The 57671-nt window shown below is 43.0% G+C and carries 12 protein-coding genes (1 of these 12 running past the window's edge); 9 read left to right on the top strand and 3 right to left on the bottom strand.

Annotation, left to right across the window (positions count from 1 at the left end; all coding sequences use genetic code 11):
* The 3 genes from G9H65_RS10015 to G9H65_RS10025 form a co-directional block, all read right to left on the bottom strand.
* Positions 1 to 42673: hypothetical protein (locus G9H65_RS10015; protein ID WP_166375208.1), on the bottom strand; the 42673-nt coding region annotated here is incomplete at its 3' end.
* Between the two features lie 179 nt (positions 42674 to 42852).
* Entirely contained in the window at positions 42853 to 44058 is a 1206-nt protein-coding gene (locus G9H65_RS10020) for a helix-turn-helix domain-containing protein (RefSeq protein ID WP_166375209.1), read from the bottom strand.
* 592 nt (positions 44059 to 44650) lie between these two features.
* Positions 44651 to 46027, bottom strand: coding sequence for a 3-oxoacid CoA-transferase subunit B (locus G9H65_RS10025; RefSeq protein WP_166375210.1), 1377 nt, complete (start codon positions 46025 to 46027; stop codon positions 44651 to 44653).
* Positions 46028 to 46348: 321 nt separating this feature from the next.
* Here G9H65_RS10025 and eat point away from each other — a divergent pair, with 321 nt between their 5' ends.
* The 9 genes from eat to G9H65_RS10070 all read left to right on the top strand — a co-directional run.
* On the top strand, positions 46349 to 47674 hold the full coding sequence (gene eat / locus G9H65_RS10030; RefSeq protein WP_166375211.1) for an ethanolamine permease: 1326 nt from the start codon (positions 46349 to 46351) through the stop codon (positions 47672 to 47674).
* Between the two features lie 15 nt (positions 47675 to 47689).
* The gene (locus G9H65_RS10035; protein ID WP_166375212.1) at positions 47690 to 49045 is read left to right on the top strand and encodes a glutamine synthetase family protein; all 1356 of its coding nucleotides are present in this window, start codon (positions 47690 to 47692) and stop codon (positions 49043 to 49045) included.
* Positions 49046 to 49066: 21 nt separating this feature from the next.
* On the top strand, positions 49067 to 50212 hold the full coding sequence (locus G9H65_RS10040) for an iron-containing alcohol dehydrogenase (RefSeq protein ID WP_166375213.1): 1146 nt from the start codon (positions 49067 to 49069) through the stop codon (positions 50210 to 50212).
* A gap of 3 nt (positions 50213 to 50215) precedes the next feature.
* A complete protein-coding gene (locus tag G9H65_RS10045; protein WP_166375214.1) occupies positions 50216 to 50929 on the top strand; it encodes a gamma-glutamyl-gamma-aminobutyrate hydrolase family protein in 714 nt (237 codons plus the stop codon).
* Positions 50930 to 50932: 3 nt separating this feature from the next.
* A complete protein-coding gene (locus G9H65_RS10050) occupies positions 50933 to 52300 on the top strand; it encodes an aldehyde dehydrogenase family protein (RefSeq protein ID WP_166375215.1) in 1368 nt (455 codons plus the stop codon).
* Between the two features lie 31 nt (positions 52301 to 52331).
* Positions 52332 to 54341 (top strand): beta-L-arabinofuranosidase domain-containing protein, encoded by a 2010-nt coding sequence (locus tag G9H65_RS10055; protein ID WP_166375216.1) that lies wholly within the window; start codon positions 52332 to 52334, stop codon positions 54339 to 54341.
* 377 nt (positions 54342 to 54718) lie between these two features.
* Positions 54719 to 55762 carry an NAD(P)-dependent alcohol dehydrogenase gene (locus G9H65_RS10060; protein WP_166375217.1) on the top strand — a complete coding sequence of 348 codons (1044 nt, stop codon included), beginning with the start codon at positions 54719 to 54721 and terminating at the stop codon, positions 55760 to 55762.
* Between the two features lie 88 nt (positions 55763 to 55850).
* Positions 55851 to 56930: an efflux RND transporter periplasmic adaptor subunit gene (locus G9H65_RS10065; RefSeq protein WP_166375218.1), complete on the top strand. Its 1080-nt coding sequence runs from the start codon at positions 55851 to 55853 to the stop codon at positions 56928 to 56930.
* Positions 56927 to 57671: the 5' portion of an ABC transporter permease gene (locus tag G9H65_RS10070; protein ID WP_166375219.1), read on the top strand. It continues 515 nt past the right edge of the window; 745 of the gene's 1260 nt are visible here — the first part of the coding sequence; it begins with the start codon at positions 56927 to 56929; its stop codon lies off the right edge, out of view. Before G9H65_RS10065 ends, G9H65_RS10070 begins: the two co-directional genes overlap by 4 nt.

The following is a 57671-nucleotide window of genomic DNA, read 5'->3' on the forward strand; positions in this document are numbered from 1 at the left end:
TTACCGTATTGCCATAAGCATCTAAAGCTGTTAAGCTATTGGTGCCACTAAAGGATGTTCCACTCACTTGTGGACTTGTTAAGCTAACGGCCAATTTACTGAATGATCCTGCGCTAACAGCTACGCTAAAGCGATCAGCTCCTGCTGCTGTGATGCTTCCATCGCTTGCTGCTACCACCGCTGATTCGACATGGTACAAGCTCAAGCTTGCTGTCGCTACTCCATTACTGAAGGTCACACTCGTTGCTGTACCAAAGTTCGTGCCTGCTACGGTTGGGTTGGTAGCTGGGCTACTTGAAGCATTCGCTCCACTGAACGTGATCGACTTAATGCCGGTATAGCCTGTTGCTGTGTTGCCACTCGCATCTTTAGCTGTAATCGTAATGCTTTGACTACCTCCTGCCGTTTGAGTGCCTGTGCCTGTGATAACCAATTTCGTGGCTGCGCCTGCTCCTATGGTCACAGAACTTGTTCCTGTTGCACCGCCAGTTGTTGCCGTGGCAGTAAATGTTCCATTTCCAACATTACCCGTAAATAATAGAGCACTGGTAACATTAGCTACACCACTCACAAAATCTCCTGCTCCACTTAATTTATTGGTACCTGATAAACCTGTAATACTTCCCGTCAAGTTGGCGCTGATAGTCACATGATTCGTAGATGCATCAAAACTAGTTACGGTATTGCCATAGGCATCTTGTGCCGTTATGGTATTTGTCCCAGTAAAGGCTACACCACTGCTTTGTGGAGAATTAAAGTTCAAGGCAAATTTACTCAAGCTGGATGATCCCACCGTAATGCTTAATCGATCAGAACCAGTCGCTGCCAATGAACCATCATTAACGGCTACCGTAGCTGATTCAGCTTGATAAAGAGCTAAAGTAGCCGTAGCTACACCATTGCTGAAGGTCACACTCGTGGCTGTACCAAATGCCGTTGTATTTACCGTTGGTGCCGTGGTTGGTGAACTTGAACTATTCGCTCCTGAGAAGGTTAAACTCTTAGCTCCTGTGTAAGCTGTTACCGTATTTCCTTGCGCATCTTTCGCGGTGATCGTAATTGTTTGTGTAGTACCTGCCGTTTGCGTACCTGTTCCAGTGATAACCAAACGGTTGGCAGAACCAGCGTTCATGGTAATGCTTCCACTCGTTACTGCTGTTCCTGTGGCAGGAGTAAACGTGAAGGTTCCTGAACCTACTGTTCCTGTGTACTTCAAGCCTAAGCTTGTCAAGTTCGCTACTCCACTGCTAAAGTCAACAGCACTATTCAATTTATCCGTTCCTGATAATCCAGAGATTGATCCTGTCAAGCCTGTCGTTGTTACCGTGATGTTATTCGCACTCGCATCAAAGCCCGTTACCGTATTGCCATAAGCATCCAAAGCCGTCAAGGTATTTGTACCTGTAAACGCGACTGCATTAATCTGTGGTCCTGCTAAGCTTAAAGCTAATTTGCTAAATGCCGCTGGGCCTACTGTTACACTCAAGCGATCAGATCCACTGGTTGTCACCGAGCCATCTGTGGCTACTACAGCAGCAGACTCTACTTTGTATAAGCTCATGCTCACCGTGGCTACTCCATTGCTGAAGGTCACACTAGTCGCTGTACCAAAGTTCGTGCTTGCTACGGTTGGGTTGGTAGATGGGCTTGATGAAGCATTCGCTCCACTGAACGTGATCGACTTAGCTCCGGTATAACCAGTTGCTGTGTTACCACTCGCATCTTTGGCTGTAATCGTAATATTTTGACTAGCTCCTGCTGTTTGGGTGCCTGTTCCTGTAATAATGAACTTGCTGGCAGAGCCTGCACCTATTGTTACATTTCCACTTGTTGCGGCTGTTCCTGTAGCTGGAGTGAACGTGAAGGTTCCTGTTCCTGTAGTTCCAGTATAGATTAATCCAAGACTAGTTAAGTTGGCTACACCACCAGAGAAGTCAAGACCCGCATTTAATATATTCGTACCTGATAATCCAGATACAGAACCCGTCAAGGTATTAACAGTAACGGTTACGTTATTTCCTGCGGCATTGAAGGTTGGCACTAAGTTACCATAAGCATCCAAGGCTTGTAAGGTATTGGTTCCTGTGAAGGCTATACCACTATTTTGTGGACTGGCTAAACTAACAGCTAATTTAGAGAAAGTAGTAGCAGAAACAGTCACTGGTAATTCATGGTGATTTCCAACACCAAGCAAGGTTCCATCCGTTACTTGAACTACTGCATTTTCCGCTTTGTACAAGGTTAATGAAACAGTGGCTATACCCGAAGTAAACTCAACTGATGTATTAGATCCAAAAGCCGTTCCATTAACCGTTGGCGCAGTAGCTGGACTTGCTGAACTATTGGCTCCCGAGAATACTAAGGTTTTAGTACCCGCATAGGAAGGAACTGTATTGTGATTCGCATCTACTACACGTATGGTAATTGATTGAGAAGTACCAGCGGTTTGCGTTTCAGTACCAATAATCATAATATGGTCAGCTGGACCAGCATTCATGGTGATACTTGTACTTACCGCAGCAGTACCTGTAGCTGGTGTAAAGGTAAATGTACCAGCACCAAATGTACCAGAGTATTTCAATCCAAGGCTCGACAAATTAGCCACTCCATTCACGAAATCACTACCACTTGTTAATTTATTGGCACCTGATAAACCAGAAATAGTTCCTGTTAATGCTGTGGTAACCGTTACATTGTTCGAGGAAGCGTCAAAAGTAGTTACCGTATTACCATAAGCATCCTGTGCTATTAAGGTATTCGTTCCAGTAAAGGCAACTCGGTTGGCTTGTGGAGAACTTAAACTAACTACTAGTTTGCTGAAAGTACTTGGACTAACTGTAACCGTCAATCGATCTGCTCCAGCTGCACTAATACTACCGTCACTCACAACAATGTTTGCCACTTCAGCGGTGTAAAGTGCCAAGGTAGTCGTTGCTACTCCATTGGTAAATGTCAATGTGGCCCCCGTATGAATATCTTGTGCTACTGAATTTTTATCAATAACGGTAGGGTGAACGATTGGGTTACTGGAATCCAAAGCACCAGAAATGGTCAATGCATGATCTCCTGTATATGATGTCACGATGTTTCCATTTGCATCTTTAGCTGTAATGGTAATGGTCTGTGTACCTCCAGCTGTTTGTGTTGCACTTCCTGTGACTACCAAACGAGTAGCGACACCAGAACCGATGGACACATTTCCAGATGTTACCGCAGTTCCACTGGCAGGTGTAAAGGTAAACGTACCCGTACCTACTGTTCCAGTAAACTTCATTCCTAAACTAGACAAATTCGCTACACCACTACTAAAGTCACCAGCACTGTTCAATATATTTGTTCCAGATAATCCCGTTATACTACCTGTTAAAGTAGTGCTTACAGTTATGTTATTTCCAGAGGCATTAAATCCTGTTACGGTATTGCCATACGCATCCAAGGCAGTCAAAGTATTGCTACCTGTAAAGGCCACACCATTAGCTTGAGAACCAACAAGACTGACCGCTAATTTTGAGAAGCTAGCCGGACTAACCGTGATTGGTAGACTACCACCTACGGTTGAGTTAATAGAACCATCTGATACTTGAATTTCAGTACTTTCCGCTTTGTATACTTTCAAATCAGTGGTGGCAACACCACTAGTAAACGTCACTACTGTCGCAGTTCCAAAATTAGTGGCCACACTCGTTTTGTTAGTAGCTGTAGGTGAAGTAGCTGGGTTTGCTGAACTATTGGCTCCTGAGAATGTCAAATTCTTATCACCTGTATAGGAAGCTGCAGTATTACCACTGGCATCTTTCGCTGTAATCGTGATTGTTTGGGAAGCACCTGCTGTTTGAGTACCCGATCCAGTAATGAATAATTTAGTAGCTGCTCCAGCATTGATCGTTACATTACCAGAAGTAATGGCTGTTCCAGATTGAGGAGTAAAGGTAAATGTACCTGTTCCTACTGTTCCTGAGAATACTAAATTAGAAGTCAAATTAGCCACACCATTCGTGAAATTACCCACCTGGTTCATAACATTGGCTGTATACCCTGTTATGCTACCCGTTAAGGTACTGGTGATGGTAATAGGATTGGCACTGGCATTAAATCCAGTTGCGGTATTTCCATAAGCATCCAATGCGGTCAACGTATTGGTACCCGTAAATGCAGTACCATTCGTTTGAGGGCTGGCAAGACCAACGCTCAATTTAGAGAAGGCTGCAGCAGAAACAGCTACTGTCAAACGGTCAGAACCGGTAGAAGAAATACTGGCATCGGTTGCGGAAACAATAGCATTCTCAGCATTAAATAAAATCATATTGGCAGTAGCCACACCATTAGTAAAGGTCACATTCATGGCTGTGCCAAAGTTAACTCCACTGATGGTCGGGTTAGTTGCCGGACTCGGAGAACTAGTAGCTCCAGAGAATGTAAGGCTCTTCACTCCTGTGTATGCCAAAGAAGTATTTCCATTGGCATCTTGTGCCGTTATGGTAATACTTTGTGATGCACCTGCTGTTTGGGTAGCACTACCTGTAATAACTAATTTAGTTGCTGTACCTCCACCAATTGAGATATTCGAGCTTGTTCCAGAAGCTCCGCCTGTAGCTGAAGCAAAGGTAAATGTTCCTGTTCCAGCAGTACCTGTAAAGATTAACTTAGTCGTTAAATTACTTACGCCATTCACAAAATCTAAGGCACTATTCAATTTATTAGTTCCAGATAATCCCGTAATAGTTCCTGTCAAGCTAGTCGTAACCGTGACATTATTAGCACTAGCATCAAAGCTGGTAACGGTATTACCATAAGCATCTTGAGCTGTAACAATATTGGTTGAAGTAAATGCTTGTCCACTATTTTGAGGGGTAGACAATGCTACAGCAAACTTGTTTAAGCTAGATGGAGAAACTACCACACTCAAGCGATCTCCACCACTGGATACCAATGCTCCTTGAGTAGCCACGATGGTCGAAGTTTCTGCTCGGTAGAGTTTCATGGTAGCGGAAGCTACACCGTTCGTAAACGTGATGATGGTAGCTGTACCAAAATTCACCTCAGCACTATTCTTATCCGTTACCGTAGGATTCACAAAAGGATTCGTCGATGAAAGTGCTCCCGAGAAAACAATGGATTTATCTCCTGTATAGGACGTTACAATATTTCCACTAGCGTCTTTAGCGCGTAAAGTGATGGTTTGAGAGCCTCCTGCTGTTAGCGTTCCTGTTCCAGTAATTTCAAGGCGGCTAACAGTACCTGGATTTATGGTTACATTACTACTTGTAATGGCAGTACCTGATGCAGGAGTAAAGGTAAATGTTCCTGTTCCCGAAGCACCTGTATAGGTTAACCCTAAACTTGTCAAGTTAGCCACCCCACTGACAAAGTCATTGGCGTTGCTTAACTTATTGGTACCGGATAGACCTGTGATGCTTCCTCCCAGACTATTCGTTACGGTCACATTATTTGCAGATGCATCTAAATTAACGGTATTACCAAACTCATCTTGTGCGGTTAATGTATTTACTCCTGTAAAGGCTGTACCAGATGTTTGCGGACTAGCTAAACTTACTGCTAATTTTGCGAATGCTCCTGGAGTAATATCCAATGGTAAATTGCCTCCACCGCTTGAACTAATCGTTCCATCTGTTACACTAACGGTAGTAAGTTCTGATTTATATCCTTTTAATGTACTAGTTCCAACCCCATTGACAAAGGTTACCACTGTGGTCAATCCAAAATCTATGTCAACGGCATTCTTATTGCTTGCTGTAGGTACTCTTGAAGGAGTAGTGGATGTGGAGAATACTAAATTTTTATCTCCTGCATAGGTCGTTACCGTATTTCCACTAGCATCTTGTGCTGTAATAGTAACCGATTTAGTCGTTCCCGCTGTAATAGCACCAGGCGTAGCTGTAATCATTAATTTAGTGGCTGTACCTGGGTTAATAACCACATTGCCACTCGTTACAGCAGTTCCTGAAGCTGGAGTAAAGGTAAATGTACCTGTTCCAATGGTACCTGTAAAGATTAATTTGGCAGTTAAATTAGCCACACCACTCACAAAGTCACTATGTGAATTTAAGATAGCTCCTCCATTCAAACCTGTGATGGTTCCTGTTAAAGTTTTGGTCACTGTAATATTATTCGTAGAAGCTGTAAAGCTTGTTACGGTATTACCATAAGCATCTAGAGCCGTTAAGGTATTTGTACCTGTAAAGGCCGTTCCATTGCTTTGTGGACTAGTCAAACTGACTGCCAATTTGGTAAATGTTGATTCAGAAACAGTAACGGCTAAACGGTCTGAGCCAGCAGCTACAATAGAGCCATCTGTTGCAGCAATCGTTGCACTTTCTGCTTTGTACAATACTAAACTAGCCGTGGCAACTCCATTGCTGAAGCTAATGTTCGTGGCTGAACCTACATTCGTACCTGCAACCGTTGGTGCAGTCACAGGAGAAGAAGAACTTGATGCCCCTGAGAAAGTTAAGCTCTTAGTGCCAGTATATCCAGTTGCCGTATTACCACTCGCATCTTTTGCTGTAATGGTAATTGTTTGTGCAGCACCAGCTGTTCCAGTACCGCTACCGGTAATGATTAATTTAGTCGCCGCGCTACTTGAAATTGTAATCGACGAGCTAGTTCCTGTAGCACCACCTGTAGTGGCTAATGCCGTAAATGTTCCTGCACCCGATGCACCTGTATAAATTAAATTCGTTGATACGTTGGCTACACCACTTACAAAATCACCAGCACTTGTCAATTTATTGGTTCCACTTAAACCACTGATGGCACCAGATAATGACGTGGATAGCGTCACATTGTTTGAACTTGCATTGAAATTCAATACCGTATTCGTATAAGCATCTTGTGCAATAATTTCATTGGTACCTGTAAAGGCTGCACCATTTACTTGTGGAGAAGTTAAATTGACAGCAAACTTACTTAAACTACCATATCCCACCGTTACACTCAATCGATCCGCTCCTGAAGATGTTAATGCACCATCAGTAGCTACGATTAGGGCAGATTCAGCTCGATATAATTTCATGGAAGCTGTTGCCTCACCATTGCTAAAGGTAATGGTGGTAGCTGTTCCAAAGTTTACATTGGAACTTGTTTTATCACTTACTGTCGGATTTACGATTGGGAATAAAGTTTGATTCGCTCCTGAGAAAGTCAAGGACTTATCTCCGGTATAAGTTGTTACCACATTACCACTAGCATCTTTGGCACGTAAAGTAATGGTTTGTGTATCTCCCGCGGTCACACTACCTGTACCCGTAATCACTAATCGACTCACCGTACCTGGGTTTACAGTTACGTTAGCACTTGTAGCCGCAGTACCAGTAGCTGGAGTGAAGGTGAAGGTCCCTGTTCCTGAAGTACCTGTAAAGGTCAAGCCTAAACTGGTCAAGTTCGCTACTCCACTGCTAAAATCACCTGCTTGATTCAATACGTTGTTTACGCCTGATCCTAAACCTGTAATTGCTCCTGTCAAACTCGTTGTTACTGTTACGTTATTCGTGTTAGCAGCAAAAGAAGTTACGGTATTACCATATGCATCTTGTGCGGTTAGGGTATTGGTACCAGTAAAGGCAGTACCATTCGTCTGAGTACCTGCCAAACTTGCCACTAATTTGGTATAGCTGGAAGCACTTACTGCTACATTGAATCGATCTGATCCAGCGGCAGAAATACTGCCGTCGGTAGCTGCCAAATCAAGGGTTTCGGCTTTAAACAAAGCAAGACTAGCCGTGGCTACCCCATTCGAGAAGCTTATACTGGTTGCTGAACCAACATTAGTTCCAGCCACCGTTGGGTTTGTTGCTGGATTTCCAGAAGCATTAGCACCAGAGAAGGTAATCGATTTAGTACCTGTATAGGTAGTAGCCGTGTTACCACTAGCATCTTTGGCTGTTAAGGTAATGGTTTGAGTTGTACCAGCTGTTTGTGTAGCTGACACCCCTGTGATGATTAATTTAGTCGCCGTACCTGAACCAATCGTAACATTGCTAGAAGTCACCGCAGTACCTGTAACTGGACTAAAGGTAAATGTACCTGTTCCTGCATTTCCTGTAAAGATTAATGCAGAAGTCAAATTAGCCACACCACTCACAAAGTCACCAGATGAGGTCAATTTGTTGGTACCTGATAATCCAGTAATAGCTCCTGTCAAACTAGTAGTTACCGTAATGTTATTTGCCGAAGCATTGAATGTGGTCACTGTATTACCATAATCATCCTGAGCCGTTAAGGTATTGGTACCTGTAAATGCGACTCCACTACTTTGAGTACTTGATAAACTCACTGCCAATTTGCTGAAAGTAGAAGAAGCAACAGTCACACTTAAACGATCTGATCCTGATGCAGAAATACTACCATCTGTTACTGCCACTAAGGCACTTTCAGCTTTATATAATACCAAATTCGCATTCGCTACCCCATTGATAAAGGTCAGACTCGTACTGGTTCCAAAATTCACTCCGGCAACCGTTGGAGTGGTCGCTGGGGATAAGGATGTATTGGCACCTGAGAAGGTTAATGATTTGGAACCTGTATAAGCGACAGCCGTATTACCATTGGCATCTAAGGCTGTAATGGTAATGGTTTGCGCTGCACCAGCAGTTTCTGTCGTGTCTCCCGTAATACGTAGTTTCGTAGCGGTACCTCCAACGACGTTGATACTTGAACTCGTACCCGTTGCACCTCCCGTAGCCGAGGCAAATGAGAAGGTTCCTGTTCCTGCTGTTCCCGTAAAAATTAATTTCGATGTCAAATTAGCGACACCATTCACAAAATCACCAGCACCCGTTAATTTATTGGTACCCGACAATCCGGTGATAGCTCCAGTTAAGTTACTTGAAACAGTGACATTATTCACACTAGCATCAAATGTCGTAACTGTATTTGCCCAGAAATCTTGCGCCGTTAAGGTATTCGTTCCCGTGAAAGCGGTTCCATTTACCTGTGGACTTGTTAAAGATGCTGCGAATTTAGATAATGTACTCGCAGAGGTAGTCGTGCTTAATCGATCTGCACCTACGGAGGTTACTCCACCTTGAGTAGCCACAATGTTGGTGGCTCCTTCTGCACGGTATAAAATCATGCTGGTCGTAGCCACCCCATTGGTAAAGTTAATCGTTGCCCCAGTACCAAAATCAACTGCTGCTGAATTCTTGTCTGTTACCGTTGGAGCTACCGATGGACTAGCACTTAAAATAGCTCCTGTAAATACGATGGACTTATCTCCAGCATAGCTAGTTACTGTATTTCCACTAGCATCTTTTGCCGTTAAAGTCACTGTTTGAGCTTGACCCGCTGTTCCTGTGGATGATCCTGTTACAATCATTCGAGTAGCCGCACCTGAATTAACAGTTACATTACCAGAAGTGATGCTTGTTCCAGAAGCAGGTGCAAAAGTAAATGTTCCAGTTCCTATTGTACCCGTGAATGTTAAACCTAATGAAGTTAAATTAGCTACTCCACTCACAAAATCATCTGTTCCTGATAACTTATTGGTTCCCGATAAACCAGAGATTGCTCCAGTTAAGGTTGTACTAACTGTGATATTATTTCCAGAAGCATTAAAGCTCGTTGCTGTATTTCCATAAGCATCAAGTGCCGTTAAGGTATTCGTGCCCGTAAAGGCCGTGCCATTTACTTGTGGACTAGACAAGCTTACCGCTAATTTGCTGAATGTAGATGGCAAGACAGTTACTGCCAATTCATGGGAATTGCCTGTCGCATTGATTGTGCCATCTGTTGCTGTTAATAAAGCACTTTCTGCTTTATATAAGACCACCGATGCCGTCGCCACTCCATTCGTAAATACAATACTAGTTGCTGTTCCAAAGTTCGTGCCGTTCGCTGTCGCTACTGTCACTGGACTACTAGAACTATTCGCTCCAGAGAAAGTTAAACTCTTTGTTCCTGTATATCCTGTTGCCGTATTATGACTCGCATCTACCGCTCTAATGGTAATCGTTTGAGCTTCTCCTGCATTCTGACTCGCAGTTCCTGTGATCATCATGTGATCGGCCACTCCAGAGTTGATCTGTACACTTCCACTTGTTACCGCTGTTCCACTTTGTGGGGTAAAGGTAAAGGTTCCTGTTCCTACGGTTCCTGTGAAGATCAATTGGCTTGTCAAGTTCGCTACACCTGCTGTGAAATCGCCCGCACTACTCAACTTATTCGTTCCTGATAATCCAGTGATTGCTCCTGTTAAGCTCGTTGTCACTGTGACATTATTCGCACTGGCATCAAAGCTAGCTACGGTATTGCCATAGGCATCTTGTGCCGTTAGTGTATTCGTTCCGGTAAAGGCAGTACCCGTGATTTGTGGTGTCGCTAAGCTCACAGCTAATTTGCTATACGTAGCAGCACTCACAGTTACTGATAAGCGATCGGCTCCTGAAGTGGTCACACTAGCTTGTGTAGCTACCAATTGAGCGGTCTCCGCTTTATATAATTTTACTAAAGCTGTTCCTACTCCACTACTGAATGTTACTACCGTAGCGGTACCAAAGTTAATATCAGCAAGGTCCTTATCTCGTGCCGTGGCGGCTGTGCTTGGGCTTGTAGAACTATTCGCTCCTGTGAAGACAATCGATTTATCTCCCGTATATCCTGTGGCAGTATTGCCATTGGCATCTTTGGCGGTAATCGTAACGGTTTGACTTCCTCCTGCGGTTTGCGTGCCAGTTCCCGTCACTATGAACTTCGTAGCTGCACCCGAGTTCACCGTGATGCTTGAGCTAGTCGCGGCAGTACCTGAGGCTGGTGTGAAGGTAAACGTTCCTGATCCAGAAGTTCCTGTGAATGTTAAACCTAAGCTTGTTAAATTGGCTACTCCACTGCTGAAATCTCCTGCTTGATTTAATACGTTATTCACTCCTGAACCTAGGCCACTGATGCTTCCTGTTAAACTAGTCGTTACTGTTATGTTATTGCCTGATGGATTGAAGCTGGTTACAGTATTTCCATAAGCATCTTGAGCCGTTAAGGTATTCGTTCCAGTAAAGGCGGTACCATTGATTTGGGGACTCGCTAAGCTTACGGCTAGTTTGCTGAATGTAGATGGCAAGACAGTTACAGCCAATTCATGGGAATTGCCTGTTGCATTGATTGTGCCATCAGTTGTTGTTATTAAAGCACTCTCTGCTTTGTATAAGACCACCGATGCCGTCGCCACTCCATTCGTAAATACAATACTAGTTGCTGTTCCAAAGTTCGTGCCGTTCGCTGTCGCTACCGTCGCTGGACTGCTAGAACTATTCGCTCCAGAGAAAGTTAAACTCTTTGTTCCTGTATATCCTGTTGCCGTATTATGACTCGCATCCACTGCTCTAATCGTAATCGTTTGAGCTTCTCCTGCATTCTGACTCGCAGTTCCTGTGATCATCATGTGGGTGGCTGCTCCAGAGTTGATCTGTACCGTTCCACTTGTTACCGCTGTTCCACTTTGTGGTGTAAAGGTAAAGGTGCCTGTTCCTACTGTTCCTGTGAAGATCAATTGGCTTGTCAAGTTCGCTACACCTGCTGTGAAGTCGCCCGCACTACTCAACTTATTCGTTCCTGATAATCCAGTAATTGCTCCTGTTAAGCTCGTTGTCACCGTGACATTATTCGCACTGGCATCAAAGCTAGCTACGGTATTGCCATAGGCATCTTGTGCTGTTAGTGTATTCGTTCCGGTAAAGGCGGTACCCGTGATTTGTGGTGTCGCTAAGCTCACAGCTAATTTGCTATACGTAGCAGGACTCACAGTTACTGATAAGCGATCGGCTCCTGCTGCCGATAAAGTTCCATCGGTAGCGGCAATAGTGGCACTTTCAGCTTTGTACAAGACCATAGATCCTGTAGCCACACCCGCGGTAAAGGTCATGCTGGTGGCTGTTCCAAAGTTCGTACCTGCCACAGTTGGAGCTGTAGAAGGACTTGTCGAACTTGCGGCTCCTGAGAATGTAATATTTTTAGCACCCGTATATCCCGTAACAGTATTATCGTTGGCGTCTTTGGCTGTTAGGGTAATTGTCTGACTACCTCCTGCTGTTTGAGTTCCTGTTCCTGTTACTACCAATTTAGTTGCTTCCCCTGCATTCACGGTAATACTTGAACTCGTCACAGCTGTTCCAGTAGCTGGGGTAAATGTGAAAGTTCCTGCTCCCGCATTACCTGTGAATTTCAAACCAAGGCTTGTTAAATTAGCAACTCCACTGCTGAAATCACCTGCTTGATTCAATACGTTGTTTACCCCTGATCCTAAACCAGTGATCGCTCCCGTCAAACTTGTTGTTACTGTTACATTATTCGTATTAGCAGCAAAAGAAGTTACTGTATTACCGTAAGCATCTTGAGCCGTTAAGGTATTGGTTCCAGTAAAGGCAGTACCATTGATTTGTGGACTCGCCAAGCTTAAAGCTAATTTACTGAAACTCGCTTCAGAAACTGTCACCGATAGACGATCAGCTCCAGCAGCAGAAATACTTCCGTCAGTAGCTGCAACCGTTGCAGATTCTGCTTTGTACAAGGCCATGCTTGCAGTTGCTACACCATTTGTAAATGTTAAGCTTGTTCCTGTACCAAAATTAGTTCCAGCAACCGTTGGAGCTGTACTTGGACTTAATGAACTTGCTGCTCCTGAGAATGTGATGCTATGAGAACCTGTATAAGCAGTTGCCGTATTTCCACTGGCATCTTTGGCTGTTATTGTAATGGTTTGTGATCCACCAGCTGTTTGAGTTCCTGTTCCTGTTACAACCAATTTGGTCGCAGTTCCAGAATTAATTGTGATGGATGAACTAGTCACTGCGGTTCCTGTGGCTGGCGTGAACGTAAAGGTACCTGAACCTACGGCCCCTGTGTATTTTAACCAACCAGAAATATCTGCTACACCATTCACAAATCGTTCAGAAGCTAAAATTACATCGCCTCCAACAAAACCAGAAATTGTTCCAGTTAAGCTAGTCGTAACTGTAATATGATTTAATGCAGCATTAAAAGTGGTTACCGTATTTCCATAAGCATCTAAGGCCGTTAGATTGTTGGTACCTGTAAATGATACCCCACTCACTTGTGGACTAGCCAAACTCACCGCTAATTTAGCGAAGGTTGTTGCACCTACAGCGACCGTTAAACGATCCGCTCCTGAGGTCGTAATTGCTCCTTGCGTTGCTACAATAACCGCTGATTCTGCTTTGAATAAAGACATAGAGGCTGATGCCACTCCCGAGGTGAAGCTTAGCGTGGTCGCAGTTCCAAAATTTGTACTAGCAACTGTAGGAGCTGTTGCAGGACTAGAAGAACTAGCTGCTCCCGAGAATGTTATGGATTTACTTCCAGTATATCCAGTAGCAGTATTGCCTGAAACATCTTTGGCTGTAATGGTTATTGTTTGTGCTCCACCAGCTGTTTGTGTACTTGTTCCCGTCACTACAAACTTAGTAGCATCTCCAGGCAAAATATCACCGGAGTCTGTACCTGTTGCCCCAGAAGCAGAAGTAAATACCAAGGCTCCCGTTCCCGAATTTCCTGTTAAGGTTAATTTATTGGTCAAGTTTGATACACCATTGACAAAATCAGCGGCAGAATTCAATACATTTCCTCCTGACAAACCTGAGATAACAATGCCCACATCGGGAACACCTGTTACGGTAATGATATTTTGAGACGCATCAAAATCTGTCACTGTATTTCCATATGCATCTTGTGCAGTAATTGTATTCACTCCTGTCCATGCGACAGCATTAATTTGAGGAGATGTTAAGTCAACCGCAAATTTGCTTAATGTACTTGGGCTAACTGTCACCGAAAGACGATCGCCTCCACTGGATGAAATAGTTCCATCAGTAGCAGAAACAGTAGCAGATTCGGCTTTATATAATCTCATGGATGCAGTTGCTACACCATTCGTAAATGTTAGGCTAGTTCCTGTGCCAAAATTTGTTCCAGCTACCGTTGGAGCCGTACTTGGACTCAATGAACTTGCAGCTCCTGAGAATGTGATGCTATGAGAACCCGTGTATGATGTGGCAGTGTTGCCATTCGCATCTTTCGCTGTTAGGGTAATGGTTTGTGTTCCTCCAGCAGTTAATGTCCCTGTGCCAGTGACCACTAATTTAGTAGCAGCGCCTGGAGCAAATGTAATAGTAGATTGCGTTTGTGAACCACCTCCACTTTTCACAGCTGTTCCACCAATCGTTGCCACAAATACACCTGAACCAGCTGAGGTTTGAGATGTTACCGTAGCTGTGTAAGTACCATCACCTACATTGGTAACCGCTCCAATTGTTCCTAAACCTGATAATTTAGTAATTGTTACCGTTGCTCCTCCAGTACCAATGTTATTTCCATTGGCATCTTTAGCCGTAACCGTTAATGTTTGTGTGGTCACACCATCGGCTGTAATGCTCGCACTCGTTGGAGTCAATGTAGATATGGCTGCATCAATAGCGCCAGGTACATAAGTTATGGTGGATTCGGTTTGAACACCTGTACCACTTTTCACTTCTGCCCCGCCAATGGTTGCTACGAATACGCCAGACCCTGAGGCACTAGCCGCCGTAACAGTAGCTGTATAAGTTCCGTTTCCTACATCGCTCACAGCGCTGATTGAACCAGTACCTGATAATTTAGTAATAGTCACCGTGGACCCACCCGATGTTAAGTTATTTCCAAATTCATCTTTGGCTCGAACTGTCAATAGCTGAGTACTTGCTCCATCCGCCGTGATACTAGCAGAGGTAGGCAATAAAGTAGAAATAGCGGCATCCACACTGGCTGGATTGACTGTTATATTATCTGATGCATCCAAAATACCCGTAGCTCCGTCGGCACTAGGACTTGCATCGGAAACAGACACGGTATAATTACCCGCCAAAGTATTTCTGAACCAGAAATTGGCAATGGAATCTCCATCAGCAATGTTCACCGAAGTAATAATGCTTCCATTGTTTGCTGTACTATGGAAAGTACCACCTGTATTGTATAAATATACGGTTTGTGCTCCTACGGTATTGGATAAATTAGCAACATCACGACGAGATACCGTGTAAGCCGCTCTTGTACCAGCTGCGATATTAGCTGGTGCATTAATCACAAACTTAGTCGTTCCTGCTGTTTCACCTGCATAAAAATCGCCCAATGAAGTAAATCCTGAACTTTGAACGGAGGTTCCTGTTCTGGTTCCCGCAGTACCTATTGACCAAACATCACTTAATTTTTTTCTAACAATGAGAGCTGCTGTGTTGGCGCTTCCTTGGACATCTCCTCCGACATAATTCAAGGTTGCATCCAGAGAACTGTAAGTACCCGACGTATTATCTAAATCGTTAATGGTCCAATAACGGTTGATGTATTTGGACTGACTAATACCTGAAGCTACTGCCGGAGCCGAACCTGGCACCGTAGTGGAAGTAGTAATGGTTAAATTACCTGATCTTCCAGTAAAAGATAAACTCAATGGAGCATAATTTCCTGAATCACCGATTGGGAAACTCACTGCACTGGAGTTTTGAGGTATGCCTCTAGCCAATTTACCATGAACGTATCTAGCACTACTAGCACCTGAAATACTTGCTCCACTGGCTATGGTCAATATATTCCCACCATTGGTCACCACTTTTCCATTTTGGAATGTCAAGGTACCATTGATTAATAAATCCGAATCTAAGGCAATGCCTGAAGCTGCATTGACCGTTAAATTACCTAATTGACGTGAGCCAGATTTAAAGCTGAATGTTGGGGTTCCCGATGTGGTATTTACGACCAAATTAGAACTTGAGCTACCCAGTAAATTTCCAGTAATGGTCGACATAGAACCATTAAGCGTCAAAGTATTGGCGCCAATAGCTAAATCACCACTAGCTAAATTAAAGTTTTGAGATACACTGATATTTCCATGCAATGTCTGGGTCACACTTTGAGAAGCATTATTCCACTCCACATTCATGAAGTTCTGATCCAAACCTGACGTTAATGCCGTACTTGTAATTCCATTGACTTTTAATAAGGCATGAGTACCCGCACCTGCGTTTGAGGTCCATGTAGAAGCTGGGATTGAACCACCGTTTCTTGCATGCTCATAAGTACCTCCGTGGAAGGCTAATAATTCTGAACCAAGTACGTTCACAAAAGTTCCTCCCGAGTTTTTAAATGTACCGTGGGTGTGAATATTGTACTCTGCTGTTGGATCTGTTGCGTGTTTTAATGTTAATGTACTTCCAGAAGGTAAGTCAAATACCCCATCGATAATTAAACTATATAATTCAATATTGGTATTTAAAGTAGTCGTAATTCCTGATGGGATTTTAACGATATCATATTCTCCTTGAGAAGTTTGAGTAGGCGCAACACTGGCACCAAACACAGTTCCTCCATCCGTGGATACTTCCCAACCTACTGAAGTCCAGTTTCCACTCGAAGTAGGTTGATAAATCGCTCCTTCTGTAATGGTGAACGAGCCTGTGGAACTAGCCGTCAAACTCATTCCTGAGATTGCCGAAGTCGTTACTATGGCATTGTTATTGTAGGTATACAAAGGCGTATTTCTCGTCGACTCCGTAAATCTCAAATAATCAATTAAGAAAGAACTACTTCCCGAATTAATGGTAACAGTCACAGGATTTCCTAACAATACGCCACCCGCTGTGGTACGAACTAATTTGTCTGTCTTATCGGTTCCACCAATGGTTAAGCCTAATTGTAAAGTCGTATTGGTATTGACATTCACTTGGTTACCGTATGGATCTTGAACGATGGCGTTCAAGGTCACGTTATTGGATCCCAAAGTAGGATAAGTAGGAGATAAAGCTGTTGCTACCAATTTTGAAGCAGTAGCTCCACTAACAGTGACACTTAATTTATCTTCAGATGCAGATGAACTGACTGTTCCATCGGTCACAGAAACAAGTGCAGATTCCGCTTTATATAAGATCATAGAAGCTGTACCCACCCCATTGGTGAAGGTCACCACCGTACTACTACCCAAATTAATGGCAGTAGCGTTTTTATTAGTAACCGTAGGTGCAGTCACAGGATTTGTGGAACTCGTTGCTCCAGAGAAAGTCAAAGTTTTGTCACCCGAATATCCTGTTACCGTATTACCCTCAGCATCTTTGGCTGTCAAAGTAATGGTTTGTGCTGCTCCAGCTGTTTGTGAACCTGAGCCTGTAATGACCAATTTAGCCACTGTACCTGCACTGATGGTGACATTCGAACTTGTCACTGCGGTTCCTGATGCTGGAGTAAACGTAAATGTTCCTGTTCCCGCATTTCCGGTGAAGATTAAACCTGAAATGGATGATACACCACTGGTGAAATCACTGACATTATTTAATTTATTGGTCCCAGTTAAACCTGTAATCGTACCTGTTAAGGTAGTTGTAACCGTAATGTTATTGGTAGCAGCATTAAAACCTGTGGCTACGTTACCCCAGAAGTCATAAGCTGTTAAGGTATTGGTTCCCGTAAAGGATTGTCCACTTGTCTGAGGGCTCGCTAAACTTACCGTAAATTTAGCCCCCACACTTGGGTTAACGGTGATGGATAAACGATCACCACCTGTAGAAGCGGAAATGGAAGTGGCACTAGCTGTAATGAAGGTAGATTCTGCTTTATAAAGTGCCATACTACCTGTGGCTACACCAGCCGTAAAGGTCATGGTTGTGGCCGTACCAAAATTCACTGCAGCCGCCGTTTTATCGTTTACTGTTGGCGCAGTTACCGGATTAGCGGATGAACTTGCTCCAGCAAAAGTAACATCGTGATCCCCTGTATAAGTCGTTACTGTATTTCCATTAGCATCTTTAGCTGTAATAGTCACGGTTTGAGTACCTCCTGCTGTTTGCGTTCCTGTGCCTGTTACAACCAAACGAGTTGCTGTTCCTGCACTCATGCTTACACTTCCCGAGGTCACGGGTGTTCCAGAGGCTGGTGTAAAGGTAAATGTTCCTGTTCCAGCTGTACCTGTAAAAGTCAACTTGCTGGTCAAATTAGCTATACCTGAGCTAAAGTCGGCTACATTATTGATCAAGTTTGAACCATTCAATCCAGAAACTGTACCTGTCAATGAAGACGTTACTGTAATAGCATTGGTCGAAGCATTGAAAGTCGTGGCTACGTTACCATAGGCATCATAAGCCGTCAATGTATTGGTTCCTGTAAAGGCGGTTCCTGAATTTTGAGGACTTGCTAAACTTACTGTAAACTTGGTAGCTACGCCATGACTAACCACTACCGTTAATCGGTCTCCACCAGTAGATGCGTTGATTCCATCTGCACTAGCAGCTATGTTGGCTGTTTCAACTTTATATAATTTCAAATCCGAAGTAGCTACCCCGTTGGTAAAGGCTACCGTCGTAGCTGTTCCAAAATCAATGGATGCACTCGTATTGTCTGTTGCATTAGGGGCTGTAACTGGACTAGCCGAAGAGCTTGCTCCAGAGAATGTCAAGGCATGATTTCCTGTATATCCAGTAGCAGTATTACCATTGGCATCCTTCGCTGTGATGGTCATGGTCTGCGTAGCTCCTGCCACTTGAGTTCCTGTTCCTGTAATCACAAATTTCGTAGCAGCACCCGAACCAATAGTTACACTGGAACTTGTTGCTGCAGTACCTGTATTGGGAGTAAAGGTAAATGTACCCGATCCAACAGTTCCTGAGAATACCAAACTGGAAGTTAAGTTGGCCACTCCAGAAGTAAAGTCTCCTGCACTATTTAAGATATTTGTTCCTGATAAACCTGTAATAGCTCCTGTTAAGGAAGTAGTTACCGTTACTGGGTTCGTTGAGGCGTTAAATAAAGAAGTATTACCATACGCATCTTGTGCGGTTAAGGTATTAGTTCCTGTAAAGGCTACTCCATTATTTTGTGGGCTAGTTAAACTAACCACCAGTTTACTAAAGGTAGCAGCAGAAACCACCACGCTTAAACGATCCGCACCTGTCGTAGTAATACCACCTTGCGTAGCAACCAGATTTAAGGTTTCCGCTTTATAAGGCACAAAACTAGCTGTTGCCACTCCATTACTGAACGAGACATTGGTCGCAGTACCCAAATTGGTACCTCCTACCGTAGGAACCGTAACGGGGTTAGATGAACTTGCAGCACCTGTAAAGGTCAAGGACTTAGTACCGGTATAACTTGTAGCCGTATTGCCACTCGCATCTTTTGCTGTAATGGTAATAGTTTGAGCACTACCAGCCGTTTCAGTACCACTTCCAGTAATCACAAATTTAGTGGCTGTGCCCGGATTAATTACTCCATTAAATGATCCTGTGGCACCTCCAGTAGTTGATGTAAATGTGATGGTGCCTGAACCTGAAGTCCCCGTATAAATTAATTTACCTGTCAAATCGGCTACTCCATTCACAAAATCTGAAATACTTGTCAATTTATCTGTACCAGACAAGCCTGTAATGGTTCCACCCAAATTAGTTGTGGCAGTAACATTGTTCGCCGAAGCATCAAATGTTAAGACCGCATTACCATAGGCATCTTCTGCTATCAGATTATTTACTCCTGTAAATGCTACTCCACTGGTTTGTGGGGTAGTGAAGGCTAATTCAAATTTAGTTAATGTACTATGGCCAACAGTAACTGTCAAACGATCGGCTCCTGATGAAGCGATACTACCATCATTGGCCACAATATTTGCCACTGCCGCTTCATATAATATCATAGATGCTGTAGCGACTCCATTCGTAAATGTCACATTGGTACTTGTTCCAAAATCAATACCTCCTACAGTAGGCGCTGTTTGCGGATTATGAGAAACATTGGCACCAGAAAAAGTCAAGGCCTTCACTCCTGTATAAGAAGTTACCGTATTTCCTTGTGCATCCTTGGCTGTTAAAGTTATCGTTTGACTCGATCCTGCAGTAATCGTACTAGTTCCTGTAATTACTAGTCGAGTAGCTGCACCTGTGTTTATGGTCACATTGCCACTTGTACCTGAGGCACCACTAGCCGTGGCAAAACTAAATGTACCTGTGCCCACTGTTCCTGTGAATTTCAAACCTAAACTAGTTAAGTTAGCCACTCCACTACTAAAGTCGCCAGCTTGGTTCAATAAATTATTTAGCCCTGAACCTAATCCGCTGATGGTACCTGTTAAGGTACTTGTTACTGTTACAGGATCAGTATTGGCAGCAAATGTAGTTACGGTATTACCGTAAACATCTTGTGCTGTTAAGGTATTTGTACCCGTGAAGGCCGTTCCATTGGTTTGTGGACTTGCCAAACTCGCTACCAATTTATTTAATGTGGCGGCTGAAACGACTACGCTCAAACGATCAGCACCGGAAGTAGTAACACCGCCTTGCGTTGCCACAAGAAGTGCTGTTTCTGCTTTGTATAATTTCACTAAAGCCGTTCCAACTCCACTGCTGAAAGTTACCACAGTAGCTGTACCAAAGTTAATATCGGCAAGATCTTTATCTCTTGCCGTGGCAGCGGTTGTTGGATTAGTCGAACTATTCGCTCCAGAGAAGACGATAGATTTGTCACCAGTATATCCTGTGGCCGTATTTCCACTAGCATCTTTAGCCGTGATGGTAACGGTTTGGTTACCTCCCGCAGTTTGTGTTCCAGTTCCTGTCACAATGAATTTCGTAGCTGCACCTGGGTTCACCGTGATGCTTGAACTAGTTACAGCAGTTCCTGAGACTGGAGTAAAGGTAAATGTTCCCGCAGCTGAAGTACCTGTAAAGGTTAAACCTAGACTCGTCAAATTTGCGACACCACTCGTGAAGTCCGCAGCATTATTTAACATATTGGTTCCAGACAAGCCCGTGATAGCACCTGTTAAGCTAGTTGTCACGGTAATACTATTTCCTGAAGCATTAAAACTGGTTACAGTATTTCCATATGCGTCAAGTGCCGTTAAGGTATTCGTGCCGGTAAAGGCTGAACCATTTATCTGTGGACTTGTCAAGCTAACTGCTAACTTAGTAAATGTTGATTCGGAAACTGTTACCGATAAACGATCCCCGCCAACAGCCAAGATTGTTCCGTCTGTAGCGGCAATAGTTGCTGATTCCGCTTTGTACAATACCATGGATGTTGTTGCTACTCCATTAGTAAAGGTTAAGCTAGTAGCTGTACCTAGTTCATTTCCGCCAATAGTTGGTGCGGTAGCTGGACTAGCTGAACTATTCGCACCTGAGAATGTAATGCTATGAGAACCTGTATAACCTGTAGCCGTATTTCCCTGTGCATCTTTGGCTGTGATTGAAATCGTTTGAGAACTACCTGCTGTTTGTGAACTTGAACCAGTCACCACCAATTTTGTAGCTGCACCCGAATTAATCTGTACACTTCCACTTGTTACCGCTGTTCCACTTTGTGGCGTGAAGGTAAAGGTGCCTGTTCCTACGGTTCCTGTGAAGATCAATTGGCTTGTCAAGTTCGCTACACCTGCTGTGAAGTCGCCCGCACTACTCAACTTATTCGTTCCTGATAATCCGGTGATTGCTCCTGTTAAGCTCGTTGTCACCGTGACATTATTCGCACTGGCATCAAAGCTAGCTACGGTATTGCCGTAGGCATCTTGTGCTGTTAGTGTATTCGTTCCGGTAAAGGCGGTACCCGTAATTTGTGGTGTCGCTAAGCTCACAGCTAATTTGCTGTAAGTCGCAGCACTCACAGTTACTGATAAGCGATCGGCTCCTGAGGTGGTCACACTAGCTTGTGTAGCTACCAATTGAGCGGTCTCCGCTTTATATAATTTTACTAAAGCTGTTCCTACTCCACTGCTGAATGTTACCACGGTAGCAGTACCAAAGTTAATATCAGCAAGATCTTTATCTCGTGCTGTGGCGGCTGTGCTTGGACTTGTAGAACTATTCGCTCCCGAGAAGACAATCGATTTATCTCCCGTATATCCTGTGGCAGTATTGCCATTGGCATCTTTGGCGGTAATCGTAACGGTTTGACTTCCTCCTGCGGTTTGTGTACCTGTTCCTGTCACTATGAACTTCGTAGCTGCACCCGAGTTCACCGTGATGCTTGAGCTAGTCACGGCAGTACCTGAGGCTGGTGTGAAGGTAAACGTTCCTGATCCAGAGGTTCCTGTGAATGTTAAACCTAAGCTTGTTAAATTGGCTACTCCACTGCTGAAATCTCCTGCTTGATTTAATACGTTATTCACTCCTGAACCTAGGCCACTGATGCTTCCTGTTAAACTAGTCGTTACTGTTATGTTATTGCCTGATGGATTGAAGCTGGTCACTGTATTTCCATAAGCATCTTGAGCTGTTAAGGTATTCGTTCCTGTAAAGGCTGTACCATTTACTTGTGGACTCGCTAAGCTTACGGCTAGTTTGCTGAAACTTGCTTCAGAGACAGTTACCGATAAACGATCCGCTCCAGTGGCTACAATCGTTCCATCCGTTCCAGCTATGGTTGCTACCTCTGCTTTGTACAAGACCATCGAGGCTGTTGCCACTCCATTGGTAAACGTTAAACTTGTTCCTGTTCCAAAGGCGGTTCCTCCTACTGTTGGTGCTGTTGCTGGACTACTGGAACTATTCGCTCCAGAGAAAGTAATGGAATGAGATCCCGTATAAGCTGTTGCCGTATTTCCTTGTGCATCTTTGGCGGTGATTGAAATGGTTTGAGCCACACCTGCCGTTTCAGAACCAGTTCCTGTGATGACTAATTTGGTCGCTGTACCTGCACTGATAGAAACAGAACCACTGGTAGCTGCGGTTCCTGATTGAGGAGTAAAGGTAAAGGTCCCTGTTCCTGAAGTACCTGTATATATTAAACCTAGACTCGTTAAGTTGGCAATCCCTGAAACAAAATCTCCAGCGCTTGTCAATTTATTTGTTCCTGATAATCCAGAAATAGAACCTGATAAGGTAGTCGTGACGGTCACGTTATTAGCGCTAGCGTCAAAGGTCGTCACGGTATTTCCATAAGCATCCTCTGCTTCCAGCGTATTAGATCCTGTAAAGGCTACTCCATTTACTTGTGGTGTTGCTAGGCTAGTTGTTAATTTAGCATAGGCTGCAGAACTTACTGTTACCGTTAATCGATCAGCCCCTGCACTAAGAATAAGTCCATTGGTTGCGGTGATGTTCGCTACCTCTGCTTTATACAAGACCATGCTGGCTGTGGCGACACCATTACTAAAGTTCAATCCAATTTCTGTACCAAAGTTAGAACCAGCTACCGTAGGAACTGTCACAGGGCTAGGAGAACTTGCTGCTCCTGTGAAGGTAATGTTATGCACACCTGTATATCCTGTGGCCGTATTGCCACTAGCATCTTTGGCCGTGATGGTAATGGTTTGAGAGCTACCAGCTGTTTGTGTACTAGAACCAGTTACCACTAATTTCGTGGCTGTACCTGAATTGATGACAACATTACTACTTGTTACGGCTGTACCTGTAGCTGGGGTAAATGTGAAGGTTCCAGTTCCCACCGTACCTGTAAAGGTCAAAGCACCTGTGATATTAGCCACACCACTCACAAAACGTCCTACAGTTTGCATGATATTTCCACCAGCAAATCCAGAAACGGTTCCACTTAAACTGGTGGTCACAGTCACATTATTTTGTGAGGCATCAAACGAGGTAAAGGTATTTCCATATGCGTCTTGTGCTGTTACCGTATTGGTACCTGTAAAGGCTGTTCCACTAATTTGTGGACTCGCCAAGCTCACCGCTAATTTACTGAAACTCGCTTCAGAAACTGTCACCGATAAACGATCTCCTCCAGTTGATGAAATACTTCCATCGGTCGTTGAAACAACTGCCGCTTCTGCCTTGTATAATTTCAAGCTAGCAGTAGCCACACCATTACTGAAGGTCACCACGGTAGCTGTACCAAAATTCACATCACTCGCATTTTTATCAGTTACTGTAGGTGCAGTAACCGGACTTGAAGAACTTAAAGCTCCAGAGAATGTCAACGACTTATCTCCAGTATAAGTCAATGCTGTATTTCCACTGATATCTTTCGCTGTAATAGTAATGCTTTGAGTACCTCCTGCTGTTTGGGAGGCATTTCCTGTAACCACTAATTTAGTAGCAGCACCAGCCATAATATCTCCACTAGCTGATCCTGTTTTTCCAGAAGCAGAAGTAAAGGTAGCTGTACCCGTTCCAATTGTACCAGTGAAGGTAAATTGACCCGTTACATTGGCTACTCCACTCACAAAATCTCCTGCACTATTCAAGACATTTCCACCCGATAATCCAGAAATAACACCAGTTAAATTAGTCGTTGCTGTGATGTTATCCGTTGAAGCATTGAAACTCGTTACCGTATTTCCGTATGCATCTTGTGCGGTGATGGTATTTGTTCCAGTAAAGGCAACCCCATTGGTTTGTGGAGAAGTGAATGAAACGGCAAACTTATCTAATGTGCTTGGACTAACTGTCACATTCAAAGTTCCTCCCGTATTCGAGTTGATCGTGCCATCGGTCGCATTCACCGTAGCTGATTCTGCTTTGTACAAGACCATAGAGCCTGTAGCCACACCCGCCGTAAAGGTCAAGCTTGTAGCTGTTCCAAAGTTCGTTCCCGCTACCGTTGGTGCGGTGGCCGGACTTATCGAGCTTGCTGCTCCTGAGAAGGTAATGTTTTTAGCTCCGGTATAAGTCGTTGATGTATTTCCATTGGCATCTTGGGCAGTAACGGTAACCGTTTGAGCTCCCCCAGCTGTTTGAGTTCCTGTTCCAGTGACTACTAATTTAGTCGCTGCACCAGCATTCACGGTAATGCTAGAGCTTGTAGTTGCTGTTCCTGATGCTGGAGTAAAGGTGAAAGTACCAGCTCCTGTTGTACCTGTAAATTTCAAACCTAAGCTTGTCAAATTCGCTACTCCACTGCTAAAATCACCTGCTTGATTCAATACATTGTTGACACCTGATCCTAAACCAGTGATCGCACCTGTCAAACTTGTGGTTACTGTTACATTATTCGTGTTAGCTGCAAAAGAAGTTACGGTATTACCATAAGCATCTTGTGCGGTCAAGGTATTGGTTCCAGTAAAGGCGGTGCCGTTAATCTGTGGACTTGTTAAGCTTACTGCTAATTTATTAAAGCTTGCAGCACTAACAGCTACCGTTAAGCGATCTGCTCCTGCGGCGGAAATACTACCGTCGGTCACAGCCACGACAGCTGATTCCACGTTGTATAACTTCATGTTGGTAGTCACAGTACCCGAAGCAAAAGTCAAGGCTGTAGTTGAACCAAATGCAATATCCGCTGCTGCGGTATTGGTTACCTTAGGGGTCGTTACTGGGGCTGTTGAGCTAGTGGCTCCTGAGAAAGTTAAGTTCTTAGAACCTGTATAATTCGTTACCGTATTACCACTTGCATCTTTGGCTGTAATCGTAATCGAATTACTCGCTCCTGCTGTCTGAGTCGCTGAACCTGTTACTACTAATCGGGTGGCAGCACCTGGGTTGATGGTCACACTTCCACTTGTAGCGGCTGTTCCTGATGCTGGGGTAAAAGTAAATGTACCAGTACCTGAAGGACCTGTATAAACCATTACTCCTGATAAACTTACGGAACCACTTCCTCCTGGTGATTGCATAACATTGCCACCACCAAAACCAGATACGACACCACCTAAACTATTGGTTACTGTAATATTATTTAAAGAAGCATCAAATGAGGTAACTGTATTACCATAAGCATCTTGTGCTGTCAACGTATTCGTTCCTGTAAAGGCTGTTCCATTGCTTTGCGGCGAATCTAAAGCAACAAACAATTTGGAGAAAGTTGACTCCGAGACCGTTACGGCTAATGATCCACCCGTGTTGGAGTTAATCGTTCCGTCTGTTGCATTCACCGTAGCTGATTCCGCTTTGTATAAAATCATGGATCCAGTCGCCACACCCGCTGTAAAATTCAAGGTAGTGGATGTTCCAAATGCCGTAGCTGCTAGAGTTGGATTAGTAGCTGGATTGATGGAAGGGTTCGCCCCTGAGAATGTAATGGATTTATTACCTGTATAAGTTGTCGCTGTGTTTCCACTAGCATCCTTAGCTGTAATGGTCAATGTTTGTGAACCACCTGCCGTTTGGGAACCAGAACCTGATAAAACCAATTTAGTAGCAGCACCTGAGTTAATTACTACGACATCATTACCCGTATATCCTCCTGTAGTAGAAGTAAATGTAAAGGTTCCTGAACCTGTCACTCCCGTATATTTTATACCTAAAGCAGTTAAATCAGCTACCCCACCCACAAAATCTCCTGCTTGGTTGAGTACATTATTGGTACCTGAACCTAAACCACTTATCACTCCACCTAGCGAATTCGTAACTGTTACCGCATTCGTTCCCGCATTGTAATTCACGGTATTACCATAAGCATCTTGAGCCGTTAAGGTATTCGTTCCTGTAAAGGCTGAACCGTTGACTTGTGGACTTGTCAAATCGGCAGAAAATTTAGATAAAGTACTGGCACTAACAGTCACCGATAAACGATCTCCTCCTGTTGATGAAATGCTTCCATCAGTGGCTGCAATCGTGGCTGATTCTGCTTTGTACAAGATCATTGTTCCAGTAGCTACCCCTGCCGTAAATGTCAAGTTAGCCGCAGTGCCAAAATTTGTTCCAGCAAATGTTGGAACTGTACTTGGATTCGAGGAATTATTAGCTCCAGAAATGGTGATACTTTTTGCTCCAGCGTAAGATGTAACCGTATTTCCACTCGCATCCTGAGCTGTGATGGTTATTGATTGAGAACCACCTGCTGTCTGAGTACCTGTTCCTGTAACTACTAATTTGGTAGCTTCACCTGGGTTAACCGTGATGCTAGAGCTTGTTGCTGCCGTTCCTGAAGCTGGCGTAAAGGTGAATGTTCCAGCACCTGTAGTACCTGTAAATTTCAAGCCCAAGCTTGTCAAGTTAGCAACCCCACTGGTAAAGTCACCCGCACTATTTAATATATTTGTTCCTGATAAGCCTGTAATAGCACCCGTTAATGCAGTCGTTACCGTAATGTTATTTCCTGCAGCACTAAATCCGGTTACTGTGTTACCATAAGCATCTTGAGCCGTAAAGGTATTCGTTCCTGTGAAGGCTGTTCCATTGATCTGAGGGCTTGTTAAACTAACAGCCAATTTCGTCATACTGGAAGGACTAACGGTAACTGATAATCGATCCGCCCCACTGGTTAAAATCGAACCATCTGTTACCGATACAGTCGCTGTTTCAGCTTTATACAGCACCATCGATGCTGTAGCTACACCAGCTGTAAAGGTGATGTTCGTTGTACTTCCAAAGTCCGTTCCTCCTACGGTTGGAGCCGTAGCAGGACTTGATGAACTAGTAGCACCAGAGAATGTAAGTGATTTAGAGCCTGTATAGCCAGTGGCTGTATTTCCACTCGCATCTTTTGCCGTAATGGTTACTGTTTGTGCACCTCCAGCCGTTTGAGTACCTGTTCCTGTAATGACTAATTTAGTGGCTGCACCTGCATTGATGGTCACACTTCCACTCGTAACAGCTGTTCCAGAAGCTGGTGTAAAAGTAAATGTTCCTGTACCCACCTCACCTGTGTAAATCATTTTGGTAGAAACAGAACCTACTCCGTTAACAAAACCTCCAGCCGCTGTTAATACATTGACTCCAGTAAAACCTGTAATACTTCCACTTAATGAAGTAGTTACAGTAATGTTATTGAGTGATACATCAAAATTGGTAACAATATTTCCATAGGCATCAAGTGCCGTAACATCATTCGTTCCTGTAAAGGCAACTCCGTTTGTTTGAGGACTCGCTAAAGTAACTCCCAACTTAGTCATGGTCGATTCTGAAACCGTTACAGCTAAAGTACCACCCGTATTCGAATTAATCGTTCCGTCTGTGGCATTCACTGTGGCAGCTTCTGCTTTGTACAAGATCATCGATCCTGTCGCCACACCCGCGGTAAAGGTCATACTAGTGGCCGTACCAAAGTTCGTTCCTGCTACTGTTGGCGTAGTGGCTGGGCTTGGTGAGCTCGCTGCTCCTGAGAATGTAATGTTTTTAGCTCCTGTATAAGTCGTAGCTGTATTTCCGTTGGCATCTTGGGCGGTTACGGTAACCGTTTGAGCGCCTCCAGCTGTTTGCGTTCCTGTACCTGTAACAACTAATTTAGTGGCAGCTCCTGCGTTGATGGTTATGCTTGAACTAGTAACCGCTGTTCCGGAGGCTGGCGTAAAGGTAAATGTTCCTGCTCCTACGGTTCCTGTGAATTTCAAACCTAAGCTTGTCAAGTTCGCTACTCCACTCGAGAAGTTAGCTAATTGGTTAATCACATTATTTACTCCACTACCCAATCCACTCACCGTTCCCGTTAAGCTTGTTGTTACGGTAATATTATTGCCCGAAGCATCAAATCCTGTTACGGTATTTCCATACGCATCTTGTGCGGTCAAAGTATTCGTTCCAGTAAAGGCAGTACCGTTTACCTGTGGACTTGTTAGGCTAACGGCTAATTTGCTAAAGCTTTCTGGACTGACCGTTACGTTCAATGTTCCTCCAGTATTCGAGTTGATCGTTCCGTCTGTCGCATTCACTGTGGCAGCTTCTGCTTTGTACAAGATCATCGATCCTGTTGCCACACCCGCCGTAAAGGTCAAGCTTGTAGCTGTTCCAAAGTTCGTGCCCGCTACCGTTGGTGTCGTAGCCGGACTTGGGGATGCGGCTGCTCCTGAGAATGTAATGTTTTTTGCTCCTGTATAACCTGTATCGGTATTTCCGCTCGCATCTTTCGCTGTAACTGTGACGGTTTGACTTCCTCCTGCTGTTTGAGTTCCTGTTCCTGTAACTACTAATTTTGTCGCTGCTCCAGCGTTGATGGTTACGCTTCCACTTGTCGCTGCTGTTCCAGAAGCTGGAGTAAAGGTAAATGTTCCTGCACCAGAGGTTCCTGTATAAATGATTCCATCGGTGGTTAAATTAGCTACACCACTTGTAAAATCTCCTACTTGATTCAATACATTGGTACCTCCTGATCCTAAACCGCTCACCGTGCCTCCCAAGGAATTAGTTACTGTTACATTATTCGTACTTGCATTAAATCCTGTTACTGTATTACCATAAGCATCTTGGGCTGTCAAGGTATTCGTTCCTGTAAAGGCAGTTCCGTTTATCTGTGGACTTGTTAAGCTTACCGCCAACTTGGTCATCGTCGATGAACTCACCGTCACATTCAAGGTTCCACCCGTATTCGAATTAATCGTTCCGTCTGTCGCATTCACGGTGGCAGCTTCTGCTTTGTACAATACCATCGAACCTGTTGCCACACCCGCTGTAAAAGTTAAACTTGTAGCTGTACCAAAGTTCGTTCCAGCTACCGTGGGCGTAGTGGCCGGACTTGGTGAGCTTGCTGCTCCTGAGAATGTAATATTTTTAGCTCCTGTATAAGTCGTAGCTGTATTTCCGTTGGCATCTTGGGCTGTTACGGTAACCGTTTGAGCTCCGCCAGCTGTTTGGGTTCCTGTTCCTGTAACGACCAACTTAGTGGCGGCTCCTGCGTTGATGGTCACACTAGAACTCGTTACTGCTGTACCAGATGCTGGAGTGAAAGTAAAAGTTCCTGAGCCTATCGTCCCTGAGAATATCAATACCCCAGTTAAATTTGATACACCACTTACAAAACTACCAATGGAATTCATCACGTTTCCACCTGAAAAACCCGTAACTGCTCCAGTCAATGAAGAAGTAACCGTGACATTATTCGTAGCAGCATTAAAATTGGTAACGGCATTACCATAAGCATCTTGTGCCGTTAATGTATTTGTTCCTGTAAAGGCTGTGCCATTAACTTGCGGACTTGTTAAACTTACCGCCAATTTAGTAAAGGACGATTCACCTACGGTTAGTGATAAACGATCTGCTCCTGCCGCTGAAATTGAACCATCCGTTACAGATACCAAGGCACTTTCTGCTTGATAAACAACCAAGCTGGCTGTTGCTACTCCATTCGTAAATGTTAGACTCGTTGAAGAACCAAAATTTGTACCTGCTACCGTTGGTACGGTAACTGGACTAATGGAACTATTGGCTCCAGAAAATGTAAGTGATTTACTTCCTGAATAAGTCAGGTCTGTATTCCCACTCGCATCTTTGGCAGTAATCGTAATGACTTGTGAACCACCTGCTGTTTGCGTACTATTACCCGTCACAACCAACCTAGTGGCTGCACCAGCACTAATTAATACCACATCACTGCCCGTGATACCTCCTGTTGTAGAAGTAAATGTATAAGTTCCTGTTCCTGTAACTCCTGTATAACGGATACCTAAACTGGTTAAATCAGCGATACCACTAACAAAATCTCCTGCTTGGTTCAGCACATTATTTCCTCCTGATCCCAATCCGCTAACAACTCCTCCTAAGGAATTGGTCACGGTTACAGCATTTGAACTAGCATCATAACTTGTTACCGTATTACCATATGTATCTTGAGCAGCTAATGTGTTGACACCAGTCCAATTCAAACCATTGGTTTGGGCAACTGCCAAATTAAGTCCAAACTTATTAACCGAAGCTGGACTCACTGTCACATTCAAGGTTCCACCCGTATTCGAATTAATCGTTCCGTCTGTCGCATTCACTGTGGCAGCTTCTGCTTTGTACAATACCATCGAACCTGTTGCCACACCCGCTGTAAAGGTTAAACTTGTAGCTGTACCAAAGTTAGTACCCGCTACCGTTGGTGTCGTGGCCGGACTTGGTGAGCTTGCTGCTCCTGAGAATGTAATATTTTTAGCTCCTGTATATGTCGTAGCGGTATTTCCGTTGGCATCTTGGGCGGTAACGGTAACCGTCTGTGATCCTCCTGCTGTTTGTATTCCTGTTCCTGTGACTACTAATTTAGTCGCTGCTCCAGCATTCATTGTAATGCTAGAACTTGTTGCTGCGGTTCCCGATGCAGGAGTAAATGTAAAGGTTCCTGATCCTATGGTTCCAGTGAATTTCAAACCTAAGCTTGTCAAGTTCGCCACTCCACTCGAGAAGTTAGCTAATTGGTTAATCACATTATTTACTCCACTACCCAATCCACTCACCGTTCCCGTTAAGCTTGTTGTTACGGTAATGTTATTGCCCGAAGCATCAAATCCTGTTACGGTATTTCCATACGCATCTTGCGCGGTCAAGGTATTTGTTCCTGTAAAGGCTGTTCCGTTTGTCTGTGGACTTGTTAAGCTTACTGCCAACTTGGTCATCGTCGATGCACTCACAGCTACCGTCAAGCGATCTGCTCCTGCGGCGGAAATACTGCCGTCGGTCACAGCCACGACAGCTGATTCTACGTTGTATAACTTCATGTTGGTCGTCACAGTACCCGAAGCAAAGGTCAAGGCGGTGGTAGTTCCAAAGGCGATATCCGCTGCTGCGGTATTGGTTACCTTAGGTGTCGTTACTGGCGCAGTAGAACTAGTTGCTCCTGAGAAAGTTAAGTTCTTAGAACCGGTATAAGTGGTTACCGTATTACCACTCGCATCTTTGGCGGTAATCGTAATCGAATTACTCGTTCCAGCTGTTTGAGTAGCCGAACCTGTCACTACTAATTTCGTGGCAGCTCCTGGATTTATGGTCACACTTCCACTCGTAACAGCTGTTCCAGATACGGGCGTAAAGGTAAATGTCCCTGCTCCCGAAGTACCAGAAAATATCATGCCTAAGCTCGTCAAATTCGCTACTCCACTTGTAAAGTCGCCTGCACTACTTAATATGTTTGTTCCTGATAAGCCAGAAATAGCTCCTGTCAAACTCGTTGTTACTGTTATGTTATTTCCTGCTGCACTAAATCCTGTAGCTGTATTACCATAAGCATCTTGAGCTGTCAAGGTATTGCTTCCTGTAAAGGCGGTCCCGTTTGTCTGTGGACTTGTTAAGCTTACTGCTAATTTCGTCATCGTTGATGAACTCACCGTCACATTCAAGGTTCCACCCGTATTCGAATTAATCGTTCCGTCTGTTGCATTAACTGTGGCAGCTTCTGCTTTGTACAAAATCATGGATCCTGTCGCCACACCCGCTGTGAATGTCATACTAGTTGCCGTACCAAAGTTCGTTCCTGCTACCGTGGGTGTCGTGGCGGGACTAGGTGAGCTTGCCGCTCCTGAGAATGTAATGTTTTTAGCTCCTGTATAAGTCGTAGCTGTATTTCCATTGGCATCTTGAGCTGTTACCGTTACTGTCTGTGATCCTCCAGCTGTTTGGGTTCCTGTACCAGTAACGACTAATTTAGTCGCAGCTCCTGCGTTGATGGTCACACTTGAACTTGTAACCGCTGTTCCGGAGGCTGGCGTAAAGGTGAAGGTTCCTGCTCCTGAGCTTCCTGTATAAATAAATCCATCGGTGGTTAAATTAGCTACACCACTCGTAAAATCACCTGCCTGATTCAATACATTGGTGCCTCCTGATCCTAAACCGCTCACCGTGCCTCCCAAGGAATTAGTTACTGTCACATTATTCGTACTCGCATTAAATCCTGTTACGGTATTTCCAAACGCATCTTGTGCTGTCAAGGTATTCGTTCCTGTAAAGGCAGTCCCGTTTGTCTGTGGACTTGTTAAGCTTACTGCTAATTTATTGAAGGTGGCTGCACTAACAGCAACCGTTAAGCGATCTGCTCCTGCCGCGGAAATATTTCCATCGGTCACAGCTATAACAGCTGATTCCACCTTGTATAACTTCATGTTGGTCGTTACAGCTCCCGAAAAAAAGTTCAAGGATGTCGTGGATCCAAATGCAATATCCGCTGCTGCGGTATTAGTTACCTTAGGTGTTGTAACTGGTGCTGTTGAACTCGTTGCTCCAGAAAACGTTAAGATCCTTGCGCCCCCATAACCAGTTACCGTATTGCCACTCGCATCTTTGGCGGTAATCGTAATTGAATTACTCGCTCCTGCTATCTGAGTCGCTGATCCTGTCACCACTAATCTGCTAACTGCTCCGGGGCTAATGGTCCTAGATGGACTCGTTATTGCAGTTCCAGAAGCTGGTGTGAAGGTGAAGGTTGCTGCTCCTGAAGTACCCGTGTACTTCATGCCTAAACTTGTTAAGTTGGCCACGCCACTAACAAAATCTCCTGCCTGATTCAACACGTTGTTAACTCCTGATCCTAAACCGCTCACCGTGCCTCCCAAGGAATTAGTCACTGTTACATTATTCGTACTCGCATTAAATCCTGTGGCTGTATTACCATATGCATCTTGCGCGGTTAAGGTATTCGTTCCTGTAAAGGCTATGCCGTTAATCTGTGAACTTGCTAAGCTAACCGCCAACTTGGTCATCGTTGATGAACTCACCGTCACATTCAACGTTCCACCCGTATTCGAATTAATCGTTCCGTCTGTCGCATTCACAGTAGCCGCTTCTGCTTTGTACAATACCATCGATCCTGTCGCCACACCCGCTGTAAAGGTCATACTAGTGGCTGTTCCAAAGTTCGTTCCCGCTACCGTTGGGGTAGTGGCCGGACTAGGTGAGTTTGCTGCTCCTGAGAATGTAATGTTTTTAGCTCCGGTATAAGTGGTAGCTGTATTTCCGTTGGCATCTTGGGCTGTTACCGTTACTGTCTGTGATCCTCCAGCAGTTTGGGTTCCTGTACCTGTAACTACTAGTTTAGTGGCAGCTCCTGCGTTGATGGTCACACTTGAACTAGTGACTGCTGTTCCAGATACTGGCGTAAAGGTAAATGTTCCTGCTCCCGAGGTTCCTGTATAAATAAATCCATCCGTGGTTAAATTAGCTACACCACTCGTAAAATCACCTGCTTGATTCAATACATTGGTTCCTCCTGATCCTAAACCGCTCACCGTGCCTCCCAAGGAATTAGTCACTGTTACATTATTCGTACTCGCATTAAATCCTGTAACTGTATTTCCATACGCATCTTGTGCAGTCAAGGTATTCGTTCCTGTAAAGGCTGTTCCGTTTGTCTGTGGACTTGTTAAACTTACTGCTAATTTGGTCATCGTCGACGCACTCACCGTCACATTCAAGGTTCCACCCGTATTCGAATTAATCGTTCCGTCTGTTGCATTTACTGTAGCAGCTTCTACTTTGTACAATACCATCGAACCAGTTGCCACACCCGCTGTAAAAGTTAAACTTGTTGCCGTACCAAAGTTCGTTCCCGCTACCGTTGGGCTAGTGACTGGACTTAGTGAGCTTGCTGCTCCTGAGAATGTAATGTTTTTAGCTCCCGTGTAAGTCGAAGCTGTATTTCCGTTGGCATCTTGGGCGGTAACGGTAACCGTTTGAGCGCCTCCAGCTGTTTGAGTACCTGTACCAGTAACAACTAATTTAGTCGCAGCTCCTGCGTTGATGGTCACACTTCCACTCGTAACAGCTGTTCCAGATACGGGCGTAAAGGTAAATGTCCCTGCTCCCGAAGTACCAGAAAATATCATGCCTAAGCTCGTCAAATTCGCTACTCCACTTGTAAAGTCGCCTGCACTACTTAATATATTTGTTCCCGATAAGCCAGTGATAGCTCCAGTTAATGTGGTTGATACTGTAATGTTATTCGCTGATGCGTTAAATCCGGTGGCTGTATTACCATATGCATCTTGCGCGGTTAAGGTATTTGTTCCTGTAAAGGCTGTTCCGTTTATCTGTGGACTTGCTAAGCTAACCGCCAACTTGGTCATCGTTGATGAACTCACCGTCACATTCAAGGTTCCACCCGTATTCGAATTAATCGTTCCGTCTGTTGCATTAACTGTGGCAGCTTCTGCTTTGTACAAAATCATGGATCCTGTCGCCACACCCGCTGTGAATGTCATACTAGTTGCCGTACCAAAGTTCGTTCCTGCTACCGTGGGTGTCGTGGCGGGACTAGGTGAGCTTGCCGCTCCTGAGAATGTAATGTTTTTAGCTCCTGTATAAGTCGTAGCTGTATTTCCATTGGCATCTTGAGCTGTTACCGTTACTGTCTGTGATCCTCCAGCTGTTTGGGTTCCTGTACCAGTAACGACCAACTTAGTGGCAGATCCTGCGTTGATGGTCACACTTGAACTTGTAACCGCTGTTCCTGATGCTGGCGTAAAGGTGAATGTTCCTGCTCCCGAGGTTCCTGTATAAATAAATCCATCGGTGGTTAAATTAGCTACACCACTCGTAAAATCTCCTGCTTGATTCAATACATTGGTGCCTCCTGATCCTAATCCGCTCACCGTGCCTCCCAATGAATTGGTCACTGTCACATTATTCGTACTCGCATTAAATCCTGTTACCGTATTTCCATATGCATCCTGTGCAGTCAAGGTATTTGTTCCTGTAAAGGCAGTCCCGTTTGCCTGTGGACTTGTTAAGCTTACTGCTAATTTATTGAAGGCGGCCGCACTAACAGCTACCGTCAAGCGATCTGCTCCTGCGGCTGAAATACTACCGTCGGTCACTGCCACAACAGCTGATTCCACCTTGTATAACTTCATGTTGGTCGTTACAGCTCCCGAAGCAAAAGTCAAGGCTGTTGTGGATCCAAATGCAATATCCGCGGCTGCGGTATTGGTTACCTTAGGTGTCGTTACTGGGGCTGTTGAGCTAGTGGCTCCTGAGAAAGTTAAGTTCTTAGAACCCGTATAAGTGCTTACCGTATTACCACTCGCATCTTTGGCCGTAATCGTAATTGAATTACTCGCTCCTGCTGTCTGAGTCGCTGAACCTGTTACCACCAATCGGGTAGCAGCTCCTGCGTTGATCGTCACACTTGAACTTGTAACCGCTGTTCCAGATACTGGTGTAAAGGTAAATGTTCCTGCTCCTGAAGTTCCTGTATAAATAAATCCATCCGTGGTTAAATTAGCTACACCACTCGTAAAATCTCCTGCTTGATTCAATACATTGGTTCCTCCTGATCCTAAACCGCTCACCGTGCCTCCCAAGGAATTGGTCACTGTCACATTATTCGTACTCGCATTAAATCCTGTAACCGTATTTCCATATGCATCCTGTGCAGTCAAGGTATTTGTTCCGGTAAAGGCTGTTCCGTTTGTCTGTGGACTTGTTAAACTTACTGCCAACTTAGTCATCGTCGATGCACTTACAGCTACCGTCAAGCGATCTGCTCCTGCTGCGGAAATACTGCCGTCGGTCACAGCCACAACAGCTGATTCCACGTTGTATAACTTCATGTTCGTAGTCACAGTACCCGAAGCAAAAGTCAAGGCTGTCGTGGATCCAAATGCAATATCCGCGGCTGCGGTATTGGTTACCTTAGGTGTTGTTACTGGTGCTGTCGAACTCGTTGCTCCTGAGAAAGTTAAGTTCTTAGAACCTGTATAAGTTGTTACCGTATTACCACTCGCATCTTTGGCCGTAATCGTAATTGAATTACTCGCTCCTGCTGTCTGAGTCGCTGAACCTGTTACTACCAATCGGGTAGCAGCTCCTGCGTTGATGGTCACACTTCCACTCGTAACAGCTGTTCCAGATACGGGCGTAAAGGTAAATGTCCCTGCTCCCGAAGTACCAGAAAATATCATGCCTAAGCTCGTCAAATTCGCTACTCCACTGCTAAAGTCACCTGCACTACTTAATATATTCGTTCCTGATAGGCCAGTGATTGCTCCAGTTAATGTGGTACTTACTGTTATGTTATTTCCTGCTGCATTAAATCCTGTTACGGTATTTCCATACGTATCTTGTGCGGTCAAAGTATTCGTTCCTGTAAAGGCTGTTCCGTTTATCTGTGGACTTGCTAAGCTTACTGCTAATTTATTGAAGGCGGCCGCACTAACAGCTACCGTCAAGCGATCTGCTCCTGCGGCTGAAATACTACCGTCGGTCACTGCCACAACAGCTGATTCCACCTTGTATAACTTCATGTTGGTCGTTACAGCTCCCGAAGCAAAAGTCAAGGCTGTTGTGGATCCAAATGCAATATCCGCGGCTGCGGTATTGGTTACCTTAGGTGTCGTTACTGGGGCTGTCGAACTCGTTGCTCCTGAGAAAGTTAAGTTCTTAGAACCCGTATAAGTGCTTACCGTATTACCACTCGCATCTTTGGCCGTAATCGTAATTGAATTACTCGCTCCTGCTGTCTGAGTCGCTGAACCTGTTACCACCAATCGGGTAGCAGCTCCTGCATTGATGGTCACACTTGAACTTGTAACCGCTGTTCCAGATGCTGGTGTGAAAGTAAAGGTTCCTGCTCCTGAGGTTCCTGTATAAATAAATCCATCCGTGGTTAAATTAGCTACACCACTCGTAAAATCTCCTGCCTGATTCAATACATTGGTGCCTCCTGATCCTAAACCACTCACCGTGCCTCCCAAGGAATTGGTCACTGTCACATTATTCGTACTCGCATTAAATCCTGTTACGGTATTTCCATACGCATCCTGTGCTGTCAAGGTATTTGTTCCGGTAAAGGCTGTTCCGTTTGTCTGTGGACTTGTTAAACTTACTGCCAACTTAGTCATCGTCGATGCACTCACAGCTACCGTCAAGCGATCTGCTCCTGCGGCTGAAATACTACCGTCGGTCACTGCCACAACAGCTGATTCCACGTTGTATAACTTCATGTTCGTCGTCACAGCTCCCGAAGCAAAAGTCAAGGCTGTCGTGGATCCAAATGCAATATCCGCGGCTGCGGTATTGGTTACCTTAGGTGTTGTTACTGGGGCTGTCGAACTCGTTGCTCCTGAGAAAGTTAAGTTCTTTGAACCCGTATAAGTGGTTACCGTATTACCACTCGCATCTTTGGCCGTAATCGTAATCGAATTACTCGCTCCAGCTGTCTGAGTCGCTGAACCTGTTACCACCAATCGGGTAGCAGCTCCTGCGTTGATGGTTATACTTGAACTTGTAACCGCTGTTCCGGATACTGGTGTAAAGGTAAATGTTCCTGCTCCTGAGCTTCCTGTATAAATAAATCCATCGGTGGTTAAATTAGCTACACCACTCGTAAAATCTCCTGCTTGATTCAGTACATTCGTTCCTCCTGATCCTAAACCGCTCACCGTGCCTCCCAAGGAATTAGTCACTGTCACATTATTCGTACTCGCATTAAATCCTGTTACGGTATTTCCATACGCATCTTGTGCAGTCAAGGTATTCGTTCCGGTAAAGGCAGTGCCGTTTGTCTGTGGACTTGTTAAGCTTACTGCCAACTTGGTCATCGTTGATGCACTCACAGCTACCGTCAAGCGATCTGCTCCTGCGGCTGAAATACTGCCGTCGGTCACTGCCACAACAGCTGATTCCACCTTGTATAACTTCATGTTGGTCGTTACAGCTCCCGAAGCAAAGGTCAAGGCTGTCGTGGATCCGAATGCAATATCCGCTGCTGCGGTATTAGTTACCTTAGGTGTCGTTACTGGGGCTGTCGAACTCGTTGCTCCTGAGAAAGTTAAGTTCTTTGAACCCGTATAAGTGGTTACCGTATTACCACTCGCATCTTTGGCCGTAATCGTAATTGAATTACTCGCTCCTGCTGTCTGAGTCGCTGAACCTGTTACCACCAATCGGGTAGCAGCTCCTGCGTTGATGGTTACACTTCCACTTGTCGCGGCTGTTCCAGATGCTGGTGTGAAAGTAAAGGTTCCTGCTCCTGAGGTTCCTGTATAAATGATGCCATCGGTGGTTAAATTAGCTACACCACTCGTAAAATCTCCTGCTTGATTCAATACATTGGTGCCTCCTGATCCTAAACCGCTCACCGTGCCTCCCAAGGAATTAGTCACTGTCACATTATTTGTATTCGCAGCAAATGTTGTTACTGTATTTCCATACGCATCTTGTGCAGTCAAGGTATTCGTTCCTGTAAAGGCAGTTCCGTTTGTCTGTGGACTGGTTAAGCTTACTGCTAATTTGCTGAACGCTGCTTCTGTTATTGTTGCATTCAAAGTCCCTCCTGTATTCGAATTAATGGTACCATCGCTGGCATTAATTGCCGCCACTTCTGCTTTGTACAAGATCATTGTCGCAGCAGCGGTACCCGCGGTAAAGGAAATATTATGCGGTGATCCAAAATTGGTTCCTCCAAAAGTAGGAACGGTCGATGGACTAGGGGAATTAGCTGCCCCTGAAAATGTAATATTTTTAGCCCCTGTATATGAGGTAGCAGTATTTCCACTCGCATCTTGAGCGATAATCGCAACTGTTTGCCCTACTCCAGCAACAAAATCAGTTGAACCATCTATACTAAATTTAGTCGCAGCTCCTGCATTGATCGTCACACTTGAACTAGTAACTGCTGTTCCGGATGCTGGTGTGAAAGTAAAGGTTCCTGCTCCCGAGATTCCTGTATAAATAAATCCATCCGTGGTTAAATTAGCTACACCACTCGTAAAATCTCCTGCTTGATTCAATACATTCGTTCCTCCTGATCCTAAACCGCTCACCGTGCCTCCCAATGAATTGGTCACTGTTACATTATTTGTATTCGCAGCAAATGTTGTTACTGTATTTCCATACGCATCTTGTGCAGTCAAGGTATTCGTTCCTGTAAAGGCAGTTCCGTTTGTCTGTGGACTGGTTAAGCTTACTGCTAATTTGCTGAACGCTGCTTCTGTTATTGTTGCATTCAAAGTCCCTCCTGTATTCGAATTAATGGTACCATCGCTGGCATTAATTGCCGCCACTTCTGCTTTGTACAAGATCATTGTCGCAGCAGCGGTACCCGCGGTAAAGGAAATATTATGCGGTGATCCAAAATTGGTTCCTCCAAAAGTAGGAACGGTTGATGGACTAGGGGAATTAGCTGCCCCTGAAAATGTAATATTTTTAGCTCCTGTATATGAGGTAGCGGTATTTCCACTGGCATCTTGAGCAATAATCGCTACAACCTCTCCTACACCTGCAGTAAAACTAGTAGAAGCATCAATACTCAATTTAGTGGCAGCACCTGCGTTCACGGTGATACTTGAGCTCGTTGCTGCGGTTCCTGATACTGGAGTAAAGGTGAAGGTCCCAGAACCGGAGGTTCCCGTAAACTTCATACCTAAACTGGTCAGATTAGCCACACCACTAACAAAATCACCTGCTTGGTTCAATATATGATTAATACCAGATCCTAAGCCAGATACTGTACCCGTTAAACTACTAGTGACTGTTACATTATTTGTATTAGCAGCAAATGTCGTTACTGTATTTCCGTAAGCATCTTGGGCTGTTAAGGTATTGGTTCCAGTAAAGGGACTTCCGTTCACTTGTGGACCTGATAAACTTACTGCCAATTTATTGAAGGTTGCAGCACTAACAGCAACACTTAAATTATCGCCACCCGTTGAACTGATCGATCCATCTGTTACCGAAACAGTGGCCGATTCAACTTTGTACAATGACATTGGGACCGAAGATGCCTCACCATTCGTAAATGTTATCACCGTGGCAGTTCCAAAATTGATGGCTGCAGCATTTTTATCCGTAACGGTTGGATTCGTCGCAGGACTTGTAGAGACGTTGGCTCCAGAAAAAGTCAAAGATTTATCCCCTGTATAGGAAGTTGCGATATTACCACTTACATCATAAGCTCGCAAAGTAATATTTTGACTACTACCTGCTGTTTGGGTACCCGTGCCTGTGATGACTAATTTAGTGGCTGCTCCAGGATTCACGACAGTAGAGCCACTCGTGATGGCAGTACCAGAAGCAGGAGTAAAGGTAAATGTCCCCGTTCCACTGGTCCCCGTATAAATCATCCCTTGAGCTGTCAAATCAGCCACACCACTCGTAAAATCGCCTGCTTGATTCAATACATTATTAGCTCCTGAACCTAAGCTGCTGACAGTTCCTCCTAAGGAATTCGTCACCGTGATATTATTCGTAGCAGGATTGAAACTGGTCGCTGTATTACCATAAGCATCCAAAGCGGTCAACGTATTGGTTCCCGTAAAAGCAACTCCATTGGTTTGGGGTGTTGCAATACTGGTGGACAACTTGGTCATGGTAGATGGACTAACGACAACCGATAATCGATCAGCACCTGCGGCTGATAAAGTACCATCAGTAACGGCAATTAACGCCGTTTCCGCATTATACAATTTCAAGGTAGTCGTTGCTACCCCAGAGGTGAAACTATCTGTTGTTGTTGAGCCAAAGGCAATATCCGTAGGAGTACTATTTTGCGCTGTAGGAGCTGTTACCGGTGAAGGAGAACTGGTGGCACCCGAATATGTTAAATTTTTAGCACCCGTATAGGTTGTGGCCGTGTTTCCGTAAGTATCTTGAGCGGTTATAGTAATCGTCTGACTTCCTCCAGCAGTTTGAGTACCTGTTCCTGTTATTTTCAATTTAGAAACAGTACCTGTTGTTACGGTTAAGTTGACTGTTTCAATCACATACCAACCCACCGCATTTTTAATTTCACAATTAAAGACCGTTGTTCCATCATTCGTATCCGATACAGTAACAGCTGCTTTACCGGTATTACCTCCTGATCCAGCGGTAGTACCTGGGTTGGTACCAGTAATGATAGCTGTACCTGAGGTTGAACTAAAAGTAGCTGTCATTCCATTGACGGCGACATTTGAGGTATTTTTAGATAGGGCAGTTAAAGTGGTTGTGACCCCTGCTACTCTTGAGGCATTTCCTAGTGTCAAAGTAGATTGATTACCAATAGCAGCAGAAAATCCATGTACAATGGTTCCTTCTGCATTATTGGCAAAAGTATAGGCTGTACTTGCAGCCAAGTTGGTGGTGGAATTAGGTAATTCCAATAAATATCCCGCTGTTCCTGATCCACCCGTTAAAAAACCCAACACGGAGTTGGCAGGAGTTGCGGCTGTCATGGAATAATTGACAACACCGGCTATAGATGTTACTCCGTCAAAGAATGTTGCGGTAATGGAAGCAGTTACCGCATTCCAAGCATTAGCAATCGTTGTCGTTTGCAATCTTAAGGGTGTATTGGTCGATTTGGCAGCCCCTGTTGTCCATGTAGTTCCTCCACCTGATGCAGTGGTGGCAGGCCAAGCTTCCAATAAATATACCCCAGCATCTTCGACAAAGATATCTTTCCCCTCAACTTTGATTTTATTATGGTCATTACGTACCAAAACAGTTTCGACGTACCTTTCAGTAACGTCTAATTTCAATACCCGTACAGCAAATAAATCTCCTTCATCACCAGGAGAGTCTTCCAAGCCATTTAAATAATCATCTATGGCGTGTCCATATTCTTGAAATAACAAGGCAATCAATTGTGTATCCGTAGCATTGGGGTATAAAAAATTCCCCTGGCCTTCTGAATACTCTTTGTTCATGTAAATACGTGGACGACCGTCTGGTCCAATGGAACTATAACTAGCCATGGCACCGTGCATGTTTTCCCATTTCACAAATTGAATGGGAACATATAAACCATTGCCCAAAACCAAATTTTTCAATGCCAAGGCCTTCTCATCAAAAGACGCATCCATTTGCTTGCGCTTGCCTGGAAAGAATTTAAATAACTGATCACGATAATTGGCTTGGGCAAAAAATGATCTCAAATGAAAATCAACCCCATTTTTTGCTTTCAGAACTCGTTTACGAGCCAATGAATAATCCAGGCTATCCGTTTGATCCACAAATACATCTTGTGCATAAGGTATTATAGCAGGAGTAGCGTAGGAAGCTGCTACAGGCGAATAATTACGCTGGGCGAATAAATCAAATGAATTTATAAATAAAAATAGGCCCAACAAGGCCACAAAGGTAGATTTACCTTTTAATGAAGATTTTTCAGAACAAAGTAGAAAAAGAATTTTAGTAATTCTTTGTAGCATAAATTTAATTAATAGAACACAAATTCAATAGACGAAGACTTTCCTATATTCTTAATCCATTGTAATTCGGTATAGGCTTGATGATAAAAACACTTTATAAAAACCGCAATAAAACTTCTTAAAGTTACTAAATATTTTGAGCAGAACATGCAAAAAAATCCATGAACATGTACTGAATTTTAAATTCCGCTCTTCATATCTTTCAAGTACTCAGAAGGAGTCTTACCCGTATTGTATTTGAACGCTTTAACAAAGTTAGATCTTGATAAAAAACCCGATGAATGAGCTAATGCCTCTAAGGTATTTTGTTGTGCCTTTCCAGATTGAATCAAGGTGATGATATGCTTCACTCTTAACTCATTTTTCCAATCATTAAAGCTCACCCCTAAATGATTGTTAAAATAATAAGATAATTGATAATAAGGGATTTTAGTGTCCTCAGCGATCATAGACAAAGAAAACCGACTTCTTAAATATGGCTCATCAACACAGTATTTAGCAATTTGATGGCCTATTTCCTCTAGGCGAAAATAAGGAACTTCATACGCTGTTGATACCGTCACACGCTTAACAGGTGGCGCAAAAGTAGACAATACCATCTCACCCTGAGCCCGAGAAGTAGTATGCTTTTTCTTTTTGTATTGCGGACCAAATAATACGTAAGGAATGAATAAAATGGATAAATTTTGTAAAGAATAAACCCAATATTTTATATCAAAACAAATGCTCAACACCATAGGACTGAACAAATTTCGATTCGAATCCCCAAGCTCAATATTATTAATTAACACTAACAAAGAAGCCGTATTCAGCAAAATATAAAGCACAATAATCAAGGCAATCCAAAGTATACTAACCTGATGTGTCACAAAATAATTCTTGATGCGACAACGACGGTACAAATAGAAACCCGTATAAAGAAAGTATCCAATAGTAAATATCGGACGTATCATGGATTGAACAAAAGTCGGAATAAACAGGTATTTAGCTTCGTACAAAGCCTCTGAATGCTCAGCAATTTTATGAGCTAAAATCAACTTCTCATCAAAAGAGGAAAATAAATGAGGCAAAATATTGATTAAGAACAGTACCGATACGACAACATGTAACCAGTCCTTATCCACCAATCTTTCCCTTCCGATAATCACCTTGACAAATAGAAAGAAAACTGGCCCCATGAGGAAATATAAAGGGCTGAAATTGATAGCAAACAAAGAAATCATGAATTCTGAGCGTGGCGTACTCGTCACGTCATGCACAATTCCAAAAATACTCGTTAAGAAATAAAAAATAGCTAAGAGAATCTTAGCATAAGCCCTTCCCTCCCTGTAAATGTAGAGCAGAAGAGCAACAACCAATCCTAAAAAAGAGAGATTTAGTATCATGAAAAATTATAGAACACGGAACAGTTTAATATTTTTTAGAACACGGAACAACCTACTAAAAGAGGTGTGTTACAAATGTAGTACGAAAAAATGAGAGTGCAAGGCCTCTTGAACTAATTTTTGTTCTCAATTTCAAATTAACTACTAAAATATATAATTTTATAAAGAATATATATAACATTTTATAACAACTACGGCGTACTCGAAAAAAAATTGAAAAATAATTTAAACTTATGTTTACATAATTTCAATAAAATAACATGACTATTTTAAAGTTAATCAAGAAAAAACACCGACATTCCTACTCATTTTCCAAAACGATATTGGATGTACGTTATACAAATTCCAATCTTAATATAGCAAAATGACGTTTCACATAAAGGCAAAATTGATTCATTTCTAGGCGACGAGAATCGAGTATTTAATGTGATGCTTAACAATGCATCGGAATACGCGATTCTCAGGCAATTAAATTTTTTCACATTTCAAACGAATTTGAACCCTATGGATCTACGGAAAAGATAAGAAAAGAATTTAATTAAATATTAAACTAAATATACAATAAACTAATTAGAAAAATTAGACAGAAATACTATTTAATAGCCATTTCTTTTACTTCTTCTCGAATAATCAAATAAGCTTCCGTAGCAGCTTGAATTTGCTCCACGCTTACACCTGGCGCTCGTTCTACAAGTAGAAATCCTCCCTCAGGTAATAGATCCATGACAGCTAAATCGGTAACCACTCGACGAACACAAGACTTTCCTGTCAATGGTAAATCGCATTTTTTCAACAACTTAGATCGACCGTCCTTGCTTTGATGTAGCATCGCCACTATAATGTTGGGGGCCGAGGCTACCAAATCCATGGCCCCACCCATACCTTTAACATGTTTCCCAGGTATTTTCCAATTGGCCAAATCTCCGTTTTCAGAAACCTCCATCCCCCCTAATATGGTTACGTCAATATGCGCTCCACGAATCATAGCAAAACTATCCACCGAACTAAATAAAGAGGCCCCAGGAATCATGGTAATGGTTTGTTTACCTGCATTAATTAATTCTGGATCTACTTGATTCTCTTCTGGAAATGGCCCAATGCCCAACAATCCATTTTCTGACTGTAATATTACCCGCATTCCCTTAGGAATGTAATTGGCCACCATCGTAGGAATACCAATACCCAAATTGACATAATCTCCATCCTTGATTTCTAATGCCAAACGCTTGGCAATGATTTCCTTTTTAGAATCCAATACAGATAAATGCAACAAATCATCCGTGGTGGTCCGATGTTCAATTCTTTTTTGATAATCCTTTCCCTGAAAAATTCGCTGTACATAGATGCCTGGCACATGTATTTCATCGGGTTCTAATTCCCCAATGGGAACTAATTCATCCACCTCCACAATGGTAATTTTACCCGCCTGTGCCATCATGGGATTGAAATTTCGAGCAGTTCCATGAAAAATCAAATTCCCTTCAAGATCTCCTTTCCATGCCTTCACGAGTGCGAAATCAGCGAATAAAGCCTCTTCCATCAAATAATCTTTCCCATGAAATGTTCGGATTTCTTTACCTATTGCTACTTCAGTACCCACCCCAGCTGGAGTAAAAAAAGCGGGTATTCCTGCACCAGCTGCACGAATTCGTTCAGCTAAGGTCCCTTGCGGTACTAATTTTACCTCCAAATCCCCTGATAAAAGTTGTTCTTCAAACAGCTCATTTTCCCCAATAAAAGAGGAAATCATGCATTTGATTTGCTTATTCTTCAACAAAATCCCCAAACCAAAATCATCTATTCCCGCCTCATTGGAAATACAAGTCAATCCATTGACTCCCATTCTGCTCAACTCAGAAATTGCATTTTCAGGAATACCTGCCAAACCAAAACCACCCACCATGATCGTAGCACCGGAAGCAACATCAAACAATGCCGATTGTGCATCTTTAAACACTTTATTCTTCATATCTCCTTTTTCAAGCTACAATACTAAAGAAATATGCTTATGATAAAAATGAAAAAAACGGCATATCTACCCAACAATAGAAGACATTGATCAGGTTTTGTGGCCCCAAAATCTCCTTCACGCCGCCAACGCTGTCAAGGTTTGGAACCTTGACAGCGTTAAACGTTCTTGCGTGAAACGATTTTCAAAGCACATAAATTGTCCAGCAAATTGATAATCAAAAGGCCTAATAATACCCCTAGAAGCCAATATGAATTTTGAGCTTTGGACATATTTTTCTAACTTAAAGTCTTATTACCTATTGCCTCTAAAACCTATATAATGAACCCAGAAAAGGAACCTGGATTAAAAAGAACCTTAAGCCCACTGATGTTGTGGGGACTAGGTGTCGGATACGTCATTTCCGGCATGTATTTTGGATGGAATCTTGGATTAGAAAAAGGTGGAACACTAGGCCTTGGACTAGCTACTTTATTGATCATTCTATTATATACGACCTTTACATTTTCTTACACCGAATTAGCCTGCGCAATTCCTAAAGCAGGTGGAGGGTTTGACTATGCCGGAAGAGCTTTAGGGCCTACTTGGGGATTTGTGGCAGGGATGGCTCAAACCATTGAATTTATTTTCGCACCACCGGCCATTGCCTTTGCCATAGGGGCATATTTCAATTTATTCTTTCCACAAATTCCGATCATTAGTATTGCCATTGCCTCCTATTTTTTATTTACGGCTCTCAATGCCTACGGGGTCAAAGCTGCTGCCATTTTTGAATTAACCATCACCATTCTGGCTGTAGGTGAATTACTACTTTTCGCAGGGATAACCTTGCCTGCTTTTGAGTTAAAACATCTGCAAAGCAATCCCCTACCCCATGGCTGGTCTGGATTTTTTGCTGCCATACCTTTTGCTATTTGGTTCTTTTTAGGCATAGAAGGGGTCGCCAATGTGGCTGAAGAAGCCATCAATCCTCAAAAAACAATACTAATTGGATTTGGATCCGCAATTTTGACTTTAGTAATCCTTTGTATGTTAACCTTTTTTAGTTCCATTGGGGTTAATGGCTGGGAATCCATCGTTTATCAAGCAGATGGCTCCTTATCCGACTCACCCCTTCCTTTGGCACTCAAGCATGTGGTGGGTGACAGTAATCTATTGTATCATTTATTAATTTCAGTAGGTCTTTTTGGTTTAATTGCTTCCTTCAATGGCATTATTTTAGCCGCTGGGCGCTCAACCTATGAATTGGGTAAAGTCAAAGCTGCTCCTCCTTTTCTTGGTCGTGTTCATAGCAAATTCCAAACTCCAGCCAATGCCCTGCTCGTCAACATGTCCCTTGGAATCCTTGCTCTTTTGACAGGAAAAACAGCTGAAATAATCACCATTTCTGTGTTTGGAGCCTTGACACTTTACCTCATTTCCATGGTTTCTATCTTGGTACTTAGACGGAATGAGCCCGAACTCGAAAGACCATTTAAAACACCCTTTTTCCCTTACTTTCCCTGGATTGCGCTGATTATTGCAGCTATTTCCATGATTTCCATGATGTACTATAATCCCGTTCAAGCGGGTATCTATTTTCTGATTTTACTAGGCACCAGTATCATTTATCGATTTTTTGGCCCTAAATTGACCCTCAAACCCTAATTTTCAATTTAGAAAATGACCTCTACTGAATTAAAAAACTACTTATCTGCCCATCCTACCTCGAAAGTAAAAATTGCTTTCACGGATATCGATGGGATTTTGCGTGGCAAATACATTTCCACCGAAAAATTCTTATCCATTCTTGAAAAAGGAACTACATTTTGCGATGTCGTTTTCGGCTGGGATGCGGCGGATGTATTGTACAGTCAAGGCAAAAAAACTGGCTGGCATACAGGCTTCCCTGATACACCGGCTCAATTGGATTTAAGTACTTTCCGACAAATACCTTGGGAAAACAACCTCCCTTTTGTACTAGGTGATTTTCTTGAGCATGACGGAAAACCTTCTACGGTGTGTCCCCGACAATTACTAAAAAAGATGATTGCAGAGGCTCAGGCCTTACATTTTACGCCCATATTTGCCCAAGAATTTGAATGGTTCAATTTTGCTGAAACACCAGATTCAGCCCAAGATAAGCATTACAAAAACCTGAAGCCCTTGAGTCCAGGCATGTTTGGCTATTCCGTTTTAAGAACCACGCTAAATAATCCTTTTTTCGATGATTTATTTGAACATCTCAAAGCCTTCCAAGTACCCATCGAAGGTCTGCATACTGAAACGGGGCCAGGTACTTATGAAGCCGCTATTGCCCATTCTGGTGCCTTAGAAGCTGCGGATAGAGCTGTTTTATTCAAAACCGCCGTTAAGGAAATTGCATATAAACATCAAATCATGGCCACTTTTATGGCCAAAATAGATGAAAATTTACCTGGCTGTGGCGGTCACGTTCACCAAAGTCTATGGGATGCCGAAGGTAAAACCAATCTCTTTTACGATGCCCAAGATCCCTACCATTTAAGTAAAACAGCGAAACACTATTTGGCAGGAATCCTGCATTGTTTACCCCATATTTTACCAATGTTTGCCCCGACCATCAATAGCTATAAAAGGCTGGTAGAAGGTGCTTGGGCTCCAACAACGCTGACGTGGGGGCTAGACAACCGAACGGTAGCCTTACGTGTGCTAAGTGCTGGAGCTAGTTCTTCGCGTATTGAAACCCGTGTCATTGGCGCGGATGTTAACCCATATTTGGCCATAGCTGCCTGCTTAGGTGCTGGATTATATGGCATTAAACATGAATTAGACCTACAAGAACCTACTACTGGCAATGGATATTTAGATTATTCCCACGGTAGTATTCCACATACTTTGATTGATGCCACCAAAAACATGCAGCAATCTGAGGTCGCCAATGAGATCTTTGGCAAGGAATTTGTCGAGCATTTTACCATGACCCGAACCTGGGAATGGCAACAACATTTAAAGTCGGTGACCGACTGGGAATACAAACGTTATTTTGAAATCATTTAATCAAGCCTATATTTTAAACACATGTCTTCATCCATTTTACAGTATAATTTCCCTACCACCATCCGTTTTGGTGCAGGAGCCATCAATGAAGTAGCCGATTATTTACTAAAAAATGATCTCAAAAAGCCTTTGGTGGTCACAGACCCCGTGGTGGCAAGTTTGGATTTTTTCAAATCCTTTATTAAATCGCTTGAAAAGAAAAACATCTCAGTAGAGGTCTTTTCTCAAATTCATAAAAACCCGGTAAAATCCGACGTTTACTTAGGAGTAGATTCCTATGATGCCAACCAACGAGATTCCATCATTGGAATTGGTGGTGGTGCGGCCATGGACGTAGCTAGAGCCATGGTTTTGCGAGTAAATCACCGAGAAGATCTATTTAAATACGATGATTTGATTGGTGGGGATATTTATGTCACCAATGATGTACCCCACTTTATTACGATTCCAACAACCGCTGGAACAGGTTCTGAAGTGGGTCGTAGCGCCATCATTGCGGATGATGTTACACATCAAAAGAAGATTCTTTTTTCTCCCAAATTATTGGCAAAAACCATCTTTGCTGACCCCATGTTGACCATGGATTTGCCGCCAGCGGTGACTGCTGCTACAGGTATGGATGCCTTAACGCATAATTTGGAAGCATATGTGGCAAAAATGTCGCATCCGCTGTGTGAAGGAATCGCATTAGAAGGCATTTCCTTGATTGCTAAATCCATGGAAAAAGCAGTCAAAAACCCTGATATTGAATCCAAAAGCAATATGCTCATTGCCTCTTTAATGGGTGCTGTTGCTTTCCAAAAAGGATTGGGTGTGGTTCATTCATTGGCTCATCCCATGTCTTCTTTATTGGATACCCACCATGGTTTGGCCAATGCTGTCAACCTACCCTATGGCATGAAATTTAACATCGCTGGTTTTGAGGAAAAATTCCGTCGCATTGCACGCACCTTGGAAATCAAAGATGAAAGTGGCGAAGGTGTGGTGAATTTCTTATTTGACTTAAATAATCGAATTGGAATCCCTCATCAATTACGTGAAGTAGGTGTTAAAGAAGAGCATATAGAGACTTTGGCTGATTTGGCTATTGCCGATTTTGCTCATCCAAATAATCCAAAGCCAGTAAGTAGAGAAGATTTCAAAAACCTGTATTTAGAAGCTTTATAAGTCATGAAAATCCGTTTGGGCATCAGTTTCAGTAGTACCAATTTCCAAAATTACCTCCGTTGGTTTGATCCCGAGGTGAATGCTGGAAAGGTAGAACTACTGGAACTGAAAGCTGAATCTAGTACGCTATCTGATTTTGAATCTTGTGATGGATTTGTCCTCAGTGGTGGATGTGATATCGATACAGCGCTCTATCAAGGAGCCGCTAATTATCCCCATAAACCCGATGAATTCGAAACCGAAAGAGATCATTTTGAGGCATCGATTTATCTATATGCTAAAAAACACCAAAAACCTCTTTTAGGAATTTGTCGTGGTATGCAATTAGTTCAAGTGGCAGAAGGAGGAAAACTCATTCAAGACTTGGGTGATGAAGCTAATTTGATTCATAAAAAATCAGGCAATACCGACAGAAAACATAGCATCCAAGTACATGAAGGGAGTCTTTTGGCATCCATTAGTCAGCAATCTTCAGGAGAAGTCAATTCAGCGCATCACCAAGCCATAGATTCCAATCAATTAGGCAACAACTTATTCATATCAGCTTGGTCTACGGATACCCATAGCCCAGAAGCTTTGGAATACCAAAATAAACAAAATCAAGCTTTTATGCTTTGTGTGCAATGGCATCCAGAACGTATGGAAGAAAAGGAAAAGAGCCCTTTCTCCGAAAACATTAAACAATCATTTTTAGCCTCGATCAATCATACGATATAAGATATGCAAGTTATAAACCCCGCCACCGAACAAGTTATTCAGGAATTAATTGAGGATAACGCAACTACTTTACAACAAAAATTTAGCCAATTACAACAAGGTCATATTGCTTGGGCTGCCAAGACTTTACCTGAGCGAATAGCTGTTGTTTTAAAATTTTCAAACCTTTTAGAAGAAAATTTGGAAGAATTAGCCGCTATTTTAAGTTCTGAAGTGGGTAAACCTCTTCAACAGTCGCGCAACGAAATCAATGGTGCCAGAGGTCGAATTCAATGGCTTTGTGAGCATGCTACAGCTTATTTGAAAGAAGAAATCATGTCGGACGGCTCAGGCATGCAAGAAAAAATTGTCTATGAACCATTAGGTGTCATTTGCAATATTTCTGCTTGGAATTATCCCTACTTGGTGGGAACCAATGTTTTTGTTCCTGCGCTTTTAGCGGGTAATGCCGTGATGTATAAACCATCGGAATATGCGAGTTTAACGGGTTTGTCCATTGCGAAATATTTCCATCAAGCAGGTGTTCCTGAGGATGTGTTCCAAATAGCCATTGGCGCAGGCTCCGTAGGTGCTAGTCTCTTGGACCTGCCTTTTAATGGCTACTACTTCACAGGTTCGTACCAAACGGGTCAAAAAATTTATACTCAAGTAGCTCCTAAGATGGTCCCTGTTCAATGTGAATTAGGTGGTAAAGATCCTTTATACGTTACGGATGAAGTACAAGACATCGCTGGAATTGCCGCAGGAACAGCCGATGGGGCTTTTTATAATAATGGACAAAGTTGCTGTTCGGTAGAACGAATTTACGTGCACGAAAAAGTCTACGATGCTTATGTTTCCGAATTTGTAAAAGAAGTCAAATCTTGGAAAATGGGCTCTCCTACGGAGTATGGCGTTTATTTAGGCCCTCTTTCCCGAAAAGCACAAATTTCTGTTTTGGAAAATCAAGTGAAGCAAGCGGTAGATTTAGGTGCAACAATATTAACGGGAGGAAAAGCGGTTACAGGTACAGGCTATTATTTTGAACCCACCGTTTTAGTGAACGTCAATCACCAAATGGATGTCATGAAAGAAGAATCTTTTGGACCCATCATTGGTATACAAAAAGTAAAAGATGATGCAGAAGCAATAGCTTTGATGAAGGATACCGCTTATGGACTTACTTCATCGGTATATAGTGTCAATGAAAACAGAGCGAATCAAATTTTAGCTCAAATGGATTCAGGAACTGCCTATTGGAATTGCTGCGACCGTGTAAGTGCTGCTTTACCATGGAGTGGTCGTAAACATTCGGGTTTTGGCGCTACCCTTTCGCATCAAGGTATTCGTGCTTTTACCAAGACAAAAAGTTATCATTTGCGACAGCCCTAGCACGGCTTTTGATCCACAAAACCTATGAACTATGAAAACTTTCCTATTAGCTAGCCTACTTGTCACATGTGGCCTTCAAGGCTCATTGTTGGCTCAGAAATCTCGCCTTAATCCACTGGCTTATGATGAGATTCCTTTGGGTCAAATACATCCGACAGGTTGGCTGAAACAGCAAGTGGACATCATGGTTAAAAATTCGACCGGGCATCTGGATGAAAATCATAAGAAGATTAAAACCGATAATGGCTGGTTAGGTGGCAAGGGCGATGATTGGGAAGAAACACCTTATTGGCTAGATGGCGCCTTACCAGCGGCCTATTTAAGTGGAGATTCAGTCTTAATTAAAAAAGTGCTGAACTATGTCAATTGGACTTTATCTCATCAGCGACCCTCTGGCTTCTTTGGACCTTATAGTAAATATGAGAAAGAAACAGGCAAAATGGCGGAAAATGGTGAGCAAGCAGCGGATTGGTGGCCAAGAATGATTATGCTGAAAATATTGCAACAATATTATCAAGTAAGTCATGATCCTCGGGTTATTCCATTCATGACCCAATATTTTCAATTTCAACTCAAGAATTTAAAAACCACTCCTTTAGTAAAGTATACCGAATGGGCTCAATCGAGGGGTGGTGATAACCTGATGGTGGTCTATTGGCTATACCGAAAAACCAAAGCACCATTTCTGTTAGAATTAGGCGATTTAATCTATTCGCAAACCACCAATTGGACCGATTTATTAGGTAAAAGAGATTGGGCTATTCAGGCAGCATACCAACAAAACGACCAGCGTTGGATGGACCGACATGCCGTTAATGTGGGAATGGGAATCAAATTACCCGCCATATATTCTCAATCGAAAAAAGACCCTTATTATTTAAAAGCCTTAAAAACGGGCTTTCGAGATTTAATGACCTTGCATGGCTTACCTCATGGCATGTTTTCTGGCGATGAAGATTTGCATGGAAATGATCCCATTCAAGGAACTGAATTATGTGCCACCACGGAAACCATGTTTTCTTTGGAGCAAGTTATTTCGATTACAGGAGATACCGAATACATGGATGCCCTAGAACGCATGACATTCAATGCTTTACCTGCCCAAATCACCGAAGATTTTAATGGGAAACAGTACTTTGGTATGGCTAATCAAGTCGAGGTAAAAAGAGGCGTCTATAGCTTTTCTCTACCTTTTTGGAGAGGCATGAACAATGTCTACGGACCCTATAGTGGATATACTTGTTGTACCGCTAATATGCACCAAGCATGGCCTAAATACATGTCCCACTTATGGTATGGCACTCCCGAAGGAGGTTTGGCGGCTTTGGTATATGGACCCAATCAACTTGAAACTACCTTAACCTCAGGAGTCAAGGTTCGCATTGAAGAAAAGACTAATTATCCTTTTGAGGATCAAATCCAGTTCATCATTCATCCTGCAAAAAAACAATCCTTCCCTTTGGAATTTAGAATTCCATCTTGGTGTGAAGAAGCTCGTATACTCCTTAACGGACAAGAATTACAAAGAGAAAAAGGAGGAAAAATCGCTAAAATCACTCGAGTATGGAATCCTGGAGATCAAATCACCTTACAATTTCCCACCAAAATCCGAACTCAAAACTGGGGAAAAAATTCGAGATCGGTGGAATACGGCCCACTCATCTTTGCACTTAAGATTCAAGAAGATTTCCAAAAAAATGTTCATCCCCAAGAAGGTGAGTATGTTGAGATATTACCTAAAAGCGACTGGAACTATGCGGTTTTGAAAAAATTTGTGGATAAGCCCGCTGAACATGCTGAACTAATCAGGAAGTCTTTCCCAAAGGATTTTCTTTGGAACCAAGCCAGTGCCCCGATGGAAATCGTTTTGGAAGGCAAAAAACTGCCCGATTGGAAGACAAATGCGGGTGTGGCTCACCAACCTATAACCACGAGAAACGGGGATTATTTAGGGCCTAGCGAGGAAAAATTAGAAAAAATCACCTTAATTCCTTTTGGATTTACCCGATTGAGGATCGTGGCTTTTCCCGTAGTAAAATAAAAATATCAAGCTGTTGATTTTTTGAAAAATCAGGATAATTTTTTGATGATTTCAACTTAGCTTTGACTATCAGCTTTGTTCAATAGTATTGTTAGTTAGTGTTGCTAAATAGCTTGTTAATAGCTTTGTCAGTTAGCTTTGTCAGTTAGCTTGTCAATGAGCTTTGTCAATGAGCTTTGTCAATGAGCTTTGTCAATGAGCTTTGTCAATGAGCTTTGTCAATGAGCTTTGTCAAATTTTGAAAATTTGACAAAGCTTAATACACGAAGCTTAATACACGAAGCATACAACACAATGCATACAACACAATACTTACTACGCAAAGCTTAATGAACAAAGCTTACTATACAAAGCTTAATACTTAAAACAACAATGATATGAATCCAGTAAAAAGTTATGGGGCAATCAACAAAGATGCAGCCATTGCACCCATGCAAATTGAACGCCGAGTATTAGGTGCTCATGATGTTTCCATTGATATTTTATACTGTGGCGTATGCCACTCCGATATCCACATGGCTCGTTCCGAATGGGGGCCTTCAGTTTATCCCATCGTTCCTGGCCATGAGATTGTAGGAATCGTCAAAGCCGTAGGATCTGCCGTAACCCAATTTAAAGTTGGACAAACCGCTGGTGTGGGGGTTTTTGTGGACTCTTGTCGGACTTGTCCGTCTTGTCAAGGTGGTCAAGAACAATATTGTGATAATAACTTCACTCCCACTTACAATGGCTACGAGCGTGATGGAAAAACACCCACTTTTGGTGGTTATTCTTCCAATATCGTTGTTGATGAAAAATACACCTTACACATACCTTTTACGGATCATTTAGATCAAGTAGCACCATTATTGTGTGCAGGAATAACCACGTATTCTCCACTTAAGTTTGCTGGAGTAGGTAAAGGACATAAAGTGGCCGTTTTAGGCTTGGGTGGCCTAGGTCATATGGGAGTAAAATTTGCTGTAGCTATGGGTGCGGAAGTGACCATGTTGAGTACCTCCCCTTCCAAAGAAGCTGATGCGAAACGACTAGGGGCTCATCATTTTGTGTTGTCGACCGACAAAGAACAAATGAAAAAATTGAGCAATCAGTTTGATTTCATTCTAAACACGGTAGCTGCTCACCATGACATGAATGCATTTTTACATCTTTTGAAATTAGAAGGAAAAATGCTGATTGTGGGAATCCCTCCAGAAGACCACCGCATAGCCGCTGCCAGTTTAATTTCGAAAAGAAGAAGTATCATCGGTTCCAACATTGGGGGTATTGCTGAAACACAAGAAATGTTGAATTACTGTGCAGAACACAACATTCTATCCGACATAGAATTGATACCTATGAATGAAATAAATGAAGCTTATGAGCGAATCATTAAGTCCGACGTCAAATATCGGTTTGTGATTGATATGAAGACCATTTAATTCTGAAATCAGAAAAGAGCTTAGTCAACTAAGCTCTTTTTCTGATAAATCTCATATATTAGACAACAACAAATTAGTAAATTGTGGGATGAAATGGATTTATCTATCAGTTTTTATAATAAGCCTCAGTGCTTGTAAAGATAAAAGCGAAACAACATATCCGACTGAAGGGCCGATTTCGGAGTCGGTCTACGCATCTGGAATTGTAAAAAGCCAAGATCAATACCAGGCATTTGCGTCAGTGAGTGGCATTGTTGAGCAAATACTGGTTCAAGAGGGCGACCGTGTTAACGTCGGGGATCCAATTCTCACTATTTCTCATGTGGCTCAACAATTGAATCAAGAAAATGCAGCACTAGCTGCTAATTTTGCGGATGCAGCTAATAACCAAAGTAAAATAAACGATGCTCAATTGTTCGTTGATTTAGCCAAGAATAAATGGAGAACAGATTCTACTCTATTGGTTCGACAAAGAAACTTGTGGAAGCAGCAAATTGGAACACAAGTAGAATTAGAACAAAGAGAACTAGCCACTGAAAATTCAAAAGCAGCCTATTTGTCGTCCATGTTGAAATTGAAAGATTTGAAACGTCAAATTCAATTCAATGCCAAACAATCCATTAAAAATCTCTCCATTTCTAAACAGCTAAGTGCCGACTTCACCTTGAGAAGTAAAGTGAATGGTATTGTGTATGATTTACTAAAATTGAAAGGGGAAATTGTCAGCCCTCAAACACCATTGGCCATTGTTGGCAATCCTTCCCAATTCGTTTTGGAGATGCAAGTGGATGAAGATGATATATTCAAAGTAAAGGGAGGTTTGCCCGTATTATTGACGCTTGACGCTTATAAAGGACAGGTATTTGAAGCTTCTGTAAGCAAGATTTATCCCATCATGAATGAAAGGAGCAAGACATTTTTAGTGGAAGCCATATTCACTCAAAAACCTGCAACCTTATTCCCAAATGTTACTTTTGAGGCTAATATCATCCTATTCAAGAAAGAAAAGGCGCTGTTAATTCCTAGAAATTATTTAGTTAAAGATAGTTTGGTGATTAAAGCTTCGGGAGATACGGTCGCTGTAAAAACGGGTTTAAAGGATTTCAAAAAAGTTGAAATCATCCAAGGATTAAGCGCAAAAGATGAAATAAAAATGCCTGGCAAATGAATTTTAAACTAATTCAAAATATTGCCGTTTCCTTACTTTTAGCTCGGTGGAGACAAACCTTGGTGGCCGCTATAGGCGTGACATTCAGTATCACCATGTTCATCACCTTATTAAGCTTTATGTCTGGCTTAAATGATTTATTAGATGGACTTATCTTGAATCGAACACCTCATGTAAGGCTGTACAAAGAAATAAAATCATCTGATTTCCAACCTGTTGATATACATTCAAAAAAGACCAAGCAATACAATTTTATTCGATCCATAAAGCCTAAAGCCGAACGATTAGAAATTCAAAACAGTGCTGCCATCATTAAAAATTTAAAGACTGATCCGCGAGTTTTAGGGGTTGCTCCCAAAGTTACGGCTCAAGTTTTCTACCATGTTGGGGTCATAGAAATCACAGGTGTAATTAATGGTATTGATCCGGAAGCAGAAAACAAACTCTTCTTCTTCAATGATTATGTCACAGAAGGGAATTTCATGGACCTGAAAAACATCCCGAATAGCATCATTTTAGGCAAAGGTGCAGCCGAAAAAATGCTTGCTCAAATTGGAGATGTCGTTCAAATAACTTCGAGCAAAGGCGAGCGTCTCTCCTTGAAAGTCGTTGGTTTTTTTCAATCAGGGCTTCAAGATATAGATAATGTACAGAGTTATGCTTCCATATCCACCACCCAGAAACTATTGGGTGAATCCAATAATTACATCACTGACTTACAAGTAAAATTAAATGATATTC

The organism is Aquirufa ecclesiirivi (assembly GCF_011250515.1).
Lineage (GTDB): Bacteria > Bacteroidota > Bacteroidia > Cytophagales > Spirosomataceae > Aquirufa > Aquirufa ecclesiirivi.

Coding starts and splice junctions, on each gene's coding strand:
- G9H65_RS10020 (WP_166375209.1), bottom strand. CDS start 44,058: ATGATACTAAATCTCTCTTTTTTAGGATTGGTTGTTGCTCTTCTGCTC.
- G9H65_RS10025 (WP_166375210.1), bottom strand. CDS start 46,027: ATGAAGAATAAAGTGTTTAAAGATGCACAATCGGCATTGTTTGATGTT.
- eat (WP_166375211.1), top strand. CDS start 46,349: ATGAACCCAGAAAAGGAACCTGGATTAAAAAGAACCTTAAGCCCACTG.
- G9H65_RS10035 (WP_166375212.1), top strand. CDS start 47,690: ATGACCTCTACTGAATTAAAAAACTACTTATCTGCCCATCCTACCTCG.
- G9H65_RS10040 (WP_166375213.1), top strand. CDS start 49,067: ATGTCTTCATCCATTTTACAGTATAATTTCCCTACCACCATCCGTTTT.
- G9H65_RS10045 (WP_166375214.1), top strand. CDS start 50,216: ATGAAAATCCGTTTGGGCATCAGTTTCAGTAGTACCAATTTCCAAAAT.
- G9H65_RS10050 (WP_166375215.1), top strand. CDS start 50,933: ATGCAAGTTATAAACCCCGCCACCGAACAAGTTATTCAGGAATTAATT.
- G9H65_RS10055 (WP_166375216.1), top strand. CDS start 52,332: ATGAAAACTTTCCTATTAGCTAGCCTACTTGTCACATGTGGCCTTCAA.
- G9H65_RS10060 (WP_166375217.1), top strand. CDS start 54,719: ATGAATCCAGTAAAAAGTTATGGGGCAATCAACAAAGATGCAGCCATT.
- G9H65_RS10065 (WP_166375218.1), top strand. CDS start 55,851: ATGAAATGGATTTATCTATCAGTTTTTATAATAAGCCTCAGTGCTTGT.